The organism is Brevundimonas sp. DS20 (assembly GCF_001310255.1).
GTDB classification, from domain to species: Bacteria; Pseudomonadota; Alphaproteobacteria; order Caulobacterales; family Caulobacteraceae; genus Brevundimonas; species Brevundimonas aurantiaca.
Map to the genome: position 1 here is coordinate 2384120 of NZ_CP012897.1, position 56805 is coordinate 2440924.

The 56805-nt window shown below is 66.3% G+C and carries 51 protein-coding genes, 2 tRNA genes and 1 pseudogene (2 of these 54 only partly in view); 21 read left to right on the forward strand and 33 right to left on the reverse strand.

Translation table 11 applies throughout. The features are described 5' to 3' along the window. The 3 genes from JL11_RS11660 to pip all read left to right on the forward strand — a co-directional run. A protein-coding gene (locus JL11_RS11660) for a hypothetical protein (protein WP_228184179.1) crosses the window boundary here: on the forward strand, positions 1 to 306 show its final stretch. The gene continues 315 nt to the left of window position 1, outside the view; 306 of the gene's 621 nt are visible here — the last part of the coding sequence; its start codon lies off the left edge, out of view; it ends in the stop codon at positions 304 to 306. A gap of 96 nt (positions 307 to 402) precedes the next feature. Then, positions 403 to 759 (forward strand): DUF423 domain-containing protein, encoded by a 357-nt coding sequence (locus JL11_RS11665; protein WP_007445956.1) that lies wholly within the window; start codon positions 403 to 405, stop codon positions 757 to 759. Between the two features lie 44 nt (positions 760 to 803). Next, positions 804 to 1778: a prolyl aminopeptidase gene (pip, locus tag JL11_RS11670; RefSeq protein WP_054765806.1), complete on the forward strand. Its 975-nt coding sequence runs from the start codon at positions 804 to 806 to the stop codon at positions 1776 to 1778. 44 nt (positions 1779 to 1822) lie between these two features. Here the strand turns inward: pip and JL11_RS11675 are convergent, their stop codons facing one another. Further along, complete coding sequence (locus tag JL11_RS11675) at positions 1823 to 2536, reverse strand: pirin family protein (protein ID WP_054765807.1); 714 nt, start codon at positions 2534 to 2536, stop codon at positions 1823 to 1825. Between the two features lie 117 nt (positions 2537 to 2653). Here JL11_RS11675 and JL11_RS11680 point away from each other — a divergent pair, with 117 nt between their 5' ends. Beyond that, on the forward strand, positions 2654 to 3580 hold the full coding sequence (locus JL11_RS11680) for a LysR family transcriptional regulator (protein ID WP_054766950.1): 927 nt from the start codon (positions 2654 to 2656) through the stop codon (positions 3578 to 3580). A gap of 3 nt (positions 3581 to 3583) precedes the next feature. On the opposite strand, the gene JL11_RS17995 is transcribed toward JL11_RS11680, so the two are convergent. The 4 genes from JL11_RS17995 to JL11_RS11700 all read right to left on the reverse strand — a co-directional run bounded on the left by JL11_RS17995 (position 3584) and on the right by JL11_RS11700 (position 6180). Beyond that, positions 3584 to 3721 (reverse strand): hypothetical protein, encoded by a 138-nt coding sequence (locus JL11_RS17995; RefSeq protein WP_231681287.1) that lies wholly within the window; start codon positions 3719 to 3721, stop codon positions 3584 to 3586. Positions 3722 to 3911: 190 nt separating this feature from the next. Further along, a complete protein-coding gene (locus JL11_RS11690) occupies positions 3912 to 4220 on the reverse strand; it encodes a hypothetical protein (protein ID WP_231681288.1) in 309 nt (102 codons plus the stop codon). Positions 4221 to 4225: 5 nt separating this feature from the next. Next, entirely contained in the window at positions 4226 to 4684 is a 459-nt protein-coding gene (locus JL11_RS11695) for a DNA polymerase III subunit chi (protein WP_054765808.1), read from the reverse strand. A 20-nt stretch (positions 4685 to 4704) separates the two neighbouring features. Beyond that, complete coding sequence (locus JL11_RS11700; protein WP_054765809.1) at positions 4705 to 6180, reverse strand: leucyl aminopeptidase; 1476 nt, start codon at positions 6178 to 6180, stop codon at positions 4705 to 4707. Positions 6181 to 6324: 144 nt separating this feature from the next. Here JL11_RS11700 and JL11_RS11705 point away from each other — a divergent pair, with 144 nt between their 5' ends. The 7 genes from JL11_RS11705 to JL11_RS11735 all read left to right on the forward strand — a co-directional run bounded on the left by JL11_RS11705 (position 6325) and on the right by JL11_RS11735 (position 15467). Beyond that, positions 6325 to 7473 (forward strand): LptF/LptG family permease, encoded by a 1149-nt coding sequence (locus JL11_RS11705; protein ID WP_054765810.1) that lies wholly within the window; start codon positions 6325 to 6327, stop codon positions 7471 to 7473. Between the two features lie 2 nt (positions 7474 to 7475). Then, positions 7476 to 8618: an LPS export ABC transporter permease LptG gene (gene lptG / locus JL11_RS11710; RefSeq protein WP_054765811.1), complete on the forward strand. Its 1143-nt coding sequence runs from the start codon at positions 7476 to 7478 to the stop codon at positions 8616 to 8618. A gap of 147 nt (positions 8619 to 8765) precedes the next feature. Beyond that, on the forward strand, positions 8766 to 11102 hold the full coding sequence (locus JL11_RS11715; protein WP_231681290.1) for an LPS-assembly protein LptD: 2337 nt from the start codon (positions 8766 to 8768) through the stop codon (positions 11100 to 11102). 72 nt (positions 11103 to 11174) lie between these two features. Further along, positions 11175 to 12530, forward strand: a complete 1356-nt coding sequence (locus tag JL11_RS11720) for a peptidylprolyl isomerase (RefSeq protein WP_231681292.1) — start codon at positions 11175 to 11177, stop codon at positions 12528 to 12530. Next, a complete protein-coding gene (pdxA, locus tag JL11_RS11725) occupies positions 12527 to 13522 on the forward strand; it encodes a 4-hydroxythreonine-4-phosphate dehydrogenase PdxA (protein WP_054765813.1) in 996 nt (331 codons plus the stop codon). The genes JL11_RS11720 and pdxA overlap by 4 nt, the downstream gene beginning before the upstream one ends. Positions 13523 to 13530: 8 nt before the next feature. Continuing rightward, positions 13531 to 14340, forward strand: coding sequence for a 16S rRNA (adenine(1518)-N(6)/adenine(1519)-N(6))-dimethyltransferase RsmA (gene rsmA / locus JL11_RS11730; protein ID WP_054765814.1), 810 nt, complete (start codon positions 13531 to 13533; stop codon positions 14338 to 14340). Then, positions 14337 to 15467 carry a pyridoxal phosphate-dependent aminotransferase gene (locus JL11_RS11735; protein WP_054765815.1) on the forward strand — a complete coding sequence of 377 codons (1131 nt, stop codon included), beginning with the start codon at positions 14337 to 14339 and terminating at the stop codon, positions 15465 to 15467. The genes rsmA and JL11_RS11735 overlap by 4 nt, the downstream gene beginning before the upstream one ends. A gap of 233 nt (positions 15468 to 15700) precedes the next feature. Here JL11_RS11735 and gmk read toward each other — a convergent pair whose 3' ends face one another. The 8 genes from gmk to JL11_RS11775 form a co-directional block, all read right to left on the reverse strand. After that, positions 15701 to 16342 carry a guanylate kinase gene (gene gmk / locus JL11_RS11740; RefSeq protein WP_054765816.1) on the reverse strand — a complete coding sequence of 214 codons (642 nt, stop codon included), beginning with the start codon at positions 16340 to 16342 and terminating at the stop codon, positions 15701 to 15703. After that, positions 16332 to 17216 (reverse strand): YicC/YloC family endoribonuclease, encoded by an 885-nt coding sequence (locus JL11_RS11745; RefSeq protein WP_054765817.1) that lies wholly within the window; start codon positions 17214 to 17216, stop codon positions 16332 to 16334. The genes gmk and JL11_RS11745 overlap by 11 nt, the downstream gene beginning before the upstream one ends. Then, a complete protein-coding gene (gene mltG / locus JL11_RS11750) occupies positions 17213 to 18364 on the reverse strand; it encodes an endolytic transglycosylase MltG (RefSeq protein ID WP_054765818.1) in 1152 nt (383 codons plus the stop codon). The genes JL11_RS11745 and mltG overlap by 4 nt, the downstream gene beginning before the upstream one ends. 1 nt (position 18365) lies before the next feature. Continuing rightward, on the reverse strand, positions 18366 to 19637 hold the full coding sequence (fabF, locus tag JL11_RS11755) for a beta-ketoacyl-ACP synthase II (RefSeq protein ID WP_054765819.1): 1272 nt from the start codon (positions 19635 to 19637) through the stop codon (positions 18366 to 18368). 149 nt (positions 19638 to 19786) lie between these two features. Beyond that, positions 19787 to 20026, reverse strand: a complete 240-nt coding sequence (locus tag JL11_RS11760) for an acyl carrier protein (protein ID WP_008264317.1) — start codon at positions 20024 to 20026, stop codon at positions 19787 to 19789. Between the two features lie 172 nt (positions 20027 to 20198). Then, a complete protein-coding gene (fabG, locus tag JL11_RS11765) occupies positions 20199 to 20939 on the reverse strand; it encodes a 3-oxoacyl-[acyl-carrier-protein] reductase (RefSeq protein WP_054765820.1) in 741 nt (246 codons plus the stop codon). An 81-nt stretch (positions 20940 to 21020) separates the two neighbouring features. Continuing rightward, positions 21021 to 21977: an ACP S-malonyltransferase gene (gene fabD / locus JL11_RS11770; protein ID WP_054765821.1), complete on the reverse strand. Its 957-nt coding sequence runs from the start codon at positions 21975 to 21977 to the stop codon at positions 21021 to 21023. 72 nt (positions 21978 to 22049) lie between these two features. Continuing rightward, positions 22050 to 23411: a cytochrome b/b6 domain-containing protein gene (locus JL11_RS11775; protein WP_054765822.1), complete on the reverse strand. Its 1362-nt coding sequence runs from the start codon at positions 23409 to 23411 to the stop codon at positions 22050 to 22052. A gap of 201 nt (positions 23412 to 23612) precedes the next feature. On the opposite strand from JL11_RS11775, the gene JL11_RS11780 reads away from it, so the two are divergent. Further along, the gene (locus tag JL11_RS11780; protein WP_054765823.1) at positions 23613 to 24677 is read left to right on the forward strand and encodes a PA0069 family radical SAM protein; all 1065 of its coding nucleotides are present in this window, start codon (positions 23613 to 23615) and stop codon (positions 24675 to 24677) included. 196 nt (positions 24678 to 24873) lie between these two features. Here the strand turns inward: JL11_RS11780 and JL11_RS11785 are convergent, their stop codons facing one another. Both JL11_RS11785 and JL11_RS11790 read right to left on the reverse strand, forming a co-directional pair. Further along, positions 24874 to 25269: a hypothetical protein gene (locus JL11_RS11785; protein WP_156314197.1), complete on the reverse strand. Its 396-nt coding sequence runs from the start codon at positions 25267 to 25269 to the stop codon at positions 24874 to 24876. A 4-nt stretch (positions 25270 to 25273) separates the two neighbouring features. After that, positions 25274 to 26518: a class I SAM-dependent RNA methyltransferase gene (locus tag JL11_RS11790; RefSeq protein WP_054765825.1), complete on the reverse strand. Its 1245-nt coding sequence runs from the start codon at positions 26516 to 26518 to the stop codon at positions 25274 to 25276. A 204-nt stretch (positions 26519 to 26722) separates the two neighbouring features. Between JL11_RS11790 and JL11_RS11795 the strand changes: the two genes are divergently transcribed. Beyond that, positions 26723 to 27370, forward strand: a complete 648-nt coding sequence (locus tag JL11_RS11795) for a glycine zipper 2TM domain-containing protein (protein WP_054766953.1) — start codon at positions 26723 to 26725, stop codon at positions 27368 to 27370. Between the two features lie 167 nt (positions 27371 to 27537). Here JL11_RS11795 and JL11_RS11800 read toward each other — a convergent pair whose 3' ends face one another. The 5 genes from JL11_RS11800 to JL11_RS11820 form a co-directional block, all read right to left on the reverse strand. Beyond that, complete coding sequence (locus tag JL11_RS11800; RefSeq protein ID WP_054765826.1) at positions 27538 to 28260, reverse strand: TlyA family RNA methyltransferase; 723 nt, start codon at positions 28258 to 28260, stop codon at positions 27538 to 27540. 131 nt (positions 28261 to 28391) lie between these two features. After that, a complete protein-coding gene (locus JL11_RS11805) occupies positions 28392 to 31121 on the reverse strand; it encodes a valine--tRNA ligase (protein ID WP_054765827.1) in 2730 nt (909 codons plus the stop codon). A gap of 103 nt (positions 31122 to 31224) precedes the next feature. After that, the gene (locus JL11_RS11810; protein WP_054765828.1) at positions 31225 to 31848 is read right to left on the reverse strand and encodes a DUF2497 domain-containing protein; all 624 of its coding nucleotides are present in this window, start codon (positions 31846 to 31848) and stop codon (positions 31225 to 31227) included. Positions 31849 to 32006: 158 nt separating this feature from the next. Next, positions 32007 to 33542: a TolC family outer membrane protein gene (locus JL11_RS11815; protein ID WP_054765829.1), complete on the reverse strand. Its 1536-nt coding sequence runs from the start codon at positions 33540 to 33542 to the stop codon at positions 32007 to 32009. Between the two features lie 136 nt (positions 33543 to 33678). Then, positions 33679 to 34308: a protein-L-isoaspartate O-methyltransferase family protein gene (locus JL11_RS11820; RefSeq protein ID WP_054765830.1), complete on the reverse strand. Its 630-nt coding sequence runs from the start codon at positions 34306 to 34308 to the stop codon at positions 33679 to 33681. 134 nt (positions 34309 to 34442) lie between these two features. On the opposite strand from JL11_RS11820, the gene JL11_RS11825 reads away from it, so the two are divergent. Beyond that, positions 34443 to 34516, forward strand: a tRNA-Cys gene (locus JL11_RS11825). Positions 34517 to 34771: 255 nt separating this feature from the next. Here the strand turns inward: JL11_RS11825 and JL11_RS11830 are convergent. Further along, entirely contained in the window at positions 34772 to 35596 is an 825-nt protein-coding gene (locus JL11_RS11830; protein WP_054765831.1) for a TrmH family RNA methyltransferase, read from the reverse strand. Between the two features lie 62 nt (positions 35597 to 35658). Here JL11_RS11830 and JL11_RS11835 point away from each other — a divergent pair. After that, positions 35659 to 35733, forward strand: a tRNA-Asn gene (locus JL11_RS11835). Between the two features lie 100 nt (positions 35734 to 35833). Here the strand turns inward: JL11_RS11835 and JL11_RS11840 are convergent. The 7 genes from JL11_RS11840 to cyoA are packed head-to-tail and all read right to left on the reverse strand — an operon-like array spanning position 35834 to position 42722. After that, entirely contained in the window at positions 35834 to 36370 is a 537-nt protein-coding gene (locus JL11_RS11840; RefSeq protein ID WP_054765832.1) for a response regulator transcription factor, read from the reverse strand. Next, positions 36367 to 37704 (reverse strand): ATP-binding protein, encoded by a 1338-nt coding sequence (locus JL11_RS11845; protein ID WP_082382698.1) that lies wholly within the window; start codon positions 37702 to 37704, stop codon positions 36367 to 36369. Before JL11_RS11845 ends, JL11_RS11840 begins: the two co-directional genes overlap by 4 nt. After that, positions 37701 to 38450: an SURF1 family protein gene (locus JL11_RS11850; RefSeq protein ID WP_335337467.1), complete on the reverse strand. Its 750-nt coding sequence runs from the start codon at positions 38448 to 38450 to the stop codon at positions 37701 to 37703. The genes JL11_RS11845 and JL11_RS11850 overlap by 4 nt, the downstream gene beginning before the upstream one ends. A gap of 21 nt (positions 38451 to 38471) precedes the next feature. Continuing rightward, on the reverse strand, positions 38472 to 38867 hold the full coding sequence (cyoD, locus tag JL11_RS11855; protein WP_054765834.1) for a cytochrome o ubiquinol oxidase subunit IV: 396 nt from the start codon (positions 38865 to 38867) through the stop codon (positions 38472 to 38474). Beyond that, positions 38864 to 39490, reverse strand: coding sequence for a cytochrome o ubiquinol oxidase subunit III (gene cyoC / locus JL11_RS11860; RefSeq protein WP_054765835.1), 627 nt, complete (start codon positions 39488 to 39490; stop codon positions 38864 to 38866). Before cyoC ends, cyoD begins: the two co-directional genes overlap by 4 nt. Positions 39491 to 39493: 3 nt before the next feature. Then, complete coding sequence (gene cyoB, locus JL11_RS11865; protein ID WP_054765836.1) at positions 39494 to 41494, reverse strand: cytochrome o ubiquinol oxidase subunit I; 2001 nt, start codon at positions 41492 to 41494, stop codon at positions 39494 to 39496. A gap of 13 nt (positions 41495 to 41507) precedes the next feature. Further along, entirely contained in the window at positions 41508 to 42722 is a 1215-nt protein-coding gene (cyoA, locus tag JL11_RS11870) for a ubiquinol oxidase subunit II (protein ID WP_054766955.1), read from the reverse strand. A 213-nt stretch (positions 42723 to 42935) separates the two neighbouring features. On the opposite strand from cyoA, the gene JL11_RS11875 reads away from it, so the two are divergent. Beyond that, positions 42936 to 44300 carry an MFS transporter gene (locus tag JL11_RS11875; RefSeq protein WP_054765837.1) on the forward strand — a complete coding sequence of 455 codons (1365 nt, stop codon included), beginning with the start codon at positions 42936 to 42938 and terminating at the stop codon, positions 44298 to 44300. Between the two features lie 151 nt (positions 44301 to 44451). On the opposite strand, the gene JL11_RS11880 is transcribed toward JL11_RS11875, so the two are convergent. After that, complete coding sequence (locus tag JL11_RS11880; protein WP_054765838.1) at positions 44452 to 47307, reverse strand: TonB-dependent receptor; 2856 nt, start codon at positions 47305 to 47307, stop codon at positions 44452 to 44454. A 302-nt stretch (positions 47308 to 47609) separates the two neighbouring features. Here JL11_RS11880 and JL11_RS11885 point away from each other — a divergent pair, with 302 nt between their 5' ends. Further along, the gene (locus tag JL11_RS11885) at positions 47610 to 49166 is read left to right on the forward strand and encodes a carboxylesterase/lipase family protein (protein ID WP_054765839.1); all 1557 of its coding nucleotides are present in this window, start codon (positions 47610 to 47612) and stop codon (positions 49164 to 49166) included. A gap of 5 nt (positions 49167 to 49171) precedes the next feature. On the opposite strand, the gene JL11_RS11890 is transcribed toward JL11_RS11885, so the two are convergent. The 3 genes from JL11_RS11890 to JL11_RS11900 all read right to left on the reverse strand — a co-directional run bounded on the left by JL11_RS11890 (position 49172) and on the right by JL11_RS11900 (position 52608). Then, a complete protein-coding gene (locus JL11_RS11890; RefSeq protein ID WP_054765840.1) occupies positions 49172 to 50170 on the reverse strand; it encodes an alpha/beta hydrolase in 999 nt (332 codons plus the stop codon). Positions 50171 to 50223: 53 nt separating this feature from the next. Continuing rightward, positions 50224 to 51510, reverse strand: coding sequence for an MFS transporter (locus tag JL11_RS11895; protein WP_054765841.1), 1287 nt, complete (start codon positions 51508 to 51510; stop codon positions 50224 to 50226). An 84-nt stretch (positions 51511 to 51594) separates the two neighbouring features. Further along, a complete protein-coding gene (locus JL11_RS11900; protein WP_197273302.1) occupies positions 51595 to 52608 on the reverse strand; it encodes a 2-keto-4-pentenoate hydratase in 1014 nt (337 codons plus the stop codon). Here JL11_RS11900 and JL11_RS11905 point away from each other — a divergent pair. Then, complete coding sequence (locus JL11_RS11905) at positions 52600 to 53649, forward strand: LacI family DNA-binding transcriptional regulator (RefSeq protein WP_231681294.1); 1050 nt, start codon at positions 52600 to 52602, stop codon at positions 53647 to 53649. The two genes, JL11_RS11900 and JL11_RS11905, sit on opposite strands and share 9 nt — an antisense overlap. Positions 53650 to 53704: 55 nt before the next feature. On the opposite strand, the gene JL11_RS11910 is transcribed toward JL11_RS11905, so the two are convergent. Further along, positions 53705 to 54367 (reverse strand): RpiB/LacA/LacB family sugar-phosphate isomerase, encoded by a 663-nt coding sequence (locus JL11_RS11910; RefSeq protein ID WP_054765843.1) that lies wholly within the window; start codon positions 54365 to 54367, stop codon positions 53705 to 53707. Between the two features lie 224 nt (positions 54368 to 54591). On the opposite strand from JL11_RS11910, the gene kduD reads away from it, so the two are divergent. The 3 genes and pseudogenes from kduD to JL11_RS11925 form a co-directional block, all read left to right on the forward strand. Continuing rightward, positions 54592 to 55350 (forward strand): 2-dehydro-3-deoxy-D-gluconate 5-dehydrogenase KduD, encoded by a 759-nt coding sequence (kduD, locus tag JL11_RS11915; RefSeq protein ID WP_054765844.1) that lies wholly within the window; start codon positions 54592 to 54594, stop codon positions 55348 to 55350. Between the two features lie 19 nt (positions 55351 to 55369). Further along, a complete protein-coding gene (locus JL11_RS11920; protein ID WP_082382699.1) occupies positions 55370 to 56413 on the forward strand; it encodes a sugar kinase in 1044 nt (347 codons plus the stop codon). Positions 56414 to 56523: 110 nt separating this feature from the next. Continuing rightward, positions 56524 to 56805, forward strand: a pseudogene (locus tag JL11_RS11925) (pectate lyase) (its annotated part continues 282 nt past the right edge of the window); the annotation flags it as partial.

Below are 56805 nucleotides of genomic sequence, written 5' to 3' on the forward strand. Positions count from 1 at the left end.
CTGGATCGCAAATCCCGCCTCTCCGACACCGGCCCCGCCGTCGCCCGGACGACGGCTCCTGTGGCGGATATCGTCCGCGCCTTGAACGAAATCGGTTTGGCGGCCGATGCTTCATCGGACTCTGTCGATGATGTGGGCTCCTATCTCCTTTATCGGGTTTTGGCCGATCTGCCCGACGAAGCGCATACCCCGGCCGTGGGACTGCTGCGCGCGCCGCCGGGCGCTGACGAGGCGGCGGTGAAGAAGGCGGTGAAGACCGCCGCCTCTGTAATGGCGGGGCAGATGGCGCTTCTGCCGCGCTTCTGACGTTTGCCCTCGGCGGATCAACCGGTAGAGCCGGATCGGCTCAAGAGGAAAAACTCCCCGGTTCCGCCCGAAACGATCATGCCCTAGGGTCGATCCATGATGGTGAACCGCAATCTGATCGTCTTCGCCGCGTTCAACGGCGCCATGGCCGTGGCGCTCGGCGCCTTCGCCGCTCATGGTGCGGCGCCGCAGGTCCGGACGCTGCTGTCGACCGGCGCGGCCTATCAACTCACCCATGCCGTCTTCGCCCTGGCTTGCGCTGTCTGGACCGGAGGGGGGCGGCTGGCGCGGCTCGCCGGATGGCTGGGCGCGGCGGGCGGGCTGGTGTTCGGGCTCGCCCTGGCCCTTCTTGGCGTGCTCAGCCTGTCGACCATGGGAATGGTGGCTCCAATCGGCGGTCTGCTGATGATCTCGGCTTGGTTTTGCCTCGCTGTTGCGGCATTGCGACCCTAGTTTCCAGTACGGCCGCGCTTGCAGCCTCTCCGAAAGACCTCCCCATGGCCTTCCCTGCGCCTTCTGAGCCGCGTCGAGACCTTTATCCCGAGATCGAGCCCTTCGCCTCCGGCTGGATGCAGACCGACGGGGTCCATGAGATCTATTACGAGGAATGCGGCAATCCCCAGGGCCGGCCGGTCCTGGTCCTGCACGGAGGCCCCGGCGGGGCGGTCAATCCGGGCATGCGGCGCTATTTCGACCCGGCGCGTTACCGGATCATCCTGTTCGATCAGAGGGGGTGCGGCCAATCCCGACCGCATGCGTCCCTGGAGAACAACACCACATGGACCCTGATCGAGGACATCGAACGGCTGCGCGAGCGCTGCGGCGTCGACAAATGGGTGGTGTTCGGGGGGTCGTGGGGCTCCACCCTCTCGATGGCCTACGCCATCACCCATCCCGAACGGGTCATGGCCCTGGTGCTGCGCGGCATCTTCCTTCTGACCAAGAAGGAGTTGCACTGGTTCTATCAGGACGGCGCCTCGATGATCTTCCCCGACGCCTGGGAACGCTTTGTCGAGCCGATTCCCGTCGCTGAGCGCGACGATCTGATGGGGGCCTATCACAAGCGGCTGATCGGCGAGGATCAGGGCGAGCGGGAGCGCTGCGCCGTCGCCTGGTCCTGCTGGGAAGGCGAGACCGTCAGCGTGGAAGGGCCCAGCGCCAAGCCGGACAAGTTCGCCGACCCGACCTTCGCGGTCGCCTTCGCGCGGATTGAAAACTGGTTCTTCACCAACGCCGGCTTCTTTCCTGAAGACGGGTGGATTCTGAAGAATGTGGACCGGATGCGCCACATTCCCTGCTGGATCGCCCAAGGCCGGTTCGACGTCGTGACGCCGATCGCGGGCCCCTGGGCCCTGCACCGCGCCTGGCCTGAGGCGAAGCTGGACATCGTCGGCGACGCCGGCCACGCCTCGTCCGAACCTGGCGTCATCGACAGCCTCATTCGCGCAACGGACTGGGCGGCGAATCTCTGAAGCGGCGCCGGGCGGGATCGACCCCGCCCGGCGCCCTTCAACCGTCAGGCCGCGTCCACCAGGACCACTTCGGCGTCCGACAGGGCCTTGACCGTCACCAGCTCCTCTTGGGCTATGGCCGCGCCGTCTCTAGCGTTCAGCCGAACCCCATTGACCTCGATCTCCCCCTTGGCCGGAACCAGATAGCCGCGACGGTCGGCGCCCAGCGGATAGTCGGCGCTGTCGCCGGCGTTCAGGGTCGCCGCCACGATCCGCGCATCGGTGCGAATGGGCAGGGCGCCCCCGCCGCTCTCGGACGTGTCGCCTTCAAAGCCCGAGGCCAGGACCACAAACTGGCCCGCCCTTTCGCCCTTGGGAAAGGGCTTAGAGCCCCAGCTGGGGGCCTCGCCGCGCCTGGTCGGCTCGATCCAGATCTGGAAGATTCGGGTCAGTTCCGGCTCGGCGTTATATTCGGCGTGACGAATGCCCGTGCCGGCGCTCATGACCTGAACATCGCCGGCGACAGTGCGGCCCTTGTTGCCCAGGCTGTCCTCATGGGTGATGGCCCCGTCGCGGACATAGGTGATGATCTCCATGTCGGCGTGCGGGTGAGGCGGGAAGCCCGTTCCGGCGGCGATCTCGTCGTCGTTCCAGACCCGAAGATTGCCCCAGCTCATCCGCTTGGGATCATAGTAGTTGGCGAAAGAGAAGTGATGTTTGGCGTTCAGCCAACCATGGTTGGCGCCGCCGAGAGATTCAAAGGGTCTGCGTTCGATCATCGGTCTGTCCTCAGGCCGGGCCGTCCCGGCGTCATTGACTTGACGCCAAGATAGAGATCGACGACCGAACAGAAATAGAAACCCCTGAAACTCATCGTTTCCGACTTGGAGGTCGCCATGTCCCGCCTGCCTGACCTCGAGGCCCTGGCCATCTTCGCCAAGGTGGCGGAGGCCCAGTCTTTTTCCGGCGCGGCTGACGCCCTGGGCCTGTCCAAGGCGACGGTGTCCAAGGCGGTGACGCGGCTGGAACAACAACTGAAGACTACCCTGCTCCACCGCACCTCGCGCCGTTTCGCCTTGACGGACGCGGGGCGCAATCTGGCGGCGCGCGCGGGCCAGATGTTGGCTGAGGCGGAAGGGGCGGTGTCCGAGGCCCTGGACATGTCCGTGACGCCGCGCGGCCTCGTGCGGCTGGCCGCGCCCATGTCGTTCGGCATGGCCTATGTCGCCCCGGCCCTGCCGCAGTTCCTGGCGACCCATCCGGATGTCTCCGTCGATCTGCATCTGTCGGACGAGGTGGTCGATCTGGTGGGCGGCGGCTTCGACTGCGCCCTGCGCATCGCCGCCCTGCCCGACTCATCGCTCACGGCGCGTCGTCTGCGGCCGGTCGAGCGGTTCCTCGTGGCCTCGCCTGACTATCTGGCCCAGCGCGGGCGGCCGATCCATCCGAACGATCTGGAGCGGCATTCCTGCCTCGGCTACGCCTATATGCCGACCCCGGACGCCTGGCGCTTCATCAATGACGCCGGCGAAGAGGTCGTGGTGCGGCCGCGCGGGCCGTTGCGAGCCAATAATTCCGACGCCCTGACCGCTTCCCTCTGCGCGGGGCTGGGCCTCTTCCCCCAGCCCGACTTCATCTATTGGAAGGACGTCGCCGAAGGCCGGCTGGAAACGGTCATGACCGACTGGCGCCTGCCCCCCATCGCCCTGCATCTGGTCGCGCCCAGCGGCGGGCCGCGCCCGGCGCGCGTGTCGGCTCTGATGGATTATCTGGCGAAGACCTTCAGCGCCCCGCTCTGGCCCGGCGACACGGTCGGTCGCTGAGCCTCAGCCGCACTTGACCTGCTGGATCACGCCGGTCGCCTCGTCATAGACGAAGTTCACCCGGTTCTCGCGATAGTCCATGGTCGCCGCGCAGGTCGTGCACAGGACGCGGAAGGTCTGACCTTCCGGCGCGCTGGGCACCGTCGAACGGTTCCGGCCAACATAGGCCTGATAGTCCTCGACCTTGCAGGCTTTGAACGCGGTGTCGCCCCCGGGGCGGCGCCGGCGGCGGGCGTCTCGGTCGGGGCGCAGGCCGACAGGGCCAGGCCCGCCGACATCAGGGTCGTCAGGATGAAGGCGGTCTTCATGGTCGTCTCTCCAAAAGCCAGCGTCAGCCGCAGCGGACCTGTTCGATGATCCCTGTCTGGGCGTCGTAGAATATGTTCAGCCGGTAGGCCGAAAAATCATGGGTGACCGGGCAGGTGGTGCAGGTCACGCGCCGGTTGACGACATCCACAGGCACCGGGATTTCGGTCTTGGGCCGCCCCACCAGATACTGAAGTTCCCCCGCCTTGCAGACATCGGTCGTCTGGGCGGTCGGCATGCGACTGCCCACGGGCGGCGTGACCTGCGCCTGTTCCACGGTTCGCGGGGCCGGCTTTTCGGCGACGGGCGTGGAACAGCCGGCTAAGGCCGCCAAGACGATCAGGCCGCCTTTTCCCAGCGCCCTGCGTCCGTCTGCCGCCAATAGGCCAGCTCCGCGCCCTGGGCCTTCAGCGCCTTCCAGCGGCCGCGCGCCTGCTGAAGCGCCGTTGCGTCCCGACCGTCGAAAATGATGAAGCATCTTTCGATCCCTTCCGTGGCGCCCAGTTCTGCGTCATCGACGATGAACAGCGCCTGAGCGCCGTTCAGGTTCTCTCCCGATTCGCTGAGAAGCACCGGCTGGCGATCGGCATGGGGCTGATCCGCCCGACCGTGCGGCAGAAAACTCTCTTCGTGGAAGGTCCACAGCCGCTCGTCCAGATCATCCAGCCGATGGGCATGAGACGATTTGATCAGGGCGCGCCAGCCCCGCTCGAGGGTCTTCTCGAGCAGGGTCGGCAGCACCTGGTCCAGGGAGGACCGTTCCAGGTGGTAGAACCAGATTTCGGGCTTGCCGCTCATCCGGCTCTACCGTCCAGGGCTCAGGCTTCGTAGGTGTCGGCCACCATCCGGTCCAGGGTGCGCACGGCGAAGCCGACGCCGCCTTCCGGCACGGTGGGGCTGGGGCTCTTGTTCGCCCAGGCGGTCGGCGCGATGTCCAGGTGCGCCCACGGCACGCCGTTGGTGAAGCGCTGCAGGAACAGGGCCGCGGTGATCGAGCCGCCGGCGCGGCCGTTGCCGGTGTTCTTCACATCGGCGATCTTCGAATCAATGTGCTGTTCGTAGATGGCCGGGATCGGCATGCGCCAGAAGTTCTCGCCCACCTTCTTAGAGGCGGCCAGGATCGGCTCGGCGACCTCGTCCGAGTTCGAGAAGACGCCGGCGTAGTCCAGGCCCAGGGCCACGATCATGGCGCCGGTCAGGGTGGCCAGGTCGATCATGAACTTCGGCTTGAAACGCTCCTGCGTGTACCAAAGGGCGTCGGCCAGGACGAGCCGGCCCTCGGCGTCGGTGTTGATCACCTCGACCGTCTGGCCCGACATGGACACGACCACGTCGCCCGGACGCTGGGCGTTGCCGTCCGGCATGTTTTCGACCAGGCCCAGCACGCCCACGGCGTTGACCTTGGCCTTGCGGCCGGCCAGGGCGATCATGGTTCCGGTCACGGCGGCGGCGCCGCCCATGTCCCACTTCATGTCCTCCATGCCTTCGGCCGGCTTGATCGAGATGCCGCCGGTGTCGAAGCAGACGCCCTTGCCGACGAAGGCCAGGGGCTGGGCGCCCGCCTCGCCGCCGCTCCACTTCATGACCGCCAGCTGGCTCTCGCGGCGGCTGCCCTGGCCGACGCCCAGCAGGGTGCGCATGCCCAGCTTCTCCATCTCGGCCTCACCGAGGATTTCGACCTCCAGGCCCAGGCTCTCCAGCGCCTTGACGCGGCGTGCGAACTCGGCGGGATAGAGGACGTTGGCGGGCTCGGACACCAGATCGCGGGCGAAGATCACGCCGTCAGCCACGGCCGTCAGCGGCTCCAGGGCGGCCTCGGCGGCGCGCAGGTCGGACGTCACGACGCGCACCGTATTGATCGACGGAATCTTGTCCGGCTTCTGGGTCGTCCGGTATTTGTCGAACCGGTAGGCGGCCAGTCGCACCGCGAAGCCGACGCGCGCGGCCTGTTCGGGGCTCAGGTTAGAGGCGTCGATGGTCAGAACCTCGGCGCCCGACAGTTTCACCGCCGCATAGGCGTTGCCGCCGAACGCCTCGACCGCCAGGTCGTCGATCTTGTCCGCCGACCCTGCGCCGACCAGCAGGATGGACTCCGCCTTTGCGCCCGAGACGGCTGCAACCATCAGCGTCTGGCCGGCCTTGCCTACGAACCGTCCTTTGCTCATCGCGCGGGTCAGGGCGCCGCCGGATTGTTCGTCCAGTTCCGATCCGGAACCGGCGAGGACGCGATCTTCATGAACAGGCACGGCCAGGATTTCAGCGGCGTCAACGGCAGCGACGAACTCGATCTTCATTCAACGACTCCAGCCGGGCCCCACCCGGCGCTCACAACAGAAGAAAAAGACAAACGGCGCGTCTGCTTGTCGCGGACGCGCCCTCCTGTGCTACTAGATGCGCCTCATCGCCGCCGCCTGCAACCGGGCGAAGTCCATCCGCCCATGACCCTGATCCAAAGATACCTTTTTCGCCAGCTCTCCCTACCCGTGGTCGCGGCGTGCGCGTCCCTGGCTGGAATCGGAATTTTGAGTCAGAGCCTCGACCAGCTCGAGGTCATCGTGGAACGGGGTCAGAGCGTATGGGTGATGGTCAAGCTGACGCTTCTGGCCCTGCCTCAGTTGCTGGCCGTCATCCTGCCCATAGGCCTGTTCGTCGGCGCCCTGATCGCCCTGACCCGGATGCAGCGCGAGCAGGAACTGACCGCCGCCTTCGCCGGGGGCATGACCCGCTGGCAGGTCATATCGCCGGCGGCGCGGCTCGCCGTCCTCGTGCTGATCCTGAACCTGACGATGACGCTGTTCGCCCAGCCCTGGGCACAGCGGGAGGCGCGCAACCAGGCCTTCGCCATTCGCACCGACCTGGCGGCCCTGCTTGTCGAGGAAGGCCAGTTCGTCCAGGGGCCGGACGGGCTGACCGTCTATGTCCAGCAGATCGAGCAGAACGGCCTTCTGAAGAACCTTTTCGTCTATCTGGACGACGGCAAGTCCAGCCAGAACTGGAGCGCGGCGGAGGCCCGCTTCGGGCGCGACGCCGCCAATGAGCCGGTCCTGACCATGATCGACGGCTCCTGGCAGAAATACTCCTCGCGCGGCGTGCTCGAGACCCTGTCGTTCGACCGTTACGACTTTCCGCTCGGACAGTTCTCGGCCGTGACCGAGCAGATTCGCTACAAGCCGGCCGACCTCTATCTGCGTCAACTGCTCAATCCCACCCCGCGCGTGCTGGAAACCGCCGGCTCAAGGGGAGAACTCCTGGCGGAGGCGCATGCGCGGATTTCAGCGCCGCTTTACGCCTTGACCGCCATGGCCATGGCCCTGGCGGCGATCCTGGGCGGCGCCTTCAGCCGCACCGGCTATTCGCTTCGCATCGCCAAGGCGGCGGGCCTGTTCCTTGTCGTGCGGGTGATCGGCTATGGGCTGGTCGCAGCCAGCGCCTGGAACCCGTGGATGAACCTGCTGCAATACATCGCGCCGCTTGCCGCGACGGCTTTGGCGCTTCGGCTTCTGTTTCGCGCGCTTAAGCCGCGAAAGCGCCGGTCCTGGCCGATCGCTGAGCAACTGCGACCCCTGTCTTCGGCCAGGACGGCGTGACCATGAGGTCTCTAGCCCTTCCCGCCCGGTCCTTCCGTTCGCGCCTTCCGCGTCTGGGCCGCATCGAAATCTATGTGTTGACTCAACAGTTGCGCGCCTTGGGCGTGGCCCTGGCGGTGATCTCCGCCCTGGTCATGCTGATCGACTTCGTCGAGGTGTCGCGCGGCGTAGGGTCGGATCAGGATCTGTCGGCCCTGCGCATCCTGGGCCTGGTGGCGCTGAAGTCGCCGGCGGTGATCGTCCAACTGCTGCCCTTCGTCTTCCTGTTCGGCACCCTGGGCGCCTATATCGGCCTGAACCGACGCAGCGAACTGGTCGCCATGCGGGCGGCGGGGGTGTCGGCCTGGCGGTTCGTCCTCCCGGCGGCCGGCATGGCCTTCGCTCTGGGCGTTCTTACCGTGACCGTTCTGGGGCCCTTGGCCTCAGCCGGCGACGGTCTGTGGCAGCGCGAACGCGCTCGCATCTCCGGAGCCGCCGCCAACGACCGCTCGGATGCCCCCATCTGGCTGCGCGAAGGCGACGATCAGCGCCAGATGATCATCCGGGCCGGCCGTCAGGACCGCGCCAACGCCCGGCTTCTGGACGTCACCTTCTTCATCTACGTCACAGATGCGGAGGGGAACCGCGACTTTTCCGAACGGATCGACGCCCAGTCCGCCGCCCTCAGCGCCGGGCGCTGGCGTCTGACCAACGCCGTCGGCGCCAGCATCGGCCAGAGGGCCGTCGCCTATTCAAGCCTCGATCTGCTCTCCAGCCTGGCGGACGAAGAGGCGTTCGAGCGATTCGCCCGTCCCCAATCGACGCCCTTCTGGTCCCTGCCGAATCAGATCCAGCGGATCGAGGACGCCGGCTTCGCCTCAACCGCCTATCGCCTTCGGCTTCAGCAGCTGCTGGCGACGCCCCTGGTCTTTGCGGCCATGTCCATACTGGCGGCGGCTTTCTCTCTACGTCTGATGCGTCTTGGGGACCTGGCGAGGATGAGCGTGGCCGCCGTCGTCCTGGGCTTCGCCTTCTTCTTCCTGAACCAATTCAGCTCGGCCATGGGTTCGGCCGAGGTGGTGCCGCCCCTGGTGGCGGCATGGCTGCCGCCCTTGTTGACGGCCCTCGCCGCCTTCACCTTGCTGTTCTATACCGAAGACGGCTAAGCGAGCGCCTCGCTCAAGACAGACGGATGCTTCATGCAAGGTGATCGCGATCGGCGTTCAAGGGCCTTACGGGCTAGGCTTTTGGCCGGCGCGGCGCTCCTGGCGTGTCTGCCCTTCGCGGAAGAGGCGCTCGCTCAGGCTCAGCCGGTGCCGGATCAATCGGCGGTTTCCGACGTTCTGCCCCAGGGCGCCGTCTATGTGGACGCCGACAGCGCCGGCCGTGTCGGCGACACGATCGTCGCCCAGAGCAACGGCGCGCGCCGGGTCTATCTGCGCGCTGACGGTCATGTGCTTCGGGGCGAGAACCTGACCTATGATCTGTCCACCGGCGCGGCCGCGGCCGACGGCCGGGTGGAGGCGATCGCGCCGGACGGCACGGTCGTCTACGCCAGCCATTTGGAGGCCGACGGCGAACTGAAGGCGGCCGTCGCCGTCGATTTCGCCACCCGTTTCAGCAACGGCGCCAGCCTGATGGCCGCGACGGCGGTTCGCCGAAGCGAACGGGTCAATGAGCTGAACTACGCCGTCTTCACCCCCTGCCCCATCTGCGACGACAAGGGTCCCAAGACCCCCAGCCTCTCGATCCAGGCTGAGAAGGTGGTTCAGGATGAGGCCCTGCGCGCCGTCATCTACCGCAATGCGATGTTCCGCATCGGCGGGGTGCCCGTCTTCTACACCCCCTTTTTCGCCCACCCGGATCCCACCGTCGAACGCGCGTCCGGCTTCCTGGTGCCGATCGTCAACTATGACGAAGGCCGCGGCGTCTCGATCGAAACCCCCTATCTGCATGTCGTTTCGCCGTCGGAAGACTGGCTGATCAGCCCGCAGTTCAACACGCGGGTGTCGCCCCTGCTGAACCTTCAGTGGCGCCGCCGCTTCGTCAACGGAACGATCGTCGCCCGCGGCGGCTACACCTACGAACGGACCTTCGGCGACTTCGATCGGGACGGCGACGGGGATTATGAGAGCAACATCCGTTTCGGCGACAAGGAACATCGCAGCTATGTGCTGTCCCATGGCGAGTTCGACCTCTGGGGCCCCTGGCGCCTCGGCTTCACGGCCGAGCGGACGTCCGACAAGACCCTGTTCGACCGCTATGACATTCAGAACCCCTATCAGGACAACGGCCTCTATTACGGCGACCGTCGTCGTCTGATCAGCCAAGTTTACGCCGAGCGTCAGACCGACCGTTCCTATATTTCGATCGCAGCCTTTTCGATCCAGAGCTTGAGACTGGACAACCGCTTCGCCGACACGGATTTCCGCGACGCGGAAGGGTTCAAGGTCTTTGAAAACGACGGTGCCCTGCCGATCGTCGCCCCCCTGGTCGACGCCCGCTGGGAGCCGTCGGGTCTGATCGGCGGCGGCCGGCTGCGGCTGAAGGGGTCCGCCGTATCCCTGTATCGCGACGTTTTCGTCGGCGCGCCGGTGCTCAATCCGGACATCGTGCCTGGGGCCCCAGCGGGGCTTTCGGGCGTGGACAGCCGGCGGATCACAGGTCAGGCGGAGTGGCGTCGCGTCTTCATCACGCCCAACGGCCTGCGTATCGAGCCCTTCGTCGACGCCCGCGTGGATTTCTACGCCCTGTCCGACCTGCCGCCGATGATGGGCGTCGAAAGCGACGAGACGCTGAGCCGCACGCGCGCGAGCGCCGGGGTGGACCTCAGTTACCCCCTGGTGCGTCGCACGCCGCGCGGCGACATCATTCTGGAGCCGGTCGCCCAGCTGTCGGTCTCCAACAAGTCCGACATCGACCCCCGCATTCCCAATGAGGATTCACAGGTCATCGAACTGGATGAATCCTCCCTGTTCCGCATGGACCGCTTCTCGGGCTATGATCTGGTGGAAGGCGGCGCCCGTTTCACCGCCGGCGCCCGCGCCACGATCCGCTGGTCCGAAGGCCGCAGCGCCAGCCTTTTCGTAGGCCGCAGCTACCGCGCCGACGACGAAGACGCCTTCCGCACCACCATACCCGACAGCACGACCGGCGCCCTCTACGACCCCACCGGCCTGGCCTCCTCGGCTTCCGACTGGGTGGTCCAGGGCAGTTTCTCGCCTTCGGACCGTATCCGCAGCTGGGGCCACGCCACCGTCGACGGGTCGGGCGACATCCGGCGCGCCGAGGCCGCGCTGGACGGACGTTGGGGCCGGCGCAACCTGGCCAGCTTCAGCTATATCGTCGATCGGTCCAATCCGTTGTCAGGGCCGCTCAATCGGAACTATGAATTCGTCCAGCTGGCGGGTCAGCAGTTCGTCTACGGCCACTGGGGCGTGGCCGTAGCCGGGATCGCCGACCTGGAGCGCAACGTCATCACCCGCCAGGAGGTCGGCCTCCTTTTCGACGACGATTGTTTTCGGGTCGAGATCGGTTATCGCCGCGACAATACGCGGGTTCGGGCCAGTGGTCCGTCGGACGGGGTGTATCTACGCCTAAACCTCGCCACTTTCGGAGGTTCAGGTTATGGACAGGGCGGATTGCGTTGAGCATGACGCTGTACGGGGCGCGACCGCCTGCCGGCCCGGCCGGTGGACCGCTGTGAGGAATCAGGACGACCAATGGGTTTGATGCGTTATTCGACGGGGGCTGCGCTCGCGGCGCTCCTCCTCGCCGGTTCGGCCTATGGTCAGACGGCGCCCGCTCCGGCCGCCCAGCAGCCGACGGCCGCAGGCGCGCCTAACCCGGCGGCCGGAGACGGACCGGTTGCGGCCCGCGCCGCGCCTCAGTTCGAACTGGCCGACGGCATTGTCGCTACGGTTAATGACAAGATCATCACCGGCTATGATCTGCGCCAGCAGATGCTGATGCTGATCGCCTCGTCCCAGGTTCAGCCGACGGAACAGAATCTGCCGGCGATCCAGCAGGCGGCGCTGAACCGACTGATCGAAGAACGGCTGAAGGCCCAGGAAATCACCAAGTTCGAGACCTTGAAGGTCACCGACCAGGAGATCGACGAGGAAATCGCCCAGATGGCGCGCCAGGCCGGCGTCACGCCGGCCGCCTATATGGAGTTTCTCCAGCAGGGCGGCATTCAGCCCAGCGCCTTCCGCGAAAACCTGCGCACGGAGATCGGCTGGAGCCAGCTGGTGCCCGGCCGCTTCAACAGCCGCGCCCGACCCAGCACGCTTCAAGTCGAGCAGGAGCTGCGCCGCCTGAACGAGGCGGCGGCCCAGCCCCAGTATCTGATCGGTGAAATCTACATCGAAGCGGCGCGGGTCGGCGGCCAAGAGGCTGCGATGAACGGCGCCCGCCAGCTGGTGCAGCAGATCATTCAGGGCGCGCCCTTCCAGGCGGTCGCCCAACAGTTCTCCTCCGCCCCGTCCGCCTCGGCCCGCGTCCCCGGCGACGCAGGCTGGGTGGTCAAGGGCACGGTGCAGCCGGCCCTTCAGACCATCTTCGACCAGCTCCAGCCCGGCCAGCTGTCGAACCCCGTCCCGGTCGATGGCGGCGTCTACATCATCTATATGCGCGACAAGCGCGATGGCGCGGCCACCAGCCTGGTTTCAATGAAGCAGATGATGGTCGAACTGCCGGAATCGGCGTCAGAGGCCGAGCTCGCAGCGGCCACCCGGACTTTGGAAGGCCTCCGCCAGGGACTGAACTGCGACAACATCCTGTCCCAGGCGCGTGCGACCCAGGGCGTGATCGGCGCCGACCTGGGCGAATCGGACGTGGCCAATCTGGCGCCCCAGTTCCAGCAGTTCGCCCGCACCGGCGAGATCGGCTCGGTCTCGACCCCGATCCGCACACCGCTCGGGCTTCATCTGGTCGCCGTCTGCGGCCGTCGCGTCGGCGGTCCTGAGGCCCCCAATCGTCAGCAGGTCGAGAACCGCCTGCGCGGCCAGAACCTGGCGGTGCTGGAGCGTCGCTATATCCGCGATCTGCGCAACGACGCCCTGATCGAGTTCAAATGACCCGGCCTCTGGTCCTGACGCTGGGCGAACCCGCCGGCGTCGGGCCGGAGATCGTGGCCGCCGCCTGGCGGGCGCGTTCGGCCGACATGCTGCCGTTCGCCGTAATCGGCGACGCCGCCCTGCTTGAGGCGCAAGGGATCGCCGTCGCCGACGTCTTCACGCCCGGCGAGGCCGCCCAGCATTTCGAGCGGGCCCTCCCGGTCATTCACCGCGCCCTGCCTGCGCCGGTGACAGTCGGCCTTCCCGACCCGGTCAATGCGCCCTCGGTCGCCGACGGCATCGAAGAAGCCGTCAATTTCGCTCTGTCGGGCGAAGCCTCGGGTCTGGTCACCGCCCCCATCGCCAAGGCGCCTATGTACGCCTCGGGTTTCCGCTTTCCGGGCCACACCGAGTTCATCGCCGAACTGACCGCCGACGCCCCCTACGCCGGCACGCGGGGGCCCGTGATGATGCTGGCCGCCCGCGACCTGCGCGCCTGTCTGGTGACTATCCACGTCGCCCTGGATCAGGTTCCCGAGCTGATCACGGCCGAGCGGGTCGCCCGCACCGCCCGCGTCGTCCACGAAAGCCTGAAGCGCGACTTCGCCATCGCCCGCCCGCGCCTGGCCATGGCCGCCCTGAACCCCCACGCGGGCGAAGGCGGCGCCCTGGGGCTGCAGGAGATCGAGACCCTGATCCCCGTCGCCGAACAGCTGCGCGGCGAAGGGATCGACATCACCGACCCCAAACCCGCCGACAGCCTGTTCCACGACGACGCCCGCGCGACCTATGATGCGGTGATCTGCATGTACCACGACCAGGCCCTGATCCCGGTCAAAACCCTGGACTTCTGGGGCGGGGTCAATGTCTCCCTGGGACTGCCCGTCATCCGCACCTCGCCCGATCACGGCACGGGTTTCGACATCGCCGGCAAGGGGATCGCGCGTCCGGACAGTCTGATCGCCGCCGTTCGTCTGGCATCGGAGATGGCGGCGGCCCGCGCCGCGCGCTAACAGGGCGTGTGACCGACCTTCCCTCTCTCCGCGAAACCCTCGACGCCCACGGCCTGTCGGCGAAGAAGAGCTTTGGCCAGCATTTCCTGCTGGACCTGAACGTCACCCGCAAGATCGTCCGCCTGGCCGGCCCGTTCGACGGTCGCGCCGTGATCGAGGTCGGCCCCGGCCCCGGCGGCTTGACCCGCGCCCTGCTGGACTCCGACGCAGGCCCCGTGGTCCTCGTCGAAAAGGATCCGCGCTTCATTCCCCTGCTGTCAGAACTGGACGATGGCTCCGGTCGTCTGACGATCGTCGAGGCTGACGCCCTGAAGGTGAAGGAGGCGGATCTGGTCTCCGGCCCCGCCCATCTGGTCTCCAACCTGCCCTACAATGTCGGCACCGCCCTGCTGATCAAATGGCTGACCGGCCCCTGGCTGCCCCACAGCCTGACCCTGATGTTCCAGAAGGAGGTCGCCGAGCGCGTCGCCGCTGGGCCCGGCGAGGACGCCTACGGCCGCCTCGCCGTCATCGCCCAGGCCGTCTGCACCGCCCGCATCGTCATGCACCTGCCCGCCGCCGCCTTCACCCCGCCGCCCAAGGTGGCCTCGGCCGTGGTCCATCTGGTCCCGCTGGATGAGCGCCCGTCGCCTGAGCGCCTGAAGAAGTTGGAACGCGTCACCGCCGCCGCCTTCGGCCAGCGCCGCAAGATGCTGCGCTCCAGCCTGAAACAGCTCGGCGGCGCCGCCCTTTGCGAGGCCGCCGGCATCGAACCCGACGCCCGCGCCGAGACGATCGACGTGGCCGGCTTCCTCAGACTGGCGGACGCCCTGACATGACCGTCGAACCCTTCCGCGCCATCACCGTCAGCCGTCTGGCGCACCAGCTGAAAGCCGAAGGCCGGTCGATCATCCATATGGAATTCGGCCAGCCCTCCACCGGCGCGCCCGCTGCCGCCGTCGCCCGCGCACATCAGGTGCTGGACGCCGACGCCATGGGCTATTGGGAAAGCCCCGACCTGCGCGCCCGCATTGCTCACCTGTACCAGGACCGGTACGGCGTAACGGTCGATCCCGCCAACATCCTGCTGACCTGCGGGGCCTCGCCCGCCCTGGTCCTGGCGCTCAGCGTCCGGTTCAAGCCGGGCGACCGCATCGCCCTGGCCCGTCCCGGCTATGTCGCCTATCGCAACAGCCTGCGCGCCCTGCATCTGGAGCCGGTGGAGATCGCCTGCGGTCCCGAGACCCGGTTCCAGCTGACCGCCGCCCAGCTGGAGGCGCTCGATCCCGCTCCGGCCGGCGTCATCATCGCCAGCCCGGCCAATCCGACCGGGACCATCATCCCGGAGGCCGAACTCGCCGCCATCGCCGAGGTCTGCCGCGCGCGAAACATCGCCATCCTTTCGGACGAGATCTACCACGGCCTGTCCTACGCGGGCCCGACCCCGTCGATGCTGCAGTTCGCGCCGGACGCCCTGGTGATCAACAGCTTCTCCAAATACTGGAGCATGGCCGGCTGGCGGTTGGGCTGGCTGCTGGTCCCCGAGGCCCTGATCGAGGCCGCTCGCGCCTATATCGGGAACATGTTCCTGACCCCGCCCAGCCTCAGCCAGCACGCAGGCCTGGTCGCCATGGACGCGATCGGCGAGCTTGAGGGCCATATCCAGAGCTACGCCCGCAACCGCGAGCTGATGCTGGCGGCCCTGCCGGCGCTTGGATTGAGGAAGATCGCGCCGCCTGACGGCGCCTTCTACATCTGGGCCGACATCGGCCACCTGACGGACGACAGCGTGGCCTTCTGCGAACAACTGCTGCGCGATACCGGCGTGGCCACCGCGCCGGGCGTGGATTTCGACCCCGTCGATGGTCGACGCTACATCCGCTTCAGCTTCGCGGTCTCGACAGGGGAGATCAAGGCCGCGTTGGAACGAATCACGCCTTGGTTCGCCGCTCGAAATCCAGGCTGAGCCGATCCGCAAAAGGCGGCAGGCCCATGGTGGGTCGTACCTAAGCAATCGCCCCTAGGCCGATATTTACCCTCTGGAACCTGCCTTGTGGGAAAAGGAGTGCAGTTGCGTAGCGCATAGGACGACATCGCGTAGGACGCCCCCGCCGGCGCGATGTCGTCGCCGCTTCACAGCCGAAGACGACACTGCGGCGGCCTCTCCCCCCCTCCCGCCAGCCGCGGTGTCGTTGTTCGTCAGACAGGCTCGCGTAGCAGGGCGGCCTTGTAATCCCCCACCCACAGATTGCGGAACCGGCGCGATCGCTCGGCGTGATAGATGTGCGCCAGCTCGGCGTAGGACCGGTCAAAATCCTCGTTGACGATCACATAGTCGAAGGCGTCGCAGTGTTCGATCTCACCCTTGGCGTTGGCGACGCGGCGCTCAATGACATCGTCCGAGTCCTGCGACCGGGTGACCAGTCGTCGGCGCAGCTCTTCCAGGCTGGGCGGCAGGATGAAGACCCGCGCCGCGTCCTCCGGGCATTTCTCGGCTACGTCGCGCGCGCCCTGCCAGTCGATGTCGAACAGGACGTCACGTCCCTCAGCGAGGGCCCGATCGACCGGCCCGCGTGGGCTGCCGTACAGATTGCCGTGGACATCGGCCCATTCTAGGAAGGCGTCGGCGTCGATCAGCTTCTGGAACCGCTCGCGATCCACGAAATTATAGTCGCGACCGTCGACCTCGCCGGGACGGATGCCCCGCGTCGTCATCGACACCGACAGTTCCAGCCCCCCGTGGTCCGCCATCAGCCGGCGGCACAGCGACGTCTTGCCGGCGCCCGACGGGCTGGCGACGATGAGGAGGACGCCCCGGCGGGGCGAGCGTTCATTCGACATTCTGAACCTGTTCACGCAACTGTTCGATGACGGCCTTCAGCTCGAGGCCGATTCCAGTGAGCGCCGTCGTAGCCGATTTCGAGCAGAGGGTGTTGGCCTCGCGCATGAATTCCTGCAGCAGGAAGTCCAGTTTCCTTCCGGCCGGCGGCGCGGTCATCAGCTGGCGCGCCGCAGCGACATGGGCCGACAGCCGGTCCAGTTCCTCGCGCACGTCGGCCTTGGCCGCCAGCGACGCAGCTTCCAGAAAGATTCGCTCTTCCAGGCCCGGCGCATCCGGCGCCAGTTCGGCCATACGGCGGCTGAACCGGTCGCGGATGGCGGCGACCTGGGCTTGAGCCTCGCCTTCGGCCGAAGCGACCAGCCCTTCGATCCGGGCGATGAAGTCCGCCAGTAGCGGCGCCAGCTGGGCGCCTTCGGCGTTTCGCGCGCCCTTCAAGGCGTCCAGGGCGGCCTCGACTGTTCGCGCCATCTCGACCTCCAGCGCGGCGCGCGCCTGCGGATCCTCCACCTCCTCCGGCGCCTCTATGACGCCGCGCAGGGCCAGGAGGCCGTCGGCGGACGGCGGCGTCGCCCCGTCCTCGGCCAACTCATTGGCCAGGGTCAAATAGCGGGCCAGCAAGGGCGCATTGATCGTAACGGCCGCCTCCGCCCCCACCGTTCGTTTGGCCTGTACGCCGACGGAGATCTGTCCGCGGACGAATCGCGCCTGGGCGGCTGTCTTCGCAGCCCTCTCCAAGGTGTCGAATCCGTTCGGCCCTCGATACCGAACCTCCAGATTGCGCCCATTGACCGACCGCACCTCGACCGCCCAGGTCCAGCCCTCACCGGCGCCCTCGGCCCGGCCAAAGCCCGTCATTCCAGAAATCAGGCTCATCTCAGACCCTGGGTCGCGCCGGCAGGCAGGGTGAGGGTGGCCTGTCCGCCCTCCGCGTTCGGATCGGTCATGGGCGCAGGGCTGGCCTCAGGCGCGACCGGCGCCTGCGTCTCGGGCGGCAGGCCGGCCTTCTGTCGCTCAATCTGACGCCAGCGCGCCACATTGCGCAGATGCTCTTCATAGGTGATGGCGAAGACGTGGCCGCCTGATCCGTCGGCGACGAAGAACAGGGCCGGATCCGCCGGCGGGTTCAGCACGGCCTCCAGCGCCTCCTTGCCGGGATTGGCGATGGGCGTCGGCGGCAGGCCGTCGATCTGATAGGTGTTCCAGGGCGTCTGACGCTGCAGCTCTGACCGGCGGATGCCGCGCCCCAGCGGCCGCCCCTGGGTCAGGCCGTAAACGATGGTCGGATCGCTCTCCAGCCGCATCCCCTGACGCAGTCTGTTGGAGAAGACCGCCGCCACGCGCGGCCGCTCGGCCGCCAGCCCGGTCTCCTTCTCGACGATGGAGGCCAGGATCACCGCCTCTTCCGGGTTGCGGGCCACTGTGCCCGGTCCCCGCTGCGCCCACAGCAGCCGCAGATTTTCCTTCGCCGCCCGCTGCATCCGATCGATCACCGACTGGCGGGTGTCGCCGCGTGACACCTCATAGGTGTCGGGCCACAGACTGCCTTCCTCAGGCGTCGTCTCGACGGTTCCGGTCAACACCGGCTCCTTGGCCAGGATGTCCACCGCCTGGGCCGAGGACCAGCCTTCCGGCAGGGTCACGAAATGTCGCACCACCCGCCCCTCGACCAGCAGGTTCAGCACTCCGGCCAGCGAGGTCCCCGACGGCACCTCATATTCGCCGGCCCGCAGCTTGCGGTCCGCCCCGGTGAAGGTGGCCGCCGCCTTGAACAGGTCGGTCGAACGGATCACCCCCGCCGCCTTCAACTGGGCGGCGATGGCGGAGACGCCTGAGCCGCTGGCCAGGGTCACGACCGTTCGATCCCCCTGCCGTGCGCCCGGTCCTGGCCCGTAATAGACGCCCCAGACGACGGCGAGGGCGGCGATCAGGAACAGGCTGAAGGTCGCTGAGGCGGTCAGCAGACTGACCGTCAACCCCGACCGCTTCTCCACACGCCTGTCACCCCGCCCCCGTCCGAACATGTCAGTCGACCTTCTTGAAGATCACCGAGGCGTTGGTGCCCCCGAAGCCGAAACTGTTGGACATGGCGACGTCGATCTTCATCGGCTTGGCCTTGTTCGGCACCAGGTCGATCGGGGTCTCCATCTCCGGGTCGTCCAGATTGATCGTCGGCGGCGCGACCTGGTCACGGATGGCCAGGACGCAGAAGGCCGCTTCGATGGCGCCGGCCGCGCCCAGCAGGTGGCCCGTCATCGACTTTGTCGAGCTGACGGCCAGGTTCTTCGCATGGTCGCCGACCAGGCCCTCGATGGCCTTCAGCTCGATCCAGTCGGCCATGGTCGAGGTGCCGTGGGCGTTGACATAGTCAAGGTCCGACGGCTGCAGCCCGGCGCGCTTCAGCGCCGCCTTCATGGCGCGCGCCCCGCCCTCGCCGTCTTCGGACGGGGCGGTGATGTGATAGGCGTCGCCGCTCATGCCGTAGCCGACGATCTCGGCGTAGATCCTGGCGCCGCGCGCCTTGGCGTGTTCGTACTCCTCCAGCACCAGGATCCCTGCGCCCTCGCCCATGACGAAGCCGGCATGGCCCCGGTCATAGGGACGCGAAGCCTTCTCCGGCGTATCGTTATAGGCGGTGCAAAGCGCCTTGCAGGCTAGGAAGCCGGCGATGCCGATCGGCACGATCGAGCTTTCCGCCCCGCCCGCCACCATGACGTCCGCGTCGTCCAGGGCGATCATGCGCGCCGCATCGCCGATGGCGTGGGCGCCGGTGGCGCAGGCGGTCACCGCCGCATGATTCGGCCCCTTCAGCCCGTGCCGGATCGAAATCTGCCCTCCGGCCAGATTGATCAGGGCGCTGGGGATGAAGAAGGGGCTGACGCGGCGCGGCCCCTGCTCCTTCAAGACGATGGCCGTATCGGCGATGGGACCGAGGCCGCCGATACCCGAACCGACCATGACCCCGGTCCGCTCCTTGTCCTCGTCCGTATGGGGCTTCCAGCCGGCATCGTGCAGGGCCTCGTCCGCCGCCGCTATGGCGTACAGGATGAAGTCGTCGACGCGCTTTCGGTCCTTGGCGGACATGATTTTCTCGGGGTCGAAATCGCCTTCGCCGCCGCCGCCGCGCCCGTCGACGCTCGGCACTTCGCCGGCGATGGTGCAGCCATAGCCCTCGGTGTCGAAGGCCGTGATCGGACCGATGCCCGACCGTCCCTCGACGATGCCCTTCCAGCTCTTGTCGACGCCCCAGCCCAGGGGGGTCAGCAGACCGATGCCCGTAACGACGACGCGGCGCATGGTGCGTGCTCCTTCAACTCCAATCCTGTCCCGGGGAATCACTGCGGATTCGCGAGGGTCAGAAACAGTAAAGGCCGCCGGGCGTCTCCGCTAGGAGCGCCGGGCGGCCCTGTGATCTGTCAGCCTGTCGGCCGCCAGTCGGGGCTGGATCAGCCCGCCGACTTTTCGTCGATGAACTTGACCGCATCGCCGACCGTCTGGATGTGCTCGGCGGCGTCATCCGGGATCTCGATGTCGAACTCTTCTTCGAAGGCCATCACCAGCTCGACGTTGTCGAGCGAGTCGGCGCCCAGGTCGTCGATGAAGCTGGCCTTTTCCGTGACCTTGTCCGGATCGGCGTCCAGGTGGTCGATGACGATCTTGCGAACGCGCTCGAGGGTGTCGGACATGAGTGTCTCTCTGCCTGTTTAAAATCGCCGTAGAGGCGGGGGTAGCTTCAGAAATCGCCGTCTCACGGCAGCGACGACGATGCAAGCCCGAAAGCCTGAACCGCCGATGCGTTCCTGCCCTTTAGCACAGGCTTTCGGGCGGGAAATAGTCTGTTGCGTGTCGTGATGACGATCAGATCATCGCCATGCCGCCGTTCACATGCAGGGTCTGGCCCGTCACATAGGCGGCTTCGTCAGACGACAGATAGACGGCGGCGGCCGCGATCTCGTCGCCCGTGCCCAGCCGGCCCGCCGGAATCCGGCCCAGAATGGTCTCGCGTTGCTGGTCGTTCAGCACGTCGGTCATGGGCGAGGCGATGAAGCCCGGCGCGATGCAATTGACCGTGATCCCGCGCGATCCGACCTCCTGCGCCAGCGACTTGGAAAAGCCGATCATCCCGGCCTTCGACGCCGAATAGTTGGTCTGGCCCGGATTGCCGGTGACGCCCACGACCGAGGTCACGCCGATGATCCGGCCCGACCGGCGCTTCATCATCCCCTTCACCGCGGCGCGGGTCAGGCGGAAATAGCTCTCCAGATTGATCTGGATGACCGACTGGAAGTCCTCGTCCTTCATCCGCATCAGGAGGCCGTCCTTGGTGATGCCGGCGTTGGCCACCAGGATGTCCAGGGCTGAGCCCGCCGCCGTCTCGGCCGCGTTCACCAGATTGTCGACCGAGTCGGGGTCCGACAGGTTCGCCGTCGCGAAATGCGCCCGCTCGCCCAGGTCTTTGGCCAGATCCGCCAGCACCGCCTCGCGTGTGCCCGACAGCACCACGGTCGCGCCCTGGGCGTGCAGCGCCCGCGCCACCGCGCCGCCGATCCCGCCCGTCGCGCCGGTCACCAGCGCGGTCTTGCCTGCAAGATTGAACATTTATGTCTCTCCGAAGTGGCGAGTGATTAGTGGCGAGTGACGAGGAAAAGCAAAGTGGGGCGGCGATAGTCTCGCCACTCGTCACTCGCCACTCGTCACTCCCCTCGCAAAGGCTTCCAGCTCTTCCGGCGTGTTCAGAGGCAGACTCTCGGCGTCAGGCGCGATCCGCTTGGCCATGCCGATCAGCACCTTGCCGGAACCGACCTCCACGAAGCGGGTCACACCCCCTTCGCTCGCCATCCACTCCATGCTCTCGCGCCAGCGCACCCGGCCGGTCACCTGCTCGACCAACAGCCGGCGGATGACTTCAGGATCGCTCTCCGGCCGCGCCAGCACATTGGCCACCACGGGAACCGCCGGCGCCAGAATGGTCGCCGAGGCCAGGGCCGTCGCCATCTCGTCCGCCGCCGGCTGCATCAGCGGGCAGTGGAAGGGCGCCGAGACGTTCAGCGGAATCGCCCGCGCCCCCAGTTCCTTGGCCTTTTCGATGGCCCGGTCCACAGCCGCCTTCTCGCCCGAGATGACGATGTTGCCGGCGTTGTTGTCATTGGCGACCACGCAGACGCCGACTTCAGCGCCGGCCGCCGCTGCGGCCTCGGCCAGGACCAGATCGGTCTTGGGGCCGATCAGCGAGGCCATCGCCCCCTGCCCGACCGGAACCGCCCGCTGCATGGCCTGCCCGCGCAGTTTCAGCAGCCGCGCCGTATCCGACAGCGAGATCGCCCCGGCCGCCGCCAGGGCCGAATATTCGCCCAGAGAGTGACCGGCCATATAGGCCGCCTTGGCCACGTCGAAATCAAACTCGACCTTCAGCGCCCGGATGACCGCGACCGACACCGCCATCAGGGCCGGCTGGGCGTTCTCGGTCAGGGTCAGCTGATCCTCGGGGCCTTCGCGCATCAGCACCGACAGCTTCTGGCCCAGGGCCTCGTCCACCTCGGCGAAGACGTCGCGGGCGGAGGCGAAGGCGTCGGCCAGTTGCGCGCCCATGCCGACGGCCTGGCTGCCCTGTCCTGGAAACAGAAGTGCGAGGGTCATCGACCGCTCCCTGAATCGTTGATCAAGAGCGCGGACCCCTAAGGCCAGACTTCCGTCAGGGCAAGTCGGCGCCTATTCGGCCCGCCGCGCTCTGACCTTGATCCGGACGTCGACCATCTTGGAGACCCAGTCGCCGGTCGCGTCGGATTCCAGGCCCAGGTTCAACGCGGTCCGGTCCAGTTGCAGCCGCCCCTCCACCGTCGCGACGCCGCCGGTCTCACGATAGGTGAAGGGCAGGACAACCCGCAGACTGGTCGTCTTGATCCGCAAGCGGCCCGTCGCCTGGTATCGATCCCCGCCGAGCGACCGGAAGCCCGTCGTCTCGAACCGGGCGGTCGGATATTGGCCGACGTCGAACCATTCAGCCCCCTGGATCGAAGCCTCCTGCGTCGAGTCCCCTGTCCGCGCCGAGCCGGTCTGGACGGTGATCACCGCCTTCGACCCCGCCAGATCGGCAGGGTCGAACCGGATCTGGCCGCTCCAGCGTTCGAACCGGCCGTTGAAGGCGGCGCCCGACTGGCTCCCGGCGAAGGCGATCTCGGAGGCGTCGCGGTCTATGGTCCAGTCGACCGCCTTTTGCGACGCCTCCGTCCCCGCAGCCGGTTCGGCGGTTTCGGCCTCCGCCGCCTGGACGTCCGTCGGGCCGGACGGGATATCGGGCTCGGGCGCCGGAACGGGCGCGATTTCAGGCCGGAGCGTCGGTTCAGTCCTGGGGGCAGGCTGCGCGGCTATAGCCCCGGCCGCCGCCACGACGAGGATCAAGGCCAGGCCGAGACTGCGTTCCGCCCAGGCCGCGCGCGCGTCCGGCTCCACGCCGACATCGGAATCCTCCCCGTCCTGCCTCAGACCTGGAACCATGCGCGCCAGGACGCCGTCGCGGTCGAGAAACTGGTGTTTCAGCGCCGCCCCGACGTGCAGGATCACCAGGACGACCGCGCCCCAGGCCATGGCGGCGTGCGCGCCCATCGCCGAAAAGGCCATTGCCCGCCGCGCCTCCGTCGCCAGTCCGGCTACCCCCGGCAGGTGCGGGACGGGAAACAGGCCGAACCAGCGGGTCGCCACCTCCAGCGCCCGGTCCTGCGACACAGCCCAGCCGGCCGAGACATACAGCCACCCCGTCAGCGGCAGCCCCAGCATCAGCGCGTAGAAGGCCGCATGGGTCGCATGGGCGGCGAAGACCTCCCATCGCTTCATCCCCTCAGGCAGGGCCGGCGGCCGATGCGTCAGCCGCCAGACGATCCGCACCAGGGTCAGGGCCAGAATCAGAAAGCCGATCGACTTGTGGAGTTGGAACACGCGGTAGGCTGCGGCCTGGCTCCCCGGCTGTTCGATCGCGGCGGTCATCCACCACCCCATCGGGATCATGGACAGGATGCAGAGCGCGATCACCCAGTGCAGGGCGACGGCGACGGCGGAATAGCGGCGGGCGGCCATCGGGCTCTCCGGATCAGGACGCAAGCAGCTCCCGCCGCCTCGGCCATCGCCGTGAGAGGAAGCAAGACAGCCATCTACACCCGCAGCGGCTGATTTCGCAACAGACACTGTATCGTTTGGTTCTGGTTGTCAGTGGTCCGCCTCGAAGATGGAGAACAAATGTTCTTGCCCTGTTCTCGTTTTTGATCCACCTTCCCTTTCATGCAAACCGCCAAGGGAAGAGGCGCGCGTTCGAATGCGACAGGCCGTTACGAGCCCGAGCAGCATGAGTCGTTCGACGACGGCTGGACGAACGACGACGCCCAGGCCGCGCCGTTGCGCACCACCCTCACGCCCGAACACGCCCGCACCATCATCGCCCGGAACGACAGTCCCGACATCGGTTTCGACCGCTCCATCAACCCGTACAAAGGTTGCGAACATGGCTGTATCTACTGCTACGCCCGTCCGTCCCATGCCTGGATGGGCCTATCCCCGGGCCTGGATTTCGAGAGCCGGATCTTCTTCAAGCCCGAGGGCCCACGTCTGCTGGAACAGGCCTTCCTCGCCCCCCGATACCGGTGCAAACGCATCCACATAGGCGGCAATACCGACCCCTATCAGCCGGTCGAGCGCGAGCTGAAATCGACCCGCTCGATCCTGGAGGTCATGCGGCGTTTCAACCACCCCTTCAGCATCATCACCAAGTCGGTACTGATCGCGCGCGACGCCGACATCCTGGGGCCCATGGGTCAGGCCGGCCTGGCCTCGGCCTTCGTCTCCATCACCACCCTGGATCGGGGTCTGGCCCGCGCCATGGAGCCCCGCGCCTCGACCCCCGCCAAACGGCTGGAGGCGATCCGTCGTCTCGCCGACGCCGGCTGTCCCGTCGGGGTCGGCTTCGCCCCGGTCATTCCCGGCCTGAACGACCACGAGTTGGAGTCGGTGCTCGAGGCGGCGGCCAAGGCCGGAGCGACCCGGGCCATGTATGTCACCCTGCGCCTGCCACTGGAGATCAAGGATCTGTTTCGCGAATGGCTGGCCGACGCCCGCCCCGATCGCGCCGCACGCGTCATGTCCCTGATCCGCCAGACGCGCGGGGGCAGGGATTATGACGCCGACTGGTCCCAACGGATGAAGGGAACCGGCCCCGTCGCCGAACTGATCGGCGCCCGCTTCAAAGCCGCCGTCAAACGCTACGGCCTGGATGCGCCGCTGCGACCGCTCGACGAAACCCAGTTCCGCATTCCCGCCGACGCCCGGCCGCAGTTGGAGCTGTTCGGCTGAATCATGCAACGCTTGGCCGACGCTCGTAATCTTGACGGAAGACTCCCGCTTTTTCAGCCTGTTGAGGGCGTCAAACCACCCTGAACCCGGCGCTTTCCACTGGCGTGGTAAGGTCATGAACAGGTCTTTGACAATTCAGCGCGTCGGGAAGCTCCCTCCAAAATGTGCACTAAAGTGCACTCATTTTTTTGAACAATCAGGCCTGGTCCGCCGCCGACGGATCGACGGCCCGTGTCACCAGATCGCGCCAGGTCGGATCCGTGTCGTCGACCAGATCGACATCCTCCATCAGGGCCACCGCCCCCTCCCCGTCCGGCAGGATGAGGCCCAGGATCTCCATCGCCTCGCCGTCCGGCCCCAGATGGCTCTCGGCCTGGACGGCGACGGCCGCCTGTTCGCCGTCCTCCTCCCACCAGATCACCGGCTGGGGCAGGTCCATGGCGATGGGGCGCGGGTCGTCGGTCTCGCCCAAAGCGAAGACGGCCCGGCGCGCTTGGACGTCGTCCAGGGTCGCCACTACCCCGACGAAGGGCGTTAACCGGCTCCAGTCGTCGGCGTCAAACCCGCCGCCATCTTCCAGCTCGTCATCCATGGGGCTACCGCTTGAAAACACTGACAAGTTCGACATGGGCCGACCACAGGAACTGGTCCACCGGCGTGACCCGCTCCAGCCGGAACCCGGCGTCAATCAGCACCCGCGCGTCCCGCGCAAAGGTTTGGGGATTGCACGACACCCCGACCACGACGGCGGCCTTGGTCCCGGCGATCTGGGCCGTCTGGTCGATGGCGCCCGCGCGCGGCGGGTCGAACACGATGGCCTCGCACCCCTTCAGATCATAGGGGGTCAGGGGCCGCCGGAACAGGTCGCGCGCCTCCGCCGTGATCGCCTTCATCCCCTTGGCCGAGCCTGCGCCCGCCTTCAGGGCCGCGATCCCCGCCTTGGACGCATCGGCCGCGATCACCGGCGCCACCGTCGCCAGCGGGAAGGTGAAGGTCCCGGCCCCGCAGAACAGATCGGCGATCTTTTTGGCGCCCTTCACCGCCGCCACGGCCCGCTCAACCATGGCCGCCTCGGCCTGGGGCACGGCCTGCAGAAAGCCCCCCGCCGGCAGGGGCACGGTGGCGGGGCCGAAGCCGATCAAGGGTTGACGCGCCATCATCAGGGTCTCGCCCGCGAGGCTCAGCCGCGCCAGATCGGCCCGCCGCGCCGCCTCTATGGCCCGCATCTGGGCGTCGGCCGACAGCCCCCCGCCCGAGCGTCGCTCCACCCCCGTCACATCCACGTCCAGCCCCGACAGGGTCCAGGTCACGTGCAGGGTCGGCGCCGACTTGGGATGCTCCAGAAAGGCCGCCGCCACCTCGGTCAGGGCCGGGATGGCGCGGATGATCCGGGAATCGGCCACCGGGCATTCCCGCACCTCGACCAGCCGCCACGACCGCCGCGCCTTGAAGCCCAGCACCACCCGGCCGTCCTGGGTTCGGCGCGCGTGCAGAGCCACCCGTCGGCGCGTTCCGGTGGGACTCGCCACCGTCGCCTCGACCTCGGTCTCGATCTTCTCGCGCGCCAGGGCCAGCCGCACCTGTTCGCGCTTCCACTCCAGATAGGGTCTGTCCGCCCAGTGTTGCAGCGAGCAACCGCCGCAGTCGCCGTACTGGGGCGACACCGGCGCGATCCGGTCTGGGCTGGGGGTCAGGATCTCGACCTGCTCCAGCCGCCCGTCGACGACTTCCCCCCGCACCGTCTCCCCAGGCAGGGTTAGGCCCGCGAAGACCGGCCCCTGCGGCGTCTCGGCGACGCCGTCGCCCTGCCCGCCGACGCGGCTGATGGTAAAGGTCTGCATCGCCGGGCTTCTAGCCCCGACGCTCCCCCGCGCCAAGCCACCGCCTCAAGCAGCGCTGAGCGCGATAGGCCCACGAAACATGAACGAAGATGAACAGCCCGCTCAAAAGCCGTTCAGCTTCGCGGTCCTAAACCTGCATGCAACAGACAGCCGGTCCAGCCGTTCAGCGCCCGTCACTGAACGCCCGACCATAAGGGGTTGAAGATGCGCCTTTCCAACACGTCCCTCGCCGCAGTTGCGGCCCTTACGATCGGCGCCTTGGCCGCCCCGGTCTCCGCCTCGGCTCAAGCCTACAGCTACAGCCGCAACTACGGAACCGGCGCCTACGCCCCCGCCTATGACTACGGCCGCTATGGTCGGCAGACCTACGATCCCTGCGCCCGCGAGCGAGAAGGACGCACCGGCGCCGGCGCCGTGATCGGCGGCGGCGCGGGCGCCGTCATCGGCTCTCAGCTGGCCGCGCGCGGACGCCGCACCGAAGGCAGTATTCTGGGCGGGGTCGTGGGCGCCGTCATCGGCTCGCAAGTCGGCCGCTCCAGCTCCGACGCCTGCCGCAGCTATCAGGCCGGCTACGCCTCCAACGGCTATTACAGCGGCGGCTACAGCCAGCCGAGTTACGGCTATTACGACGATCGCTATACGGGCGATAACGGCTATCGCTACGATGATCGCCGCGACGACTACGCCGACGACCGGTACGATGATTACCGCTCGCGCCCGATCGATTCCTATCAGAACTCCGACCGATGCCGCTTGGCGGAAAGCCGCATCCGTCTGCCGGACGGTCGCACGGACACCCGCTATGTCCGCACCTGCCCCGACCAGTACGGCCGCTATCGCGTCGTCGATTAATTTCAGCCCCCTGTCAAATCGACGACGTGACGGGAGCCGCCGGAGGATCAGTCCTCCGGCGGTTTCTCATTTTTTAGGGGCTACCGGCCTTTGGCCTACTTGAGCCCGTTGTTGAGAGGGCTACCGGACTTCGGCCCACTTGAGCCCGGCGGCGCAGGGTTGCCGCCTCAGGCGCGCTTCGCCCACAGCAGAAATTCGACATTGCCGTCGCCGCCGGTGATCGGGCTTTCGGTTGTCGTCTGAACCGCCCAACCCAGGGCCTCCAGCCAGTTCCTGACACGCTCCACGGCGGCGGCGTGGGCGGCGGGGTCCTTGACCACGCCCTTCTTGCCGGCGCCGGGACCGTCCGCCTCGAACTGCGGCTTGACCAGGGTAACCAGATCCGCGCCGGGCGCCGCCAGATCCAGGGCGGCGGGCAGCACCTTGCTCAGGCTGATGAAGCTGGCGTCGCACACGATCACAGCCGCCGCCTCCGGGATCAGGTCGCGCGTCAGATCGCGCGCGTCCGTCCGCTCCAGATTGACCACGCGCGGATCGGCCGCCACCCGGTCGTGCATCTGCCCAAACCCGACATCGACCGCGAACACCTTGGCCGCCCCGCGATCCAGGCAGACCTCGGTGAAGCCGCCTGTGGACGCCCCGACGTCCAGCACCACCCGCCCCTCGACCGCCACAGGCCAAAGAGTCAGGGCGTGATCCAGCTTCAACGCCCCGCGCCCGACCCAGCGGTGGGCCGGTTCCGCCTCGATTTCGGCCTCCTCGGCGATCTGGTCCGAGGGCTTGGCCACGACGCGCCCGTCCGCCTTCACACATCCCGCCTCAATGGCGGCGCGAGCGCGGGAACGGGTGTCAAACAGTCCCCGTGCGACGAGCAGTTGGTCGATGCGCATCTAAATCCTCCCCCATCGAGGGAGGGGGACCGCGCGCAGCGTGGTGGAGGGGCCCTGCCCCAGACACCGGCCTTGGATCGAGCCCCCTCCACCGCTTCGCGGTTCCCCTCCCCCCGTGGGGGAGGATTGGGTCATCCGATCTCGCTGAGCCGCGCCAGCGCCGCCTGCAGCTTGACCTTGCCGGCTTCCGCCTCGGCCAGTTTGGCGCGCTGCTCCTCGACCACGTCTGGTGCGGCGCGCGACACGAAGTTGGGATTGCCCAGCTTCTTGTTCACATGGCCGATGTCGGCGTCGAAGACGGCGATCTCCTTCTCCAGCCGCGCCCGTTCTGCGGTCAGGTCGATGATCCCCGCCAGCGACAGGGCCGCCGTCGATCCACCCGAGACGAAGGTCACGGCCCCGGTCGGCGCGGCGTCCGCCGAACCCACCTCGGACACCCGTCCCAGGGTCAGGATCAGGTCGCGATGGCGCGCGATCCGCTCGGCCGTGGCGGCGTCCAGCGCGACGAAGGCTAGCGGCGGCTTGGCCGACGGCGGCACGTTCATCTCGGCCCGCAGCCCCCGGATTTCGCCGACCAGATCGACCAGCCAGCCGATCTCGGCCTCGGCCGAGGCTTCGATGAAGCCGTCCGGCAGCACCGGCCATTCGGCGCCGATCAGCAGGGTCTCGCGCGCCGGCCCCTCCTTGCCCAGCTCGGCCCACAGCTCCTCGGTGATGAAGGGCATGACCGGGTGCAGCAGCTTCAGCGTCTGGTCCAGGGTCCAGGCCGTCATGGCTCGCGTTTCGGCCTTTGCGGCCTCGTCCGAGCCCTGGAAGATCGGCTTGGCCAGCTCCAGATACCAGTCGCAGAAGACGTTCCAGACGAACCGGTACAGCGCCCCGGCCGCATCGTCGAACCGCCCGCCCTCGATGGCCTCCGACACGGCCCGCTCGGCCTTGGTCAGTTCGCCCCGGATCCAGCGGTTGATCGTCTGCTCGACGGTCGCGGGATCGAAGCCCTCGACACGGGCGCAGCCGTTCATCTGGCTGAACCGGGCCGCGTTCCACAGCTTGGTGCCGAAGTTGCGGTAGCCCTCGATCCGCTGTTTCGACAGCTTGATGTCGCGCGTGCCCGACAGGATGGCCATGGTGAAGCGCAAGGGGTCGGCGCCCAGTTCGTCGATGATTCCCAGGGGGTCGATGACGTTCCCCTTGGACTTCGACATCTTCTGGCCCTTCTCGTCGCGGACCAGGCCGTTGATGATGACCCGTTTGAACGGGACCTCGTTCATGAAGTGCAGGCCCATCATCATCATCCGGGCGACCCAGAAGAAGATGATGTCCGCCGCCGTGACCAGGTCGCTGGTCGGATAGAACCGCTCCAGATCCTCGGTCTTCTCGGGCCAGCCCATGGTCGAGAAGGGCCACAGGGCGGAGGAGAACCAGGTGTCCAGCACGTCCTCGTCCTGCGTCAGGGCGACCTCGGAATCATAGTCGGCCATCGCCAGTTCGCGGGCGTCCTCTTCGGTCTCAGCGACATAGATCTCGCCGTTCGGACCGTACCAGGCCGGGATCCGGTGGCCCCACCATAGCTGGCGGCTGATGCACCAGGGCTCGATGTTCCTCAGCCATTCGAAATAAATCTTCTCGTACGACTTCGGCTCGAACACCGTCTCGCCCTGCTCCACCGCCTTCAGCGCGGGCTGGGCCAGGACCTTGGCGTCGACGTACCACTGGTCCGTCAGCCAGGGCTCGATGACCACGCTGGAACGGTCGCCGTGCGGCACCACATGCTTGGTCTTCTCGATCTCGCGCAGCCAGCCCTCTTCCTCGGCGCGAGCCACGATGGCCTTGCGCGCGGCGAAGCGGTCCATGCCGACGTATTCGGCCGGGATTTCCGGCACGTCGTCGGCGACGATCCGGGCGAAGGCGTCCATGACGTTCAGGGCCGGCAGGCCGGCGCGCTTGCCGACGCCGAAGTCGTTGAAATCATGCGCCGGGGTGATCTTCACCGCCCCCGACCCCTTGGTCGGGTCAGCATACTCATCAGCCACAACGGGAATACGGCGTCCGGTGATCGGCAGGGTCACGAACTTGCCGACCAAGCCCGCATACCGCTCATCCTCCGGATGCACCGCCACGCCCGTGTCGCCCAGCATGGTCTCCGGCCGGGTCGTGGCGACGACGATGAAGTCGCGCGTCTCCCATTCCGCCGCCTTGCCGTCCTCGTCGAAGGCGACGGGGTGTTCATAGGTGACGCCGTCCGCCAGCGGATAGGCGAAATGCCAATAGGCGCCGTCCACCTCGCGCTGCTCGACCTCCAGGTCCGAGATGGCGGTCTGGAAATGCGGATCCCAGTTCACCAGCCGCTTGTCGCGATAGATCAGGCCCTCCTTGTGCAGTTGCACGAAGACCTTGCGCACGGCCGCGTTCAGCCCCTCGTCCAGGGTGAACCGCTCGCGCGACCAGTCGCACGAGGCCCCCAGGCGGCGCAGTTGGCGCACAATGGTGCCGCCGCTCTCGGCCTTCCATTCCCAGACCTTGTCGATGAAGGCGTCGCGGCCCATGTCGCGCCGCCCGACATTGCCCGCCGCCGCCAGCTGACGCTCGACCACCATCTGGGTCGCGATACCGGCGTGGTCCGTACCCGGCAGCCACAGCACCGCCTTGCCCTTCATCCGGTGATAGCGGGCCAGGATGTCCTGCAGGGTGTTGTTCAGCGCATGGCCGATGTGCAGGCTGCCCGTCACATTCGGCGGCGGAATGACGATCGAATAGGCGCCCTCCGCCCCTTCCGCGCGGGGCGCGAACAGGCCGCTCTCTTCCCACTGGGCGTACAGGCGGGGTTCGGCGGCCTGGGGTTCGAAGGTCTTTTCGAGCATGGGTCTTCTTTGATCGTTGTCGTGCGGCCAGGGCGCGGCCTTGAATGACAAAGGGCGGCCCCTTCAGGAGCCGCCCCTCGATAGTCTGAGGTGAAGCGAAGGGCTAGGCGCTGCGCGCGATGCGTTCGACTTCCCTCTGTACCGCCGCCTGGACGATCCCCGGCAGATTGTTGTCCAGCCAGTCCTTGAGCAGCGGACGCAGCATTTCCGCCACCATGGCCTCGACCGTATTGCCGCTGACGAAGCTCATGTCGCCTCCCGCCGGCGCAGGCGCGGCCTCCGGCTTCTTGAAGCTGGCCGCCAAGCCCGCAAAGGCCGAGGCGGCGCTGGCGGCGGCGCTTTCGCCGACCAGGGCGTCATAGCCGCTGGACGCCGCAGGCGCCGGCTCCGTCGCGGCAGGGGCCTCTTCAACGGCTTCGACCACATCCAGATCGCCGATGCTCTCTGCGGCAGGCGGCGCTTCATAAAGCTCGGTCAGCTCGAGAACGTCTTCTTCCGCAGCCGCTGGCTGGGGCTCGGCCTCGGCGACCGGCTCCGGCTGGGCGGCGAAGATGGTCTCGGCCGGTTCCGGCTCAGGCTCCGGCTGGGGTTCCGGTTCGGGGGCGGCTTGCGGCTCCGCCGCCGCAGCAGCGGGGGTTTCCGCCGGCGCCTCGTCTTCGGAGATGATCCGGCGAATAGACGCCAGGATCTCCTCCATGGTCGGTTCCTGCGCGGGCTGATCGGTCATGGCTAAACCTTGGAGAGACCTGGAACAAACTGAGACACGACGCCAGACGTCGCGACACGCCCCGAAAAGACTGCTGATCCCCCCGGCCGCCCGTTTGTCGTCGCACCAACGCCCGCCGGAATCAACGGGCGTTTTAGGCTTGAAGGCTGATCAGAGGCTCAATTCTGCGGCGCCGTCTCGACAACTTCGCTTTTCAGCTGGGCGTCGATCGGGGCGTCGGGCGCATCGTCAGCGTCCACGACGGGCGGCGAGGCCACCCGGTCCAGCGCCTCGATCACGCCGTCCCAGGGCAAGGCCCCGCGATTGCGCACGCGGTCGTAGTTGGCCTTGGCGTCATAGGCTTCCAGCGTCGGGTTCAAGGCAGGCCCTTCCAACTGTCCCATGGCCGACAGCAGCGAGGCGCGGGCGACATATTCGGCGGCGCGGGCACTGGCCAGGGCGGTCTGGGCCGAGCGCAGAGCCACTTCCTGGTTCAGCACGTCCAGAGTGGTGCGAAGGCCCACCTGGGCCTCCTGCCGCACGCCCTCGGCGGCGACGGAGGCGGCGCGAACCGCCTCGTTCCCCGCGGTGACGTTCGCCCGTGTGGACAGAACCTGGGCGTAGGCGGAACTGACGTTCTGCAGGATGGTGCGCCGTTCGGCCTCGATGGCGATCTGGGCGGCGTTGGCCTGTTCCAGGGACTGGGCGACCCGCGAACGGTTCAGGCCGCCGGTGAACAGCGGCACCGACAGGGTGGCGCCGGCCGTAAAGCTGCGGCGATCCGCCAGCTCATCCAGATTGCTGAGGTCGGTCGCCGTACCGCCGTAGGAGGCTGTCGCGCGAATGGAAGGCAGATATTCGGCGCGCGCCGCCGCCACCGCCGCCTCGGCCTGCTGAAGCCGGTATTGCGCCGCCAGAAGACCGGGGTTGCGCGCCAGGGCCACCTCCATGGCGGCGTCGAAATCGGCCGGAATCGTCGGCAGGACGGGGGCGGCCTCCAGGTCGGTCGGCGACTGGCCCACCACGGCGGCATAAGCGGCGCGCGAGGTCGACAGTTGCGCCCGCGCGCTGGCCAGGTCGGCCTGCGACTGAGCCAGGGAGGCTTCGGCCTGGGCCACGTCGGTGCGGGTGATCTCCCCCACCTCGAACCGTGCGCTGGTCTCTTCCAGCTGGCGCTGAAGAACCGACAGATTCTCCTCGCGAATACGCAGGATCTCCATGTCGCGGGTGACGTTCACATAGGCCTGGATCACCGCCAGCATGACCGACTGTTCGGTACCGCGCAGGGTCTCCCGGCCCGCCAACACCCCGGCGCGGGCCTGATCGATCGCCAGGGCGCTGCGTCCCGCCGTCCAGATGTTCTGGGACAGGCTGACGCCGGCCGTGGCGCCGTCGCTCTCGCTCGAGGAGCTGGAGACCTGGGTGTCGGGCACGCCGTCATTGTTGGTGTCGACGAACTGGGTCACGGTCGGGAAGTCGTTGCGGGTGTAGCTGGCCCCCACCGAACCGCTGAGCGTCGGCCGCAGGCCCGACCGCGCCTGAACGACCGTCTCGTCCAAAGCCCGCTGGTTGGCGCGTTGCGCCAGCAGGTTCGGATTGGTGCGATAGGCCAGGGCGATCGCATCCTGGAGGGTTTCAGCCCAGGCGGGCGCGCCCAGTCCGGTCACGAGAGCAACCACAGCGGCCGAAGCCAGGGTACGCGAGCGTTTCAACATTGTCCGTCCTTGCCTGACGCCCCCGCGAGCGTCCGATGTTCTTCAGCGTAACTGCGGCTTCCGCCCGTTCCACGCCAGTTAAGTTTTTTTCACGCTCACCGCCGAGTCCAGGCTGCACCCGGGCTTACCGTCGGTTTCACAGGGCGAAACTGGGCGCCGGCGTCAGTTCCGCCAGGAGGGCCGGCGACGAATCGAACAGTTCGCGGCGAGACAGCCCTTCTCGGCCCTTGGTGTAGAGGGCCGCCTTGCCGATAGCGCCGCGACGCTCGACCAGAACCATCCGACCGCCGATCCGCAGGGCGGCGCCCCAGGCGTCCGGCAGGGCGGCGACGCCCCCTTCGCAGACGATCAGGTCCCAGCCCTCGCCGACCGGTTGGCTCAGAGGGGCGACCGCCGTCGTCACCCCTTCCGCCTCCAGAGCCGTCCCCACGACGTCGAACACCGCCTGTTCGGCCTCCTGAGCCGTCACCGTCAAACCCATGCGGGCCAGCACCGCCGCCGCATAGGGGGCGGCGATGGCCAGGGCCTTTTCGCCCTCGCGGGCGTCGGCGGCCTGAAGCAGTTTCGACAAATCCCGCGCCGGCATCAGTCGACGGTCGGCCGCGATCTCGACCTCGGCGTCCGAATAGGCGGCGAAGATCCGGTCCGGCGCGCAATAGTTCTCGCGCGGCACAGCCATCATCGCCTTGTGGATCTCATGGCTGGTGACATCGTTCACGCGAACCTGGGAATCGACCATGGCCTTGCGCTCGGCAGTGAAATCCATCTGTGGTCAGCCTTCAAACGGGAGGGGGAGAGGAATTATCGCGTGCTTATAGTTCCGTGCGTTGCAGCGGACAATCCGATCTGATAGCGAACGCCCCTCGCGATGACCGCCCCCGAGTGATCGGGGATCACAGCGGCCTGATGGCGGAGTGGTGACGCAGAGGACTGCAAATCCTTGCACCCGGGTTCGATTCCCGGTCAGGCCTCCATCGCGAAGAGACGCTGCACTGAAAAGGGGCGCGAACCGCACGGTTCGCGCCCCTTTTGTCTCAGCCGCCGATCCGAATCAGACCGGTGCGGTGATCCACCCGATCGCACCGGCCGCGCCCAAGGCGGCGACACCCAAGGCGATAGCCAGAGCGACCCTGGCGTTCCTGTTCAGAAAGTACAGAAGATTCATGATCAGCCCCCCAGCAGGCTGATGGTCGCCACAACTTCGTTCGACACGCAAGGTGAATAGAAGGTTAACGCTTAAACTCTGGGTGATCTCCGTTCGAGGTCATCTGATACAGAGCCAGGGCGCTGGTCGCCGCGACGTTCAGCGAATCAAAGCCGCCCGCCATGGGAACGCCGACCGCCCGGCATCGACCGATCACCTCTGGGGGCAGGCCCGGCCCTTCCGATCCCAACACGACGGCCACCGGTCCGCTGCGACGATAGTCGGCCAATCGCTCGGTCGCCGAGGGCGTCAGCGCCAGCACCTCGACGCCGGCCGCTCGAAGCGCCTCGACCAAGGCTGACGCCCTGGTTCCCACGGCGAATGGGGTTCGCAGCACGGCCCCGACGGAAACCCGAATGGCCTTGCGATAGAAGGGGTCGCAACAGAGGTCGTCCAGAAGAACCGCCCGCGCGCCAAAGGCGGCCGCATTGCGGAACAGGCCGCCCATATTGTCGTGATTGCCGACGCCGCAGGCCACGACGAACACATCATCCGCTCGCACGTCGCACAGCAGGGCCTCGACGGAAGCCGTCGCCGGCTTCTCCCCCAGGGCCAGGATGCCGCGGTGCAGGGCGAAGCCCGCGATCCCGTCGAGCACCGCCTGGGAAGCCGCATAGACGGGAACGTCGGCCGGAAGGATCGCGATCACGTCCGCCAGCGCCTCGACGCGCTTCTGCGCCAGCAGGATCGCGCGTGGACGGCAGCGTGAAGCGGCGGAGGCTAGAACGCGCAAGACCACCTCGCCCTCGGCCACGAACAGTCCCTCTCGGCCGGTCAGGTCCCGTTCGCGGATGTGGCGAAAGCCGGCGATCCTCGGATCGTCAGGGTCATGGATGGAGATCGTGCGCATTCGTCATTTTCCCCATTGCACGAATCGAACGGCCGCTGCTATAGGCCCGCCTCCCGAGCAGTTCCGCGGTAGCTCAGTGGTAGAGCAGCCGACTGTTAATCGGCTGGTCGTAGGTTCGAATCCTACCCGCGGAGCCACTCGGGATTAGTCGCCGACGAGATCGGCGGCGCCCCCTTCCCTTCACATCCGATCGCTCACCGCCGCCTTTCGCATGCGGCGACGACCTCGGCCTGTCGATCAGGTGACGCGGCGTTTCTCCAGCTTTCGCGCCAGGGTGCGGCGGTGCATACCAAGGCGGCGGGCGGCCTCTGAGATGTTGAAATCGGTCTCAGCCAGGGTCTCGTGAATGCGTTCCCATTCCAGAGTCTTGATGGAGGTGGGGCGAGTAGTCAGCGGCGTATCGGCGTCGCCTGCGGCCTTGCCGAAGGCGGCCTCGATGTCGTCGGTGCTGGCCGGCTTGGCCAGATAGTGGCGGGCGCCCAGTTTGATGGCCTCCACCGCCGTCGCGATACTGGCGAAGCCGGTCAGAACGACGATGTTCATCTCGGGGTCCAGTGCATGCAGGGTGGAGACGCAGGCCAGGCCCGAGGCGCCCCCCAGTTTCAGATCCACTACGGCGAAGCCGGGCCGATGCGTCTTCAAAACCTCGCCCATCTGGTCGGGGCCGTCGGCGCTGACGACGGTGTAGCCGCGACGCTCGAAGGATTTCCGCAGGGTGCGCGAAAAGGACTCGTCGTCCTCGACGATCAACAGCACGGGGGCTTCATCGCTCATGGAAGTTCTCCAGCAGAATTATCCTCCGGCGCCAGGACGTCGATCGGGACGGTCAGCCGCACCTCTCCCCCGCCTGCGGCCGGATTGGACGCTTCGACCACGCCGCCGAGGGAGCGGATCACATTGACCAGCAGAAACAGGCCCAGGCCCGCGCCAGGGCGATCCTTCGTCGTATTATAGGGCTTGCCCAGCCGCTCAAGAACCGTGGCGGGAAAGCCCGGCCCATTATCCCGCAGCGTGACCTGCAAACAGCCTTCGGTCACCGTGGGCGTGACGATGACCCGCCGCGCGCCCGCCTCGACCGAATTGTCGAACAGGACGCTCAGAACCTGTCGCAGGGCCGGGTCGGCGATGATCCGTGGATCGAGTCCATTCCACGGCGTCAGCTCCACCTTCACGCGGCTGTCCCGCGCGCCCCAGCCGTCGGCGACCTCGCGCAGAAATCGCACCAGGGTGGTTTGGGTCGGCGCCTGTCCCCTCGCCTCTCCCGCCGACATCAGAATACCGGTCACGATGGATTTGCAGCGCTCCACCTCGGCCTGCATCACCTCCATGTCCTGGGTCAGATCGGCGTTGGCCTTCAGCAGAGGCATGCGACGCCAGTCGCTGAGGATGACCGAGAGGGAGGCCAGGGGCGTCCCCAGCTCATGGGCCGCCCCGGACGCGAGCAACCCCATGCGGACGATGTGGTCCCGCTCGGTCGCCTGCTGCCGAATGTCCGCAAGATAGGCGTCCCTGGCTCTCAGATTCTCGGTGATCCGGGTGATGAAGAGCACCAACAACACCGCGATCAGCAGAAAACAGATCAGACCGCCCGCCAAATAGAGGCTTAAGCCCCCGCCATGCTCCGCAGGGAGGTCGAGCGGGCGGTTGAACAGACCCAAGCCTGCGAAACACAGGCTGGTCACGACGATCAGCGACCAGGCATAGGCCGGCGCCAGAAGCACGGCGCCCAGAACCACCTGCAAAATATAAAGGGCGACGAACGGATTGGTCGAGCCGCCGGTCAGGAAGAGTTGCCACGTCAGGGCGGCGACGTCGGCGAGAAGCGCCAGCATCAGCTCCTGATCGGATATGGCGTCGCGCCTCTGGGTCAATGGAATGCTGATTAGGTTCACCACCACCAGACCGGCCGGGGCGCCCAGCAGCCAGCCGATCGGAACCCGAATACCCATGACGAAGTGGACGATCAGGACGGTGGCGATCTGTCCCGCCACGGCCAGCCATCGCAACTGCACCAGAAGGCGAAGATTGCGGCGGTTTACGGCTTCCTGAGACACCGCCGTCTCGCGCCAGTCGCCCATTCCGAACAGGCGCTGCAAGACCGAGTTCATGGCGCCGCCCGTCGGCGTCGCGTTTCGCGCGCCAACACGCCGTATCCGACCAGGGTCAGCAAGGCCATGCCGAACCAGGTGAGGGCGTAGACGAGATGAGAGTTCGGAAAGGCGATAACTGTCAATCCGCCGCGCGGCCATCCATCCGGGTTCGGTCGGGCGTCGGCGTCGATGAAATAGGGTGCGGCGTTCGACAGGCCGCGCGCCCCCGCAATGGCCGCGACGTCGCGCGAATACCAGCGCCCCGCGCCGGGATCATTGGCGCGAAGAAAGCCGCCTCCGGGCTCGGTGACGCGCAAAAGACCCACGACGGTCTGCGGACCGCCCACCTGCGCGCCGCTTCGAGTCTCGGGCGCGCGCCTCTCGGGGGTAACGAAGCCCCGGTTGACCAGAACGGTGAAGCCTTGCGTCGTTCGCAGCGGCGTCAGAACCCAGAAGCCGGCGCCATAGTCGGTCACCGCCTGAACCAGGGTCTCGCGGCCATGATCGAACACGCCGCGGACCATGACCCGTCGGTACTGATCATTGGCCTGAGACAGCGTCGCCCAGGCGGCGGGGCCCGGCGCCGGTTGAGGGGCGGCGTGAACCCGGGCGTCCACCTGTGCGATCAGCTCGGTCTTCCACCTCAGCCGCTCGAGCTGCCAGACGCCAAGGGCGACGAAGCCGGCGAACAGCAGGGCCGCCCCCAGCCCGGCCCAGAGGAGAACCGGGGAAGTACGCCGCGCGATGGACTGCCGGGCCTGGATGGCGGTCTCCTAGCCGTCCTCTCAGGAGGACATCTGGCTCATGTCATGGGTGGAGGGCATCATATTGGTGTTCAAATGATACATGACCCACAGCGAGCCCGACAGGGCGATGACCACGACGATGATCGTGAAGATCAGGGCCAGCATGGTCCAGCCGCCTTCGGACTTCGAATTCATGTGCAGGAAGTAGATCATGTGGACCACGATCTGCACCACGGCGAAGGCCATGACGATCAGGGCGGTGGCCTGGGTCGGCAGGACCCCGGTCATGACCAGCCAGAAGGGGATGGCCGTCAGGATCACCGACAGGACGAAGCCGATCATATAGCTCTTGAAGGAGCCGTGATTATGCCCCTCGTGGCCCAGGTGGTCGGTGTCGTGGGACTCCAGCGAGTGGTCGTTCTTGTCGGCGCTCATCGAACCATGCCCAGCAGATAGACGAAGGTGAAGACGCCGATCCAGATGACGTCGAGGAAGTGCCAGAACATCGACAGGCACATCAGGCGGCGCTTGTTGGCGGGGATCAGCCCCTTCCAGCTGACCTGGACCATCAGCGTCACCAGCCAGATGATGCCGAAGGTCACGTGCAGGCCGTGGGTGCCGACCAGGGTGAAGAAGGCCGACAGGAAGGCGCTGCGTTGCGGCGTCGCGCCTTCATGGATCAGGTGGGCGAACTCGTAGAGCTCGATCCCCAGGAAGGCCAGACCAAACAGGCCAGTGACGGCGAGCCAGATCAGCGTCTGGCGCGTCTTGTTCTTGTCCATCGCCAGCATGGCGAAGCCGTAGGTGATCGACGAGAACAGCAGCATGGCGGTGTTGACCGCCACCAGCTCCAGGTCGAACAGCTCCTTCGGTCCGGGACCTGCGGCATAGTTGCCCCCCACGACGCCGAACACGGCGAACAGCATCGCGAAGATGAGGCAGTCGCTCATCAGATAGAGCCAGAAGCCCAGCATGGTGCTGGAGCCTTCCTCGTGATGCGGCTCCTCTTCCAGGTGGAAGACGTTCGGGTCGTCGATCTTGATCGCCGTCGCGCTCATGGATCAGCCCTCCGTTCCGGCCAGGAGGCGGGTGCGCGCCTCTTCGGTCGCGCGGACCTCATCCGCAGGGATGTAGTAGTCGCGCTTGTAGTTGAAAGTATGGGCGATCGAGACCGCCAGCACGCCCAGGAAGCTTAGCGCCGCCAGCCACCAGATGTACCAGACCAGGGCCAGCCCCATCACCAGGCACAGGCCGGAGATGATGACGCCGGCGCCCGTGTTCGAGGGCATGTGAATGGCCTTGTAGCCGCTCAGCGGGCGCTGATACTTCTTCTTCTTCATGTCCCACCAGGCGTCGGCGTCATGGACGACGGGGGTGGAGGCGAAGTTATAGGCCGGCGGCGGCGAAGAGGTCGCCCATTCCAGCGTTCGGCCGCCCCAAGGGTCGCCGGTCGTGTCGCGCAGCTTGTCGCGATTGATGATCGACACCGCGAACTGGATGAACATGGCGGCGATGCCCAGGGCGATGACGCCCGCGCCGATGGCCGCGATCACGAACCAGATCTGCAGCGACGGATCGTCGAACACGCGCATCCGGCGCGTCACGCCCATCAGACCCAGAACGTACAGGGGCGCGAAGGCCAGCCAGAAGCCGGGCACCCAGCAACAGAAGCTGACCATCCCCCAGAACTTGTCCAGCTTGAAGCCGAAGGCCTTGGGCCACCAGAAGTTGATGGCGGCGAACAGGCCGAACAACACGCCGCCAATGATGACGTTGTGGAAGTGGGCGATCAGGAACAGCGAGTTGTGCAGCACGAAGTCGGCCGGCGGCACCGCCAGCAGCACGCCCGTCATACCGCCGATGACGAAGGTCAGCATGAAGGCGACCAGCCACATCATCGGCAGTTCGAAACGAATGCGGCCACGATACATGGTGAACAGCCAGTTGAAGATCTTCGCGCCCGTCGGGATCGAGATGATCATCGTGGTGATGCCGAAGAAGGAGTTCACCGAGGCGCCTGAGCCCATGGTGAAGAAGTGGTGCAGCCACACCAGGTACGACAGGATGGTGATGACGACCGTGGCGTAGACCATGGAGGTGTAGCCGAACAGCTTCTTGCCCGAGAAGGTCGAGGCGATCTCCGAGAAGACCCCGAACAGCGGCAGGATCAGGATGTAGACCTCCGGGTGACCCCAGATCCAGATCAGGTTCACGTACATCATCGGATTGCCGCCGAAGTCGTTCGTGAAGAAGTTGGTGCCGACGTAACGGTCCAGCGTCAGCAGGGCCAGAACGGCGGTCAGGACCGGGAAGGACGCCACGATCAGGACGTTGGTGCACAGCGAGGTCCAGGTGAAGACCGGCATCTTCATCATGCCCATGCCGGGCGCGCGCATCTTCACGATGGTGGCGATCAGGTTGATGCCGGACAGGGTGGTCCCCACCCCCGCGATCTGAAGCGCCCAGATATAGTAGTCGACGCCGACGCCGGGGCTATAGCCGATCCCCGACAGCGGCGGATAGGCCAGCCAGCCGGTACGCGCGAACTCGCCGACGAAGAGCGAGGCCATGACGATGACGGCGCCGGCCGTGGTCATCCAGAAGCTGAAGTTGTTCAGGAAGGGGAAGGACACGTCGCGCGCGCCGATTTGGAGCGGCACGACATAGTTCATGATGCCCGTCACCAGCGGCATGGCCACGAAGAAGATCATGATCACGCCGTGGGCGGTGAATATCTGGTCATAGTGGTGGGCGTTCAGATAGCCCTCGGATCCGCCGAAGGCCATGGCCTGTTGCAGGCGCATCATGATGGCGTCGGCGAAGCCGCGCACGAACATGATCAGACCCAGGATCATGTACATGATCCCGATCTTCTTGTGGTCCACGGTGGTGAACCACTCCTTCCAGAGATAGCCCCACAGTTTGAAATAGGTCAGGGCGCCGACCAGGGCGGCCCCGCCCAGGACGACGACGACCATGGTCGCCAGCACGATGGGCTCGTGCGGCAGGGCCTCGAGCGTCAGCCGCCCGAAGATAAGGGGAATGAGGGTGTCAGCGTTCATCGACTGTGTTCGCTCAAGCGTTGGGGGCGGAACGGACGTCGGTCGAAACCGCCCCCGTCGATTGTTGTGATCGGGACAGCGCCGCCATCGGCTGTCCCTGAAGCGACAGGCCCTGCCCCTTCAAAGGAGCCAGGCTGACCGGGGCGCTGACCGAATCCAATTCAGCGCGGCGAATACGCTCTGCGGCGGCCGCCTCGGCCTGCAAGGGGGTGCAGATGGTCATCACATAGCTGTCGTCAGAGCCGAAGATGGCGGCGTTCTTCCCGCGGCCGGCGTACTTGTCGTAGACCAGCGGCATGGTGTTGCGCACCGAAGCCATGGTGAGGCCGCCCTTGCGGTCGATCTGCATCATCTCGCCCATGCACATCTTGCCGGGCTCGACGCACATATTGAGGATGGCGTCCCACAGGCCGCCTTCGACATTGGCGAAATAGAGGGCGGGGACCTTTTCGCTGGGCTTTTCCAGATCCAGATAACGTTCACGGTTTAGAACCTGGCCGCCGCGCCGCACGCCGGCGATCCAACCGTCGAAACCGGCCTGATCGACCCCGTGGAAGACGAAACGCATGTGAGAGAAGCCGTCGCCCGAATAGTTGGCCGAAAAGCCCTCGTAGTCGCCGGGTCGATTGATCACGGCGTGCAGCTTGGTCTCCATGCCGGGCATGGCGTAGATCTGACCCGCCAGGGCCGGAATATAGAAGGAGTTCATCACCGAGGAGGAGGTGATGTGAAACCGGATCGGGCGATCCACCGGCGCAGCCAGTTCATTGACCGTCGCCACGCCGTACTGCGGATAGATGAACAGCCACTTCCAATCCAGGGCCACCACATTGACCTGCAGGGGCTCGACGTTTTCGGCCACGGCCTGCCCCGGCTTGATCCGGTCGATCGGGCGATAGGGGTCCAGGAGGTGCGTGCCCGCCCAGGTCAGGGCGCCCAGGCAGATGATGATCAGCAGCGGCGCCGCCCAGATTACGACTTCGAGATGGGTCGAGTGGTCCCAGTCGGGCTGATATTCGGCCTCCTTGTTCGACGCCCGGTACTTCCAGGCGAAGAAGACGATCAGAGCCATCACCGGCACGATGATCAGCAGCATCAGCAGGGTCGACACCATCAACAGATCGCCCTGCTGCTGGGCGACGTCGCCTGCAGGTTTCAGGACGACCAGGTCGCAGGCCGACAGCGCGGCTGCCAGGGGCGCGAGCAGAAGTAGGCGCAGAAGGCGCAAGACGGCTCCAATCGGAAAACGTCGGACAAGGGGGAGGAGTCGCGACGGTTGGCGTTCGAATTCGGCCCGATAGTCAGCTTCGACGCGGAACGACATTGGACAATCTGTCCTATCCCCTTGGACCGCCTTTCATCGCAAAGGGCGCGCGGTCATAATACGGCGTCAGTGCCGTGACCTTCCAATTTTACCCGTTTTACGGAGCGATGCCAGCCCATGTCCGCCTCGACGACCCCCTCGTCAGAGTCGCTGGAACGCGACGCCGCCGCCCTCCATGCCCGTCATGACCATAGCCATGGCAAGGTGGACGCCGGGGAGATCGCCATTGGTGTGATCATCGGCCGCACGTCGGAGTTCTTCGACTTCTTCGTCTACGCCATCGCCTCGGTCGTGGTGTTCCCGCAATTGATCTTTCCCTTTGCGGGTGCGATCGGCGGCACCCTGCTGTCCTTCGCCGTCTTCGCCCTGGCCTTCCTGGCGCGGCCTCTCGGCACCGCCCTCTTCATCGCCATCGACCAGAAGTTCGGGCGCGGCGCCAAGCTGACGACCGCTCTGTTCCTTCTGGGCACTTCGACCGTCGCGGTCGCCTTCTTGCCGGGCTACGAGACGATCGGCATCGCTGCGGCCGTCCTGCTGGCCGTCTTCCGCATCGGCCAGGGCGTCGCCCTAGGCGGCGCCTGGGACGGGCTGGCGTCGCTTCTGGCCCTGAACGCGCCGGAGAACCGGCGCGGCTGGTACGCCATGATCCCGCAGTTGGGCGCCCCGATCGGATTGATCGTGGCCTCCGCCCTGTTCGCCTTCTTCCTGAACACCCTGTCGGCCGCCGACTTCCTGGATTGGGGTTGGCGCTATCCGTTCTTCGTCGCCTTCGCGATCAACGTCGTGGCCCTGTTCGCGCGGCTTCGCATCGTCGTCACCCCCAGCTTCCAGAAGCTGTTCGAGACGCGCGAACTTCAGCCGGTGCCGGTCCACACCGCTGTTAAGGCCGAGGGTCCGCGCATCGCCATCGGCGCCTTCGCGCCCCTGGCCAGCTTCGCCATGTTCCACATGGTCACCGTCTTCCCCCTGTCCTGGGTCTTCCTGTTCACGCAGGAGACGCCGGTGCGCTTCCTGCTGATCGAAATGGTCGGCGCCGCCTTCGGTCTTCTGTCCATCCTGGCCTCGGGTCTTCTGGCTGACCGTTACGGCCGCCGGACCCTGCTGGCGATCACAGCCGCCGGCATCGCCGCCTTCTCGGGCTTTGCGCCTCAACTGTTGAACGGCGGCGCGATCGGCGAGCTGACCTTCATGATCTCCGGCTTCATCCTGCTGGGCCTGTCATTCGGCCAGGCCTCGGGTCCGGTGGCCTCCAGCTTCTCCCTGGCGAACCGCTATACGGCCTCGGCCCTGACGTCAGATCTGGCTTGGCTGTTCGGGGCCGGGTTCGCTCCCCTCGCCGCCCTGTGGATCTCCAGCCAGTTCGGCCTGATCGCCGCCGGCGCCTATCTGCTGTCCGGCGCGATCTGCACCCTGGTCGCCCTGTGGATGAACCGCGAGCTGGCCCGCAGCGCGTCGGATAAGCAACGGGCCGCAAAGGCCTGATCACCAACCGATCTGACCTTCCAATCCCGGTTCCGCCTTGCGGGACCGGGGTTCTTGCTGCGTGAAGGCCAAACTCAGGGCCTTTCATGCAAAACGGGCGATGCCTAAGCATCGCCCGTTCGGCCGCACGATGGACAGGAAGCCCCGTCGATCAGAAGCGGTAGCGCGCCCCGATGTAAATCTGGCGGCCGGTGTGATGGTAGACATAGGTGCTGTCGCGCGATCCGCCTAGGTCGCCGTGGTTCTGACGGTTTTCCTCGTCCGTCAGATTCAGCCCCTCAACCGACAAGCTGAGGCTGTCCGTCAGATTGTAAGAGGCAGAGGCGTCGATCGTCGTCGTCTCGGACTTGCCCTGGAACGGAATCAGACCCGCCGCGCCGTTTGAACCCGGGACATTCTGGTAATAGGCGTCGCGGTAGGCGGCTGAGACCCGCGCGTTCAGCTTGCCGTCGTCATAGTAGAGGGTCGCGTTCCAAGCCTCGGGCGACAGGTTCACCAGATCCTCAGTCACGATGACGGTGCAGCTCGCCGTGGTGCAGTAGTCGATCTCAGACTCGACGTGGGTGTAGTTCAGCAGCGCGCCGATGTTGGACAGCGGCCCCGGCAGGAAGCTGAAGGTCTGCTGGTAGCTGATTTCAAACCCCTTCAGCGGCCCCCCTTCCGTATTGGTAGGGGTGCTGAACACATAGGGCGAACCGGGCGGCCGGGTGGAGACCGCCGGGAAGGCCACAGGATTGAGCGCCGTCAGTTCGCCGTAGGTCAGGGTCTGCTGGGTCGTCTGCACGAAGGTGGAGATGTCCTTGTAGAAATAGGCGAAAGACAGCAGGGCTTCGGGCGCGAAATAATATTCGACCGACAGATCATAGGTCTTGGCGCGATAGGGCTCCAGTTCGACGTTTCCAAGCGAGGCGGTGTTGCTCGATGCGTTGACCGCGCTCAGCGCGAAGACCGGAACAAGGCTGGTGACCGGCGGACGCGACATCACCTTGGCGGCGCCGAAGCGGACGATCAGGTCCTCCATCGGCTCAATCGCGACGTTCAGCGACGGCAGGGTGTCTTCATACTCGTTCTGGCCCGTCACCGGCGTCGCCACCCCGCCGACGTTGGAATAGCCCAGGGCTTCGACCTCGGTCTTGACCTGACGCACGCCGACATTGCCGCGGACCGGCAGGCCCATGATCTCCAGATTCCAATCCGCCTGAACGAAGCCGCCCGTGTCGGTCTCCGTCACCTCGCGCCAGTTGCCGTAGGTAGAGGGGTTGCCGTTCAACCCGACCAGACGGAAGTCGCCGCCGGCCACCCCGGTGTCGCAGTTGCAACGATAATCCCAGACGGTTTGCAGCGCCTCCAGGTCCGGACGGATCCAGGATGTCGCCGCCCCGGCGGGCAGGTCCAAATTCTTGCCGAACCCGGTCCGCAGATCCGTCACATCCGCCATGGTCACCCCAGCCGGAAGCGCCGGCGCGCCATTCGCCAGCCGCGCAAAGGCCCGGCTGCTTGATTCATATTCCTTGCGGCTGACGCCCGCCTTCAGGGTCAGACGCTCGCTCAACTCGAACGCAAAATTGGCTTCGCCGGTGGTGTAGACATTGTCCTGAAAGTTGGCGCTGGAGCGCAGCTCGGACCGGGGCTGGGCGCCGGTCGGGCCGACGATGGACCATTGCGCAGGATCGGTGACGTCAAAGCCCCAGTTGATGGCCGGAAGATTGCGATTTTCCCGGAAATCATAAGAATAGCCGTCGACATTCTGTCGGTCGATGATGGCGCTGACCTGCACCGGATTGTCGAAGCTCGATTCCGCCCGGCCAATCAGGCCGTTGAACCTCAGTCGATCCGAGAACTCGTGTTCGACCGCAAAGGTCATCTGCTTGAACTCAGTCTCCAGGACGTCGAACCGCTGCTCGCTGCGGATGTCCATGTCGTCGAGCCGGGCATAGGTCATTTCGCCGGTGTCGGGATCGATTGCAAAATCGACGATGTCCACCTGGGGCTTGCCGCCCTGATCGGCCCCGCGACTTAGGGACCAAGCTTGCAGGAAGTTCTCGCTGCGGGTCGAATCCAACTTGGAGTAGAGCATATCCAGGGTGAACAGGGTCGGACCGTTGCCGGGCCGCGCCTGAAGCGAAAGGGTCGCGCCGAGCCGCTCTTGACCATGTTCAAGGCTGCCGTAGCGCGGAATACGCGGATGATAGGTGTTCGCCGGGCTGGGCAGGACGCTGCCGTTCTGGAAACCCCCGTCGGCGCTGGCCGGGCCCCAACGGACGGAGCTGAAGCCTTCTTCGAGGCTCTCACGTTCGCTGTAGGCGATGGAAAACAGGGCGCCCAGCTGATCGTCGGCCCAGGTGTTGGAGATCAGGCCCGCGAAGCGGGGGCTCCAGTCTTCCGACAGGTCATTGTAGCCGTACTGGCCAGACAGCGCGCCTTGGAAGCCCATCTTGTCGAAGGGTCGGCTGGTCCGAAGGTCCACCGTGGCCCCCAATGAGCCCTCCTCCACCTCGGCCGAGGAGGTCTTGCGCACCGTGATATTGTTGAAGAGCTCCGAGGCGAAGACGTTGAAATCGAAGCCCCGCCCTCGGTTGACGCCGCCGGAAGAATCGGTCGCCCCGGTGGAAGCCTGGGCTTCGATGCCGTTGATCCGCGTCCGGGTGAACTCCGAACTTAGACCCCGGACGGTCAGGGTGCGGCCTTCGCCGGCGTCGCGGTCAATGGAGACGCCGGGAATGCGCTGGATCGACTCGGCGAGGTTGGTGTCGGGGAAGTCAGCGATGTCTTCAGCCGAGATGGCGTCCACCACGCCCGCCTCGCGCCGCTTGATGTTCAGGGCGTTCTGAAGGCTGGCCCGAAAACCGGTGACCACGATCTCGTCAACCTCAGTGGCGTTCTGGGGCTGAGGCGCGGTCTCGGTCGCCTGAGCGGCGGCGTCGTGCGCCATGAGCGCGAGGGTCAAGGCGCCGAGCGATGCGGTCGCGGTCAGGGCGCGTTGGGCGAATTTCTGGCGTGGGGTCATTTGGTTTTCTCCTCCCGTTCATGGCCCTCGGAGATCAACCGCCTCCGTTCAGCCGCCCGCTGCTGGCGGACGACACCGGTGTCAGCTTTGGTTTGCCAAAGTACTGCTACCGGTGTCATAGTTGTTGTACGCACAGTCGCCTTTCTATTGCAAGACGGACGTCTGACGGGTTTTCGAGGCCCGCGCATCATAGGCAAGGCGGCCTTGCCGACCATTACCGACCGGGCGACAGAACACCGGCGACAGGGAAGGACATCAGGTTGAAGCAGCCCCTCTCCAGCAGTTCCGCAGGACAGACGTCCATGACGCGGCGATCGGCCTTAGCGGCGGGTTTGACCGCCGCCGTCATAGCGCAAACGGCGACCGCAGGGCCGCGCGCGTCGGCGCCGCGCGTCACGACGACGGCCGGGCCCATCATCGGCCTGCGAGAAGGGGAACTCAGCGTCTTCAAGGGGATTCGCTACGGAGCCCCGACACGGCGATTTCGGCCGCCCGAACCGCCCGCGCCTTGGCGGACGCCGGTCCTCGCCGTCCAGTTCGGCGCCGCCGCTCCTCAACGCGGGGATGAACCCAACCAAAGCGAAGACTGCCTTTTCTTGAATGTCTGGACCCCTGGCGCCGACGCCGCTCGGCGGCCGGTGATGATCTATATCCATGGCGGCGCCTACGCCACCGGCTCGGGCTCGCACCCCCTCTATGACGGCTCGCGACTGGCCGCAGAGGAGGATGTGGTCGTGGTCACGCTCAATCATCGCCTCAACGCCTTCGGCTACGCCTATCTAGCGCGGCTCGTTCCAGGCTTTGAAGACTCCGGCAACCTCGGTCAGCTTGACCTGATCCTCGCGCTGAGATGGGTTCGTGACAATATCGCGGCCTTCGGCGGCGATCCCAATCGGATCATGCTGTTCGGCCAGTCCGGCGGCGGCGCGAAGATCGCCACCCTGATGGCCATGCCGGCGGCGGAAGGCCTGTTCCACTGCGCCGCCACCATGAGCGGTCAGCAGGTCACGGCGTCCGGGCCGATCAACGCCACCACTCGCGCTGTGACCTGGCTGAAGGCCCTGGGGCTGACGCCCGATCGCGCGGCCGAGGCGGCGACCCTGCCGGTGGAGCGGCTGCTCGAAGCCCAGGCGGAGCAGGACCCGATTCTCGGGTTCGGCGGACTGTATTTCGGCCCGGTTCTGGATTTCCGCGCCCTGCCCCGACATCCCTTCTATCCGGACGCCGCGTCCTCGGGTCTCAAGACGCCCATGATCATCGGCAATACCCGCGAGGAGACGCTGGGCTTCATGGGCGACGATCCCAAAAACCAGAATCTGACCTGGGACACGCTGCCGGGTCGATTGACGCCGTCCGTCATGCGGATCGATGTCGCGCCTGAGGTCGTCGTCGACGCCTATCGTCGCATGCATCCCGACTGGTCGCCCGACCAGGTGTTGATCGCCGCGACCACGGCCGGCCGATCCTGGCGTGGGGCGGTGATCGAGGCCGAGGAACGCGCCAAGGCCGGAGCGCCCGCCTGGGTCTATCAGCTCGACTTTCCCGGCGTCATGGCCTCGGGCCGCAAGGGCGCCTTCCACACGGCGGACATCCCCCTGGTCTTCGGAACTGTCGCCTCGCCTGAATCCCGCGTGAACGGTCCTGGCGCCGAGACCGTCTCAGCGGCCATGCGAAAGGCGTTCGCCGCCTTGGCGCGGGACGGCGATCCGAACCACCCCGGCCTGCCGCGCTGGGACCGTTACGAACTGCCGCAGCGTCAGACTCTGCTGTTTGATGTCGAGCCACGCATGGCGGACGATCCCAGGGGCGACGAGCGCGCCTTCTTCGCCGCCATTCCCTATATCCAGCCCGGAACCTGACCCGCCTAGAGCGGCACGTTCAGCCGACCGGCCCAGGCCCGGACCAAGTCAGGCCAGACCTGGGCGGGCCGGCCCTGGATCAGACGTACGCCGAAGCCGTGGCCGCCTTCTTGAAAGAGGTGTGCCTCCGTCGGCACGGCCGCAGCCTTCAGCGTCCTCAACAGTTGAAGGCTGTTCTCGACCGGGACCGCCAGGTCGTCCATGGCGTGAAGCATGAAAACCGGCGCGGCGTCCCGCCAATCCATCGCCTCCAGAGAATAGGCCCTGATCTGGTCCGCTGCAGGAGCCTGGCCCAGCAGATGGGTTCGCGAACCCTGGTGGGCGTGGGGGTCAGCCATGGTGGCCACCGGGTACATCAAGACCGTCAGGTCGGGCCTTAGCGAAACGGCGTCTTCGGCGTCGATGGCGGGATAGGTCTCATCGCGCCTGGCGCTGAGCAATCCTGCGAGATGCCCGCCCGCAGAGGCCCCGAGGACGCCAATCCGCGCCGGGTCCACTCCATAGACGTCCGCACGTGAGCGGATCAGCCGCATCGCCCGTTGCGCATCCTGTAGCGGGGCGTCCGGCCCGGCGGCCCAACCATCCGCTGGAAGTCGGTAGCGAAGCACGAAACAGGTCGTACCGGTCGCCGCAAAAACGCGGGCGACGTCGTAGCCCTCTTTGTCGAGAACCGCCCAACGGTAGCCGCCGCCCGGGATCAACAGCAGGGCCGAGCCGTTGGGCCGTGCCGGCCGAAAGACTGTCAGCATAGGGTCATCGGTGTACTGGGCGTAGCGGTCGTGAAAAGCCGGATCGGTCGAACGCTCCGGCACGATCGGCGTGAGCCGCACCCCCTCCCCGCCCGGCGCGCCGCGGGGCCACAACCGGATCGTTTCGTCGGGGTCAGGCGGCGCGGCCGCCTGCCGCTCTCCAGCAGAGAAAGCCTCGGCCGCCGCCGGTCGTCCGAACGCCAGCCCGCCTGCGGCGAAGACCAGGCCGAGCAGATGTCTTCGAAGCAGCTTCATCTCTTCATCCAAAAAGAAGCGGCCGGACGAGTGATCGTCCGGCCGCGCTTTGATCAGACCTTGGCCGGAGCGTACTTCGGCGAAAGCAGATGCACCACCAACAGGGCGATTAGATAGGCTGAAGCCGCCACGATGAAGATCGGCATATAGGTGCCGATCTGCTCCAGCACATAGCCGGCGTACTTCGCCATCGCCATGCCGCCGATGGCCCCCAACATGCCCCCGATCCCCACGACCGAACCGACCGCCGAGCGCGGGAAGACGTCGCCCGGCAGGGCGTAGAGATTGGCCGAAAAGCCCTGGTGGGCCGCGGTGGCCAAGCCGATGATGCCGACCGCCACCCAGAGGTTGGACGCCATGGCGGCGAAAGCGACCGGGACGGCGCACAGGGCGCAGATCAGCATGGTGATCTTGCGGGCCCTATTGACGCTCATGCCGCGGTGCATGAAGCGAGACGACAGCCAGCCGCCGCCGACCGATCCCACGTCCGACAACAGGTAGATGGCGACCAGCGGGGGGCCGAAGGATTTCAGATCAAGTCCGTAGGTTTTGCCGAGGAAGTCCGGCAGCCAGAACAGGAACATCCACCAGATGGGATCGATCAGGAACTTGCCCAGGGCGTAGGCCCAAGTTTCCTTGACGCCCAACAGCTTGGTCCATTTGACCTTTTCAACGACATCGGCAGGATCCTGCTCGATATAGGCCAGCTCGGCAGCCGACAGCCGCTTCTGTTCGCGCGGCCGGCGATAGACCAGGAGCCAGATCGGCAGCCAGATTAGGCCCAGCAGGCCGGTGATGACGAAGGCCAGTTGCCAGCCGAAGGCCAGAACCAGACCCGGAACGATCAGGGGCGTGACAATGGCGCCGATATTGGTGCCCGCGTTGAACAGGCCCGTCGCCAGGGCGCGTTCCTTCTTTGGGAACCACTCGGCGACGGCCTTGATGCCTCCAGGGAATCCGCCGGCCTCGCCGACGCCCAGGAGCATGCGCGCCATCATGAAGTGCGACAGATCCCGCGCCGCGCCGTGCAGGATGTGGCCGATCTGCCAGATGCCGAAAGCCACCCCCAGGCCCCAGCGTGCGCCGACACGGTCCATGATCCGACCCCAGAGCAGATAGGCCACGGCGTATGAAGCCTGGAACCAGAAGACGATGTCGGCGTAGTCGGTCTCCGACCAACCGAACTCGGCTGACAACATGGGCTTCAAGAAGCCGATCATCTGGCGATCGACATAGTTGATGACCATGGCTGCAAACAGCAGCCACATGATGATCCACCGATACTTGCCCGGCGACGGCGCCTTGATCTCAATCGGTCCTGCGCTTGACGCGTCGGTCATGATTATTCCCGTTCCTGATGGTTCCTCACGCGTCCCGGCTCTCTCGTCCCTCAACGGCGGCCAGGTTGACGTGTTTGAAGAAGATTACTGCGCTTCAGCCCTCACGACCGAGCAATGGAGTTCGGCAACGCCCCTGAACACGCATACGGCCTGATCCCCTGCATGGACCCGGTGTACGCCGGTAACGGCGCCGGTGGAGATCAACATGCCGGCCTTCAGCGGTCGGCCCCATCGGGCGCAATGCTCGGCCAAGAAACGGACGGACTCCATTGCGCCGCCCTGAAGCGACGCAGAACCGCCGACGCCGACGCTCTCGCCGTTCACGAAGGTTTCGACCTCGATCGCCTCCAGCCGCTCGCGCCAATCCGCCAACTCAGGCCCGATGATCAGGCCGCCGTTGTTGCCGAAGTCTGAGGCGACGACTGCGGAGCCCAGGTCATTGATCGCCGACAAGGGGCTGCCCGCCAGCTCAACGCCCACGAAGATCTTGTCGATCGCCGCGACGGCGTCCGCCAAACTCCAATCCGTCTTGTCGGGGTTCAGATCATGACCGATGCGGGCGATGAACTCGGACTCGACGGCTGCAAAGCCGCCCTCGATCTCCGGCAACGCCGTCGCGGCGCCTTCAACGTTCGCCCAAACATTGCGTGCAAAGATGGCGCCGGCCAGTCGGTGGACCCCCAGCTCCGGCTGCTGCGAAAGCGGCACCCCGCCGACCTTCCATCCGACGACCTTGTCGGGAAACCGCTCTATGGCCGCAGACTGGATCGCATAGGCCTTGGCCATGTTTTCGGGAATCCGGCCTGGATAATCCGGCGTGGCGCGGCAGGCGAGTCGCGCCGCCACGAAGCGCGCCGCGATCTGATCTGGCTCTGCGGCGACAGAGGCCATCCCGATTTCGGCGATCGGCGTCGCGCTCATGACGCGACTCTCACGAATGAATAGGTGCGGATCAAGGTAAGGCCTCGCAAACAGGCCGCGATAAGAGCGAGGGAGGAAACCGGTGTCAATGCGCTTTGAAGAGGTTTGTAGCGTCCGGCGCGAGTCGGCGTTATGGCTGAAGCTCGACAAGAAGGAAGGAGCCGCACCTTGGCTCAAGACGATCCGCGCCCCGGCAAGACGGCTAAGCGGGCCACCATCAACGACGTCGCCCGCGTGGCGGAAGTGTCCAAAAAGACCGTCTCGCGCGTGATCAACCAGTCGCCGTTCGTGCGCCAGGACACGCGGGAACGGGTCAATGCGGTCATCAAGGCGTTGGGCTTTACGCCCGATCCCCAGGCGCGCGGGCTGGCGTTCCGCCGCTCTTTCCTGATCGGCCTGATCTACGACAACCCCAGCCCGACCTATGTCGTCAATATGCAGCAAGGCGTGCTGGACGCCCTGAAGGGTTCGGGGTTGGAACTTGTCGTCCATCCTTGCAACCGCAACTCCCCTACTCTGCTTGAGGACATCCGAGGCTTCGTGGAGCGGCAAAGGCTCTATGGCGTCATCATGCCCCCTTCGGTGTCTGAGGACGAGGCGGTCATCGCGCTGCTGCGCGACCTGGATTGCCCCTATGTCCGCATCGCCTCGGTAGCCCTGGACGAGCCGGCGTCGATGGTGGTGACGAACGACGGGATAGGGGCGGCTGAGGCGGCGAATCACCTTGCCGACCTGGGCCACCGGCGGATCGGTCTGGTTCGCGGGCCGGACCTGTTCCGATCGTCGGCGGTGCGAAGCAAGGGCTTTATCGACGCCCTGTCGGCGCGCGGGATTCCACTAGCGCCCGAATACGACTTCAAGGGCGCCTATACGTTTGAATCAGGTGTTGAAGCCGGCCACGCCCTGCTTTCCTTGGCCCACCCGCCCAGCGCCATCTTCACCCTCAACGACGACATGGCGATCGGGATCATGCAGGCGGCCCGCGAGCGGGGGCTGGAGCTGCCACGCGACCTGTCGATCGTCGGGTTCGACGATCTGCCCATGGCCGCGCGGGTCTGGCCGAACTTGACCTCCGTCCGCCTGCCGATTCGCGACATGGGCCGCATGGCGGCCGAGAAGCTTCTGGCGCCCATGCGCGGCGTGGATGCGGCCCAGTTGAAGCAGCCGGAAGTCCGACCTGCTCTCGTGGTGCGGAAATCCGCTATCCCTGCGGCTTGAAAACGCTTTTCAAAAAGGCGGCCGGCGCGGGCCACGCGCCGGCCGAGCCTTAGCCTTATGCGGGCTCCAAAGCCTTCGCGCCGCTCAGAACGCCCTTCAGATAGTCGCGAATATCTTCGTCCGTAGCGTTGGCGAAGAAGTATTCGGAAAACCGCTCGCCCGCGATCGCGGCTTTCAGCAAGTCCTGATCCATCTCCTTCAGCACGGTCAGCATGTCCTTGCAGGATGCGGCCTTCAGATCGCGCAGCACGCCTCGGTTCTTGCGCATGATCTCCGCACGTTCCTTGGGATAGCCCAGGCCGCGCTCGCCCTCGAACAGTTTGCGATACACGTCCTGAAGGTTCAGCTCCGCCGCCCAACCGAACCCCTTGGCATAGGGCATGGAGATGGCGTTTCCGTCATTGATCTGGCCGAACAGGAAGGCGTCGGTCGGATCAATGACCAGGCCGCAGAAGACGCCCGGCATGCTGTTGCAGGCCAGCATCGATCCCATGCCGGTGCCGCAACCGGTCACCACGAAGTCGGCGGCGCCGGAGTTGAGCAGGATGGCGGTCAGCACGCCGTTCATCACATAGGTCAGCGACGCCTTATCCTCGGCGGCGTACATTCCATAGTGGAACACCTGATGCCCCAGCGGCTCCGCGACGGCGGACAGAGCCGCATGCACCGTCTCGCTTTTTGCGGCCTGGCTGTTTTCGATAATGAGCGCGATCTTCATGGGGACTCCTCAAGGCGAGTTCAGGCGACATCGAACCATGTCGCGCGATTATGGGCTAATGGATTGCATCATAATATGACACCGGTTACCTAGTCCACATGGGGAGAGATGCAAGGTCAGCCGGATCGATTTCCCGGCGAGGCTGACAGAGCGGAACATTAGCCCTTGCCGCATCACACCCGCTAAACGGCGTCGCAAAAGGCGCAGACTAGAGGAAACACAATATGACCACTCCATTCGACCTCACCGGAACAGTCGCCCTGGTCACCGGCGGCAATGTGGGCTTGGGCCAGGGAATCGCTCTGGCTCTGGCGGAAGCCGGCGCCGACATCGTTTCGGTCGCCCTGTCGGATTCCGACGACACGGTCGCCAAGGTGAAGGCCATGGGACGCCGCGCTCATGCGGTCAGCGCCGATCTGACCTCGATCGAACCGGTCGAGCGCGTGGTTCAGGAAACCCTTGAGGCGATGGGCCGGATCGACATCCTGGTCAACAATGCGGGCCTGATCCGTCGCGCCGACGCCGTGGACTTCACCGAGGCCGACTGGGACCTGGTGATGAACATCAATCTGAAGACCGTCTTCTTCCTCAGCCAGGCCGTGGCCCGTCACTTCATCAAACAGGGCGAAGGCGGCAAGATCATCAACATCGCCTCCATGCTTTCCTTCCAGGGGGGCATCCGGGTGCCCTCCTACACCGCCTCCAAGTCGGGCGTGGCCGGCCTGACCAAGCTGATGGCCAACGAATGGGCGCCGCACGGCATCACCGCCAACGCCATTGCGCCTGGGTATTTCGCCACTGCCAACACTCAGGCGCTGCGCGAGGACCCCGTCCGCTCGGCTGAAATCCTGGGCCGCATCCCGGCCGGCCGCTGGGGCGAGCCTTCGGACCTCGGCGGGGCCGCCGTCTTCCTGGCGAGCCGAGCGTCCGACTATGTCCAAGGCGCCATCCTGCCGGTCGACGGCGGTTGGCAGGCGCGCTGAGCGACGGCTAGTCTGAAGCATGACCCACAGCGCATCTCCCCGCCGCATCCTCTGCTTCGGCGAGATGCTGCTGCGGTTTTCGCCCAATCAGCACGAGTTGCTTCTGCAGTCTCCCGCCCTGACGGTCCGTCCAGGGGGCGCGGAGGCGAATGTCGCGGTCTCCCTGGCCCAATTCGGCGCCCCCACGGGTTTGGCGACAGTCTTGCCCGACAACGTCCTGGGTCGCGCCGCGCGTGACGAAGTGCGCCGACACGGCGTCGATACCTCGACGGTCGTGTTCAAGGCCGGTCGAATGGGCCTGTACTTCCTCACCCCTGGGGCCGTAAGGCGCCCATCGGAAGTCCTGTACGACCGCGCCGGCTCCGCCTTCGTCGAACATGTCCATACGGCGTTCGATTGGGACGCCTTGCTGGACGGGGTGGAATGGCTGCACGCGTCCGGCGTCACGCCGGCTACGGGCCCTAACGGCTCGTCCGCCGCCGTCGCCCTGATAGACGCTGCGGCGCGCCTTGGGGTTAAGGTCAGTTATGACGGCAACTTCCGCGGAAAGCTGTGGGAGCAATGGGACGGCGATCCCCCGAGGGTCTTGGGCGGCATGCTGAGCGGCGCGACCCTGGCCTTTGCTGACGATCGTGACTTCGGCCTGGTGCTGAGGACGCGGTTCGACGACGCCGACCCGGCCGTCCGGCGTCGCGAGGCCGCAAAGGCCGCCTTCGACGCCTTTCCTCGTCTTCAACGCATCGCCTGCACCCTGCGGGTGCAAGACAGCGTCGCCGACCAGGCGCTTTCAGCGGTGATGCTGACGCGAGACGGTGGACGGATCGTCGAAACGCAGGCGGACGCCCTGCACATGGCCGGTGTCGTGGACCGGGTAGGCGGTGGCGACGCCTTCGCTTCCGGCGTGCTGTTCGGGCTCTGGAGCGGCTGGTCGGATCAGCAGGCGCTGGATTTCGGCTTGGCGGCCGCCGGCCTGAAACACTCGGTTCCGGGCGATTTCAACCTGTTTTCGGCCGATCAGGTGCGGGCGGCCATGGGTGACAACGGGTTCGACATTCGCCGTTAGATCCCCGGCCGGATTCCGTCGAGACTCCCCTAGGAAACCGGTGTCAGTCGTGCTTGATTGAGTGTCCAACCGGCCGCGAAGAGCCGTTTCAGAGGTCCAGGAGTTTCAGCATGCATGCCCCTTCCATGAGCCGTCGCGCCGTCTTGGCCGCCGGCGCCGCCGCCACATTTGTCGCCGCCTCCGCACCCGCCCTCGCTGGCGCCGCCTCGGCGCCTCAGCGGGACGCCATCCTGGCGGGGATGAAGCGGGCGGCACGCTTTATGACCGATGAGGCTGCAGTCGAAGGCGGTTATGTCTGGCAGTATCTGCCCGACTTTTCTCGGCGCTGGGGCGAGTTGGAAGCCAGCCCGACCATGATCTGGGTGCAGCCGCCTGGAACCGCGACCATGGGG

Bases quoted from the DNA above. Each gene is read 5' to 3' on its own strand.
- cyoB (WP_054765836.1), bottom strand. From the start codon at position 41,494: ATGAACGCTGACACCCTCATTCCCCTTATCTTCGGGCGGCTGACGCTC.
- fabD (WP_054765821.1), bottom strand. From the start codon at position 21,977: ATGACCCTCGCACTTCTGTTTCCAGGACAGGGCAGCCAGGCCGTCGGC.
- JL11_RS11875 (WP_054765837.1), top strand. From the start codon at position 42,936: ATGTCCGCCTCGACGACCCCCTCGTCAGAGTCGCTGGAACGCGACGCC.
- JL11_RS11840 (WP_054765832.1), bottom strand. From the start codon at position 36,370: ATGAGCGATGAAGCCCCCGTGCTGTTGATCGTCGAGGACGACGAGTCC.
- JL11_RS11880 (WP_054765838.1), bottom strand. From the start codon at position 47,307: ATGACCCCACGCCAGAAATTCGCCCAACGCGCCCTGACCGCGACCGCA.
- cyoD (WP_054765834.1), bottom strand. From the start codon at position 38,867: ATGAGCGCCGACAAGAACGACCACTCGCTGGAGTCCCACGACACCGAC.
- JL11_RS11780 (WP_054765823.1), top strand. From the start codon at position 23,613: ATGCAAACCGCCAAGGGAAGAGGCGCGCGTTCGAATGCGACAGGCCGT.
- JL11_RS11775 (WP_054765822.1), bottom strand. From the start codon at position 23,411: ATGGCCGCCCGCCGCTATTCCGCCGTCGCCGTCGCCCTGCACTGGGTG.
- JL11_RS11700 (WP_054765809.1), bottom strand. From the start codon at position 6,180: ATGAAGATCGAGTTCGTCGCTGCCGTTGACGCCGCTGAAATCCTGGCC.
- JL11_RS11820 (WP_054765830.1), bottom strand. From the start codon at position 34,308: ATGGATTTCACTGCCGAGCGCAAGGCCATGGTCGATTCCCAGGTTCGC.
- JL11_RS11800 (WP_054765826.1), bottom strand. From the start codon at position 28,260: ATGCGCATCGACCAACTGCTCGTCGCACGGGGACTGTTTGACACCCGT.
- JL11_RS11735 (WP_054765815.1), top strand. From the start codon at position 14,337: ATGACCGTCGAACCCTTCCGCGCCATCACCGTCAGCCGTCTGGCGCAC.
- JL11_RS11720 (WP_231681292.1), top strand. From the start codon at position 11,175: ATGGGTTTGATGCGTTATTCGACGGGGGCTGCGCTCGCGGCGCTCCTC.
- JL11_RS11665 (WP_007445956.1), top strand. From the start codon at position 403: ATGATGGTGAACCGCAATCTGATCGTCTTCGCCGCGTTCAACGGCGCC.
- JL11_RS11815 (WP_054765829.1), bottom strand. From the start codon at position 33,542: ATGTTGAAACGCTCGCGTACCCTGGCTTCGGCCGCTGTGGTTGCTCTC.
- JL11_RS11910 (WP_054765843.1), bottom strand. From the start codon at position 54,367: ATGAAGATCGCGCTCATTATCGAAAACAGCCAGGCCGCAAAAAGCGAG.
- JL11_RS11745 (WP_054765817.1), bottom strand. From the start codon at position 17,216: ATGAGCCTGATTTCTGGAATGACGGGCTTTGGCCGGGCCGAGGGCGCC.
- lptG (WP_054765811.1), top strand. From the start codon at position 7,476: ATGAGGTCTCTAGCCCTTCCCGCCCGGTCCTTCCGTTCGCGCCTTCCG.
- JL11_RS11830 (WP_054765831.1), bottom strand. From the start codon at position 35,596: ATGCGCACGATCTCCATCCATGACCCTGACGATCCGAGGATCGCCGGC.
- pip (WP_054765806.1), top strand. From the start codon at position 804: ATGGCCTTCCCTGCGCCTTCTGAGCCGCGTCGAGACCTTTATCCCGAG.
- JL11_RS11675 (WP_054765807.1), bottom strand. From the start codon at position 2,536: ATGATCGAACGCAGACCCTTTGAATCTCTCGGCGGCGCCAACCATGGT.
- JL11_RS11895 (WP_054765841.1), bottom strand. From the start codon at position 51,510: ATGACCGACGCGTCAAGCGCAGGACCGATTGAGATCAAGGCGCCGTCG.
- JL11_RS11695 (WP_054765808.1), bottom strand. From the start codon at position 4,684: ATGAGCGGCAAGCCCGAAATCTGGTTCTACCACCTGGAACGGTCCTCC.
- JL11_RS11760 (WP_008264317.1), bottom strand. From the start codon at position 20,026: ATGTCCGACACCCTCGAGCGCGTTCGCAAGATCGTCATCGACCACCTG.
- JL11_RS11790 (WP_054765825.1), bottom strand. From the start codon at position 26,518: ATGCAGACCTTTACCATCAGCCGCGTCGGCGGGCAGGGCGACGGCGTC.
- JL11_RS11805 (WP_054765827.1), bottom strand. From the start codon at position 31,121: ATGCTCGAAAAGACCTTCGAACCCCAGGCCGCCGAACCCCGCCTGTAC.
- JL11_RS11705 (WP_054765810.1), top strand. From the start codon at position 6,325: ATGACCCTGATCCAAAGATACCTTTTTCGCCAGCTCTCCCTACCCGTG.
- pdxA (WP_054765813.1), top strand. From the start codon at position 12,527: ATGACCCGGCCTCTGGTCCTGACGCTGGGCGAACCCGCCGGCGTCGGG.
- JL11_RS11885 (WP_054765839.1), top strand. From the start codon at position 47,610: ATGACGCGGCGATCGGCCTTAGCGGCGGGTTTGACCGCCGCCGTCATA.
- JL11_RS11890 (WP_054765840.1), bottom strand. From the start codon at position 50,170: ATGAAGCTGCTTCGAAGACATCTGCTCGGCCTGGTCTTCGCCGCAGGC.
- fabF (WP_054765819.1), bottom strand. From the start codon at position 19,637: ATGCGCCGCGTCGTCGTTACGGGCATCGGTCTGCTGACCCCCCTGGGC.
- kduD (WP_054765844.1), top strand. From the start codon at position 54,592: ATGACCACTCCATTCGACCTCACCGGAACAGTCGCCCTGGTCACCGGC.
- JL11_RS11795 (WP_054766953.1), top strand. From the start codon at position 26,723: ATGCGCCTTTCCAACACGTCCCTCGCCGCAGTTGCGGCCCTTACGATC.
- gmk (WP_054765816.1), bottom strand. From the start codon at position 16,342: ATGTCGAATGAACGCTCGCCCCGCCGGGGCGTCCTCCTCATCGTCGCC.
- cyoC (WP_054765835.1), bottom strand. From the start codon at position 39,490: ATGAGCGCGACGGCGATCAAGATCGACGACCCGAACGTCTTCCACCTG.
- mltG (WP_054765818.1), bottom strand. From the start codon at position 18,364: ATGTTCGGACGGGGGCGGGGTGACAGGCGTGTGGAGAAGCGGTCGGGG.
- fabG (WP_054765820.1), bottom strand. From the start codon at position 20,939: ATGTTCAATCTTGCAGGCAAGACCGCGCTGGTGACCGGCGCGACGGGC.
- JL11_RS11920 (WP_082382699.1), top strand. From the start codon at position 55,370: ATGACCCACAGCGCATCTCCCCGCCGCATCCTCTGCTTCGGCGAGATG.
- JL11_RS11845 (WP_082382698.1), bottom strand. From the start codon at position 37,704: ATGAACTCGGTCTTGCAGCGCCTGTTCGGAATGGGCGACTGGCGCGAG.
- JL11_RS11680 (WP_054766950.1), top strand. From the start codon at position 2,654: ATGTCCCGCCTGCCTGACCTCGAGGCCCTGGCCATCTTCGCCAAGGTG.
- JL11_RS11785 (WP_156314197.1), bottom strand. From the start codon at position 25,269: ATGGATGACGAGCTGGAAGATGGCGGCGGGTTTGACGCCGACGACTGG.
- JL11_RS11810 (WP_054765828.1), bottom strand. From the start codon at position 31,848: ATGACCGATCAGCCCGCGCAGGAACCGACCATGGAGGAGATCCTGGCG.